The organism is Halomonas sp. AOP7-E1-9 (assembly GCF_052376035.1).
Classification (GTDB): domain Bacteria; phylum Pseudomonadota; class Gammaproteobacteria; order Pseudomonadales; family Halomonadaceae; genus Vreelandella; species Vreelandella citrativorans.
The window spans coordinates 1-56812 of the sequence record NZ_JBQSVC010000019.1 but is presented as its reverse complement, the minus strand read 5'-3'; the positions used below and the strand labels follow the sequence as shown (position 1 = coordinate 56812).

The window sequence follows — 56812 nt, the reverse complement described above, 5'->3', positions numbered from 1 at the left end:
ACGGGCATGATCTGGTCGTACGTCGCGCCGCCAATACCGCCCACCAGCCACGACTGCGCCAGCCCCGCAATATCGCCGCGTGGCAGTATAACGGCCGTCGCCAACGAGCTTAGCGCCGCCGTCGTAGCGGCCCCGGCCAACGCCAACCTGAGCGGTGTAGCGCCCCCGCGGGTCAGGCTGGCAATAGCGTAAACCGCCACAGCGGCAAGCCCGGCACCCAGAATAGCTGTCCAGATGTAGGTCGTGGTTTCATCCATCCCAAACCACGCGATTCCTATGACAATGGCCAGCGCCGCCCCGGCGTTAACGCCTAACAGGCCGGGGTCGGCAAGCGGATTACGGGTAAGCCCTTGCATAACGCCTCCTGATACGGCGAGCGCGGCGCCTGCCAGCACTGCCAGTAGAGTACGCGGCAAGCGGCTCGCCACGGCGGCATCACCAATGTTTTCTACCTGCCCGCTTAGCGCCGCCATTACCTCTGGCCAACCCACCGTGCGAGCGCCAAACGCCACAGAAAGCGTTAGCGCCAACGCAAGCAGCGCCAGCAGCAGTAGGCCTCCAGCAAGGCGCGTGCCTCGCTTATTACGTTGCCGGGTAACGCTAGCGGCTGGCGCAGCAACAACGTTACTCTGCGTGGCGTGCGGCTTCTGAGAGCAGGTCAGCATAATCGTCTAATAACCATGAAATCGACATGGGTGTCGGATTGGCCGCAGTACCCAGCGGACTATTGTCGAGCAGCACAATGGCGCCGTTTTCAACGACGGGCAGCCGAGAGGTCAACGGATGGGCTTCGAGCTGTTCAATCAGCGCTTGTCCGCCGTAGGTGACCAGAATATCCACGTCTGCCAGTTGGTCGATTAGCTCAGCGCTGATTTCGCCTGAAAACGTGCCCGGTGCCGAGTTGGCTTGAACGATCGCTGGCGAGACCAGCCCCAAGTCATGGAAGAATCGCACTCGCGCATCGTTATCGGTGTAGAAAGAGATGCGCCCCAGGTTGGTGGGGTCGAGGTGCGTCACGAACATGGCTGTTTTGCCCTCTAGTTCGGCATGCGCCTGGGCAGTTTCAGCAATTTGGCGTTCAAGGCGTTCAATCAGTGCCTGGCCTTCGTCGGCCATGCCCATGCCAGCGCTATTGAGAAGAATCATATCGCGCCAGTCTGTCGCCCACGGGCCTTCGGAGTAACCGATGACGGGGGCAATTTGGCTCAAGGTGGTGTAGTCCGCTTGGCTAAGCCCTGAATAGGCCGCAAGGATTACATCAGGCTGGCTGGCCGCAACGGCTTCAAAATCAATGCCGTCACCTTCATCGAACAGGGCGGGGGGCGTTACTTCAAGTTCTTCAAGCCGGGCTTCCACCCAAGGCAGCAAACCGTTGCCGTTGGTATCGCCAAAGTTGGCGGCAGCAAAGCCGACCGGTACAACGCCTAACGCCAGCGGCACCTCATGGTTCGCCCACGCCACGGTCGCGATTCGTTCCGGTTTTTCCTGAAGGATGGTGGTGCCAAGGGCGTGTTCGATTTCTAGCGGGTACTCTTGGGCGCTTACGGACGTAGCGCCGAGGCTGCACGCCGCCAGAAGCGATACGCAAACGGATATGCTCTTACGCAACAATGCCATAGCTTCCTCTAAAGCTTTAGTTCTGATAATCGATAGTCTTGGATTTGATGGTCATTATGAAATGTGGTTAGTATAAAACAGGTTCTAAATAATTATGATTTACATTACCATTATTGGCTACTCCAGACCACCTCCGGATACTCTCACGGGCTTTTTTACAAAAATCATCAGGCGGCGGGGCGGGTTTATTCACTTCCAGGGATCTTGAACATGTTTGACAGCACTAGCACAGTCTGGCCCAACACGAATCGACTACGGTGGCAGCAGACCACTACCGCCATACTGTGCGGCACAACGCTCATCACGATTCCCATGATCGGGAATGCACAGGAAGCAGGCGACGGTAATGGCAATAACGGGGACTATCGCCTCGCCCCGATTATCGTTAATGCTCAGGCTTATGCTGATGATGATGCCAACTCGATAGTGGCTCAAGAACTATGGGTGGGCGGTAAGGTCGCCACCAGTCTTCTCGATACGCCCGCCTCCGTATCGGTCATTACTGAAAAAGAGATTGAGCAGCGAAACGCCTCTACCACTGAAGAAGTCTTGCAATATACGCCAGGAGTTATCACCGGTTACTACGGCACGGATGACCGTAACGACTATTTCAAGATCCGGGGTTTCCAGGCTACCACCTATCGTGACGGGCTTACGCTAGGCTCAATGCGCGGTGTTCGTGAGGAACCGTTCGCCTATGAGCGGGTTGAAGTATTACGTGGGGCCAACTCCACACTTTTCGGCCCAGCCGACCCGGGTGGCTCGGTCAACTTCGTGAGCAAACGACCCAAATTTGAAAGCTTTGGTGAAGGGTATCTATCTTATGGGTCATTTGATCACAAAGAGGCCGGTATTGATGTTGGCGACATATTGAATGCTGATGGGACGTTGGCCTACCGCTTCACCGGCACTATCAAGGACAGTGATCGTGAGTATGATCATTCCAAAGATAACCATGGCTTCTTGATGGGGGGCTTGGCTTGGGAGCCAACAGAGTACACCTCAGCGAGCGTCATATTCGATTATTTAAAGCGGGATGACACCCCTAATAGCGGCGGTTACCCACTCGACCGGGAGTATGATCGTAGCGTCTTTTTTGGCGAGCCTGATTTCAACTATCATGATGTTGAGCGTACCAGTGTTACTGGGCAACTCATCCATGATTTCAATAACGGGCTGATTCTACAAAGTAATCTGCGCTATAGCGATCTGAAGGACGACTTCGGTTACGTCTATATCACTGATTCTGCAGCGCGAGTAGGCAGCGTGTTGGATCGCGATTATTTCGGTTCCGACAGCAAAGCACGGGAATTGATCGGTAATGCTCTCCTGCAATACGATGCTCGCTTTGACTGGTTCGATAGCAGCACTATTGCGGGGGTAGAGTATCGTGATGCTTCAACTGAGGACAGTTCCTTTTTTGGAGACTCAGCGCCTATCGACATTGCAAACCCTGTATATAGTGGCGGTCCAACCAGCCTGAACGTTTACAGTAGCAACAAGCAGGACTACACGACCAAATCGGTTTTCTTGACGCAAAATTTGTCTTTCTATGATCGCTTCATTGTCACTGGGGGCGTGCGCAATGATTCCTTGGATATCTCTAGTGAAGATAGGGATGGCGTTACCACGTCTGATGATTTTTCTGAAACTTCCGTTCGCGGAGCACTGACCTATCGAATCACTGATGAAATTTCTACCTATATCAGTATGGTGGAATCGGTTGCACCACCTTCTATAGGTGTTAAGCCTGAACGGGGCGAACAGTATGAAATTGGTGCGAAATACGCGCCCTTCGGTACAAATGCGCTGTTCTCTGCAGCGATCTACGACCTGACCAGAAATGACGTCACTATCTCGGTAACGCAGGATAATGGGGTGATTGAACGGGAAACTGTTGGTGAATCCCGTGTAAAAGGCCTTGATCTGGAAGCGAAAGTTGAGTTGTCTGATAACTTGAGCTTAATCGGCGGCTATTCCTACATGGATTCAGAGGTAGTGCGCGACGACAATACATCCAGGCAAGGAAATGAATTTGCCATTGCTCCGAAGCATTCAGCTTCTCTTTGGGGATATTATACGCTGCCTGCCACTCCTATGAGTGTCGGTCTGGGTGCTCGTTACACAGGCACCTATTACTACGATGTAGGCAATATATCCAAGAGTGATGCCACAACGCTCTATGATGCGGCCTTAAGTTATCAAATCGTCGAAAACACTGACCTCACTGTTAACGTTAGCAACCTGTTTGATGAGCAGCACGTCGTTGGGTCAGCCACAGCTAACTACTATAATCCGGGGCGTGAAATTACCGCAAAAGTCAGTTACCAGTGGTGATGTAATCTCAGCATATTGCATTACAATGCGCTAATGCCTTAATACGCCCCGACCTGGATCGGGGCGTATTTTTTGCTAATAGTAATTTGTTTTTTATTGATTAACGCTGACCGAGTTAGTGTCTTTTAAGTGTGCCGTTATATATTCAGGTCCGGTTCAGGCTTGTTCGCGTCTATTGTCGTCGGAACATTACTCTCCAGTGCAGCCAGCGCAATTTTATAGCAATCCTCAACATGGCTGTTGCCCATATACTTCATCGCCGTAAAGCTGATGCCCCCCGCCACGGCGCTGCCGACAAAGGGTACATATTTAGCCACACCGGTGGCGGCTACTTTGACGCCCATCTTTTGAAGCAGCGATACCACCAGTTTTTTGGTGATGTACTTCCCGGCCATCTTGCTGCCGACATTGGAAATAGCGGTCATCACCATCACTTTTGATTCGGTATCCAGGCCTTCGATTTGCTCGGGCGTTAAGCCGAATTTATCGTTTATTTTAGGAATGAGCCTTAGCAATATGGCAACGTCTGACCCGATATCCACGCCGGGAATGGGGATGATCGCTGTGCCAGCAGAGAGACTCGAGCTTCTTGTCACCATTGAATGGCATGTTTTTCTGATGGCTTCTAGCTCTTCGCGTGATTCGATCATTTAAAAGTCCTTTTTACGATGCGCTAACACCATTGTAGTCGATAGCTACTTGAGGAAGAGGGGCGCCTCGCCACGCTTCTACGCATCGTCGCCTCTATTTATCCACAGCCGTGCTCGCTGCAGGCAAGCGTGTGGTCGTATAGCGTTTGGATGATCTGGCAGTCGGCGGTTTTGCCACCCCGGCATTGCTGTACTACCTGGCGTAGCTCAGTAGCGAGCGCTTGCAACTTGGCAATGCGCGCTTCCAGATGCTGAAGGTGCCGAGTGGCGATGTCGTCAGCCGCGCCGCAGTCGGTGTCCGGGTGGTCTGAAAGTGCCAGTAATTCCTGAATGCTAGGTAGGTCGAGACCGAGGCTGCGGCCGTGACGAATAAAACCGATACGCGCAAGCGCTGCTTGGTCGTAATGCCGGTAGCCTTGCTCGCTGCGTTTGGCGGGTGGCAGTAACCCGAGCTTTTCGTAATGACGAATGCTTTCCGGTGAGCAGCCTGTGCGGGTAGCCACTTCACCAATGCGATACGTGTTTTTCATCGGCTTGACCCTGTAACGATTACAGGGTTTAGGCTAGCCCCTATTCCCTCTGTGGACAAGCAGGTGATGACATGACGCTGGTTATAGAGCTATTGCAAATTGCGTTAACGGCGGCCCCGTGGCTGCTGTTGGGGTTGGTAATTGCTGGGCTAATTAAAGCATGGCTGCCGGAACACGTGCTGCAGCGCTGGATGGGAGGGCGTGGCTTGGGCAGCATTGTGCGGGCGGCCGTCATTGGTATGCCCCTGCCGCTGTGTTCGTGTGGCGCGATTCCTACCGCTATTGCTTTGCATCGGAGTGGTGCAGGGCGTGGGCCCACGACGTCTTTTTTAATCAGCACGCCGGGGGTGGGCGTTGATTCCATTCTACTGACCAGCGTACTGCTTGGTCCGTTGATGGCCGTCGTGCGCGTCATCGGTGCCTTGGTAACGGCCATTGTCACCGGGCTGCTAGTCGGATTAACGCGTGAACCTGCAACTCCCGCCCCTGCCACGCTTGGCGGCTGCTGCGCTTCCTCCGGCTGTCATACGCCCACCACGAAAGCCGACGAACCCAGCGGTTTGAAGGCCGGGCTGCGTTATGCGTTTAGTGATCTGTTGGATGATATCAGCGCATGGGTGTTTGCCGGACTGTTGCTGGCGGGCGTGCTGGTAACGCTGGTGCCGCCTGATACGCTGGCCCATTACTCAGGTGGGCTGCTGGCGCTTGCGCTGATGGCCGTGGTGGGCATCCCACTCTACATTTGTGCGGCAGCGGCCACGCCGGTTGCCGCTGGGCTGCTGTTAGCGGGGATTTCACCGGGTATGGCGCTGGTTTTCCTGCTGGCGGGGCCGATCACCAGTCTGGCGACGTTAGCGATATTGCGTCGCGAACTGGGCAATGCCGCGTTGGCGGTTTATCTTTCCAGCGTGCTTGTCGTTACTGTGCTCGTAGGTTGGACAGTAGATGGCGTGCTGGGAATGACGGGCTGGAACGTGGTCGATCAGGCAAGCGAGGTTCAGGAGCTACTGCCTGTTTGGCTGGAGTGGTTGGCGCTGGCAGTGCTGGCTTTGGTGGCTGTTCGCCCCGTGCGTAAGCGCTTGCTGGGGTTTTAAACATTCACCGTTTGAGACAGCGTGATGAAGCAGCGACGGGTAGGGAGTACCTACCCGTTGCTTGGTGGTTAGTCAGCCTCTTGGGACGTTGATGGCTGCTCGGGTGGCTCGGTGGATGTTGGCTCGGGCTCCTCTGACTCAGAGGCGTTTGCTTCAGGCTCCTGCACCGGTGGGGCAGGCGGATTATCCGGCGTAACCCGCCAAATCGCATTGGTCAGGTCATCGGCAATAATAAGCGCGCCATCCGGGTCAATAGTGACACCGACCGGGCGGCCAAGTGCTCTGCCATCATCGGTAAGAAATCCGCTGGCAAAATCAATCGGGTCGCTGTCAGCAAGCTGGCCGTTACTGAAGGGGATGAAGCTTACCTTGTAGCCAACCGGGTCCGCGCGGTTCCAACTGCCGTGCTCACCCACAAAAACGCCCTCGGCGTACTCTTCGCCCATGGCGGGAGTAGAGAAAGCAAGGCCAAGCGGGGCTACGTGAGAGCCCAGGCTGTAGTCCGGTGCAATCGCGGATGCCACTTTTTCAGGATCTTCCGGGCGCACGCGAGGGTCAACATGCTGCCCCCAGTAGCTGTAAGGCCAGCCATAAAAGCTGCCCTCCTGAACCGAGGTGAGATAATCAGGTACCAGATCCGGGCCTAATTCATCACGCTCGTTCACCACTGCCCAAAGTTGATTGGTTTCTGGGTGGATGGCGAGCGCCGTGGGGTTGCGCAGGCCGGTGGCATAAGGGCGGTGCGCGCCCGTATCGACATTGATCTCCCACACTTCGGCGCGATTAACCTCCGCCTCCATGCCCCGCTCGGTAATATTGCTGTTCGAGCCGATACCGACATAAACAAACTGCCCATCGGCACTGGCGGTCATCGCCTTGGTCCAGTGGTGGTTGATCGCTGAGGGCAGTTGCGCAATGACCTCGGGCGGCCCGCTGGCTTCTGTCTGGCCCTCTTCATAATCAAAACGCACCAGCGCATCCTGGTTGGCCACATAGAGGTTGTTGTCTACCAAGGCCAGCCCATAAGGCGCGTTAAGGTCTTGTGCGAAAATCATCTGTTCGTAGTTGCCGTCGCCATTGTCATCGCGTAGCAGGGTTAAGCGGTCGCCGCCCTCTACAGCGGTGTTGCCCTGGTCCTTGATGTACCCAGCGATCACATCCTTGGGCTTTAATGCAGGTGCATTACCGCCGCTACCTTCCGCCACCAGAATATCGCCATTAGGCAGCATGATGGTTTGCCGGGGCACCTTAAGATCAGAAGCAATCCTGGTGATGGTGTAGCCCTCAGGTACCGTCGGTAGCCGGTCGCCCCATTCGGCGGGCTCGGGAACGGTCATGTCTGGCAACAGCCCGCGCTGTGGCTCGGGGAGTGTTGGGTTGGGGCCAAAGGGCTGTTCTACATCAAAGGCATTCGCGCCGCTGGCAGCCAGCATAAATGCCAGCGGCGTTGTGTAACGAAGGGCGAAATGTTTCATGACGTTGCTCCGACAGTGGGCCGAGAAAAACCGATCCAAATCGCTGCGACGCTCAATACGGTAACGATGATCGAAAGAATAAAGCCAGTGGGCATCATGGCCCAGGCATCGCGGGCATGCACCAGGGCATTGATAAAGCCAAGTATCCAGATGACCAGCAAGAGTGCTGGGTAAGCCAGAACAAGCCCGCGACGATGTTCGGCACGAAAGAGACCGATAATTGCGCATAGAAACGCCAAGCCTGCGAAAACAAGCCCGCCAGCAATTAACCAGGAAGAAAATGTGCCCCATTGAATATGAAAGCTTTTCGAGTAGGCGTAATCGCTTAACGCGGCGCCAAGAAAAAGTGGAAAAATGCTCACCAGTAATACGGCATGAAGCGGATAGATACCGCCTGGATAGGTCGTCGTTGTAGACCTCCTCATGATACGCCCTCCTTGATAAGTGACCCCAAAAAACGTGGTCAAACCCGCTCTCTATACGGGCTTACGATAGCCAGCTGGATAGCTGACAACGTGAGTATAGGTCACGTTTTGCTACCCCAAAAATTGCCATGTTTTTCGGTAAATACAATAAGCGCAGAAGATGAGCGCTGCGGTAACTATCGAAAAAAATATGTTCGTTAGTTGATGTGAGGATGTTTTTTGTGAACAGGGAATGATTAATTATTATAAGGAAAGGGGTGTTGAACTAATGTCTATTTGTTTAAAAATTTATATTAATCAAAAGCATAGTTGGTAAATTTAAAGAGAGTTATTTTTTTGTATTGTTTTTTTCAATACCCCCTATAGGATGAAAAAAGGAAAGCGATATTTTCTAAAAAGAACATTCAATCGTTCTAAACAGAGCAAACCGATCACATGGAGTAGCTGGGTACGATGCTTGAAACAATTTTTCTATACGAAATAGTGGGTACGGCCATATTGACGCTCTTGGGGTGTGGCGTAGTCGCTAACGTGCTGCTGAACAAAACCAACGGGAATGGCAGCGATGGCATCGTTATCTTCTTTGGTTGGGGGCTAGCGGTCTTTTGCGCGGTTTATGTCGCCTATGATACTGGGGCACATATCAATCCCGCCGTTACGCTTGGATTGCTCGTCGGCCCGGCGACGGAATACGCCCCCGGCATCCCTATTAACACTATGACCACTGCGGCCTACTTTGCGGCTGAACTCATCGGTGCCTGGTTGGGTGCCACTGTTTGCTATCTGGCCTATAAAAAGCATTACGACGCGACCGAAGACGCGTCAAGCATACTGGCGACGTTCTCTACAGGCCCGGCTATTCCTGCCTACGGGTGGAACCTGGTCACTGAAATCATCGGTACCTTTGTGCTGGTGTTCGTCATTATCATGTTTGGACATACGCCTTCTGGGCTTGGCCCGTTGGCGGTGGCGTTGCTGGTAGTATCCATTGGTGCTTCGCTGGGTGGGCCTACAGGCTATGCGATCAACCCCGCTCGGGATTTGGGGCCACGCATTGCCCACGCATTACTTCCCATTAAGCACAAGGGGGCGAACAACTGGTCTTACGCTTGGGTCCCTATTTTAGGACCCCTTATCGGCAGTGTCCTTGCCGGGCTTGCCGCGTATGTTTATTAAGTCAGCCGGGTTTATTAAGCCAGCCTGCTGATTTGATTCTTTTTAAAACAATCATTTAACGTTAACGCTTGAGAGGCATTTCATGAGCCAGAAAAACTACGTTCTCGCTATTGACCAAGGTACCACCAGCACGCGGACGATACTGTTTGACCATGAAGGCCGGGTTGTCAGCGTAGCCCAGCATGAGTTTGAGCAGATTTTTACGCGCCCGGGTTGGGTCGAACACTGCCCTCGCGAAATCATGACCAGCGTGCTGACCACCTTGACCGAGGTGATTAACAACAGCGGCGTTGATGTCTCCGAAGTTGCCTCTATCGGTATTACCAACCAGCGTGAAACCACCGTAGTATGGGATAAAAATACCGGGCAGGCCGTACATAACGCCATCGTCTGGCAGTCGCGTCATTCCGCCGAGATCTGCGATGAGCTGCGCGAAGCGGGCCATGCCGATATGATTCGCGATAAAACCGGGCTGGTCATTGATGCTTACTTCTCTGCCACCAAATTGAAGTGGATTTTCGACAACGTGGCGGGCGTTAAGGAAAAAGCGGAAAAGGGCGACTTGCTGTTCGGCACCATTGATTCCTGGCTGGTGTGGAACCTGACCGGCGGCACTGTGCATGCGACCGATGTCAGCAACGCATCGCGCACGATGCTGTTTAACATCCGTGACCGGAAGTGGGACCCGGAGCTACTGGCACTGTTTGGCGTACCTGAGTCGATGCTGCCCGAAGTTAAGTCCAGCAGTGAAGTTTACGGCAACGTGCTGCCTAAATTCCTAATGGGCCAGGAAGTGCCGATTGCCGGTATCGCTGGCGACCAGAACGCCGCGCTGTTCGGCCAAGCCTGTTTCGAGCCGGGTATGGCGAAAAATACCTATGGCACGGGCTGCTTTACGCTAATGAACACGGGAACCCAGGCCACGCCCTCCAAGAACGGCCTTCTTACCACCGTTGCGTGGGAAGTGGATGGCACGCTGGAATACGCCCTTGAAGGTAGCGTATTTGTGGCGGGCTCGGTGATTCAGTGGTTGCGTGATGGCCTGAGAATGCTGGGCAAAGCGTCTGATTCCGAAGCGTACGCCACGCGTGCTAAGGATAATGACGGCGTTTATATGGTGCCTGCCTTTACCGGACTGGGTGCGCCTTACTGGAACTCTAACGTACGTGGCGCCATGTTTGGGCTCTCTCGGGGGACTCAAAAAGAGCACTTTGTGCGCGCGGCGGTCGAATCACTTGCCTATCAAAGCACCGATGTTCTCAAAGCCATGCAGGCGGATGCCGACATTGCGTTAACCGAGCTTCGCACCGACGGTGGGGCGATCTCCAACGATTTCCTTGCTCAGTTCCAGGCCGACATACTGGGAGTGGATGTTCTACGCTGCGAAATAAACGAAACCACAGCGCTTGGCGCGGCGTATCTTGCTGGCCTCGCCGTTGGCTTCTGGAAATCGCGAGATGAAATCGTTGCACAGTGGGCATTGGAGCGGCGCTTTGAGCCGCAGATGAAAGATGAAAAACGCGATGAACTTTATGCCGGCTGGAAAAAGGCCGTCAACGCTACCATGGCATTCCATGTAGAGTCCTAAGCGTAACGCTGTCAACGCAGCTGTTTGTCAAGCCCCGGCCCAAGGCCGGGGCTTCGTGTTATAGGCGCCGTGGCTGGTATCGGCCTTATTGCTATGCCCACCGGCATTTTGGCCGCTGCGTTTCAAAATAAACGTCATACGTAAAGAGAGTGTAGGGCGTCAGGTTCAGAATAGTGGATATCTTATTCTAGAACCCTTGATTCACTATTTGCCGCTTTAACTCTGCAAATACTCCCCCGGCAGGCGTTCAGCCAGAAAGTCCATAAACAGCCGGGCGCGCTGTGAAAGTGTGGCTTGGCGGTAGTAAACAGCATTGACGGCCTGCATTTGAAGTTCGGTATGACTGGGCAGCACATCGACAAGTGCACCTGCCTTGCGGGGCTTGATGGTCATGAAGTCGGCAAGACAGACGATCCCTTCACCTTTAAGCGCTAGCTCAATCAGCGTGCTGCCGCTGGAGGCGGAGAGGGCGGGCGTAATATGTAAGCACTCGCCATCGGCACGGCGCAGCGGCCAGTGGTTAAGGTGTTCAAGCTGGCTGAAACCGAGCAAACTATGGTGCTCAAGATCTTCAATACTTTGAGGAGTGCCCGCGCGCTCAAGGTAAGCAGGGCTTGCCAAGAGGCGAAGCGGGCTATGGCCCAGGCACCGTGCATGCAGAGAAGAGTCGTCCAGCTTGCCAATACGGATGGCGAGGTCCACACGCTGTTCCAGCAGGTCAATAAAGCGGTCGTGGGTATCCAACTGTAGCGTTATGCCTGGGTAGCTGGCACGAAACTCACCAAGTACCGGCACAATGACAAACTGCATAAAGCTGGGCGCGGCGTTCACCCGTAGCCGCCCTTGAGGTTGGCCGTGGTGATTCTGAACGGACTCTTCCGCGGCTTCTACCGCCGTTAGTATACGGCGGCAGTGCTGTAAAAACGTTTCTCCCTCTTCCGTTAGCTCCAGGCGGCGGGTGGTTCGGCGTAGCAGGGTGGCGCCAAGCTTGCGCTCCAAGCGGTTAAGCGCTCGGCTGACGCCCGATACCGTAATGCCCAGCCGTTCGGCGGCGCTGGTGATCGAACCGCTGTCCACCACGGTGATAAATGCTTGCTGCTCTTCAAGCGTGGTTTTCATAAGCGTTGCTCTTGCCTGTCCAGGTTGAATGTCGTCGTTGATTTTATATCAAAAGTCTCTTGCCCGTGGACGGGTTTTTCCATGCTTTTAAGTACCCCATAATCGGCGGCATTCAAGCCATGTTGGCAGGACTACCGCCTACCAACAGGCAAGTCTATCTATTGGACGAGAGGTTTTAACGATGAAGGTTCTGTTAATCAATGGTGGCAAGCCGTTCGCACATTCTGGCGGTGAACTCAATAATACGCTGCATGATGTCGCGTGGCGTACGCTCGCCGAGTTGGGCCATGAAGTTCGCGAGACGGTAATTGAACAGGGTTACGAAGCAGAGGCCGAGGTGGAAAAATTCCTCTGGGCAGACACCATCGTCTATCAGATGCCGGGTTGGTGGATGGGCGCGCCCTGGAGCGTTAAACGCTACATTGATGAAGTCTTCACCGCTGGGCATGGCTCGCTTTATGCCAGCGACGGCCGCTCGCGCCAGGATCCCACCAGGCAGTACGGTAGTGGCGGCTTGCTGCAAGGGCGGCGCTATATGCTGTCGCTCACCTGGAATGCGCCGCTGGCCGCCTTTGATGAGGCCGATAACTTCTTTGAAGGGCGCGGTGTCGATGGCGTTTACTTCCCGTTCCATAAGTCTCAGGAATTTATTGGCCTGGAAGCGCTGCCTACGTTTATCGCCAACGATGTAATCAAGGCGCCAGACGTTGCACGTGATATGGCCGCTTATGCCCAGCACCTAACGCGCCTGTTCGGCTAGGCGCATTGCTTTTATTACGGGATTAGCGATCTTGTGCTTCTTGAGTCAATTTACCCAGTAACCTCGTAAGCATCGTGCCCTTGGGTTAACTAAAAGCGCCACGTAATACCGGCGAGAGGTCCGCCCATTTCGATATCGATGAGTGAGTCTGTTTCATCGCGTTTAACCGATAAATGGCGATAGCCGCCTGAAAGATAAAACGTATCGCTGAACTGGTAGTTGAGTGTAGCGACAACTTGCCAGGTGTTCTTTTTAGACATCTCCAGGCCGCCTATATCCGCATGAAGCAGTGTGGACCAGTTGGGCGCCCAGTGTGATCGCAGGCGTGCCGCCACAATAGGGTCTACCCACTGTTTGGTTTTGGCTACATCAATGCCCAGCGCAGGAATATTGATATCAGTATCAATTTGCCAGGTACGTGCGCCTGCCAGTAGGTCAAGCTGCTGTGTCGGGGTCGTCATCACTTGATAACCCGCAGCGGCCGTTATAAAGCGCTGGCGTAGCTTGCTATTCGCGACAATGCCGAAGGGTAGCGTGCTTGCCTGGCTAAGGGAGGCCCAGGAAATATCGCCAAAAAGTACCCAGCGGTCCTGGCGAGCGGTGCCGGTCATGAAAAAGGCCCCATCCAGGTCATCCAAAATGCTGCTGAAAGAGCGTGAAGTACTAACGGTAGGCGCATTTTCAAGCGGGCGCACATCGCCTGCCAATCCGGCCATCCAGACATAGGGGGTAAGCTGAAAGCGCCAGGTCTCCTCACTAATGTCATCAGCGTTGGTGGGCAGGGCAAGGCCTGCTGCGATAAGACCTATAATGGCTGAAAATGACCGCAATCGACGCATCTAAATGTTCCCCTGCTGTGTTTTATTCGGTTTCCGCTCTTTTTTGATTAACACGCTGCTTATCCCAACGCAGTTTTGGGAAGCGTTTATCGGCCTCGTTAGATTAAGCTATCGTGAGGCTAGATGCTTTGCAAGACGCTAATATGATGCTAGTCACACTGTTTTTCACCCAACCTAAGCGACGCTATGCAGCTTTGTTGTAAGGCCTTACGCGTAGGCATAACAGGCCGACTCTTTATGCGTGAGGCGGTGGGCCGTATTAATATTGCTGTTTATGACTTCGCCTTGCGTCATCCCTAAAGGTAAGCTGTAATTTATTTTTTCACCTCCACTGACATGGATAGTCCAGTATTTCTGGATGTTAGTGCAGACCTTTTGACTCCCAAAGAATATGGCGCTTATGAAAGCACATGGCACGTGGCCTACATGGATCGTACTGGTAATTGCATTCGCGTTTTCCAGCCTCGGTGCAGCGCAGACTCAGGATGAAGAGAGCGAAGAAGCTACACAGTGGTTTACAGCGGATGAGCTGAATGAAGGGCTGGGCGACGTACCTGACGAGATTAATCGCATGTCGCCGCGTGAAGCGATTCGGAGTTTTCTTGAGCTGACTGAGGAGGAGGACTACAAGGGAGCCGCCCATCTGCTCAATCTTTCCGAACTGTCGCCAGAAGAGCAGCAGGAGCGTGGGCATGTGCTGGCTAGGCAGTTAGCCGAGGTATTCCGGCGCGGCGAGTGGCTGAGTGCCTCGAACCTTTCAGGCCGCCAGGATGCCGTTATCGAAGACACCACGGGTGAAAACCCGCTCGCTGGTGATCCGCGACGGGATATCGAGTTGGCCTCACTACAAGCCGATGGTGAAGCCTACGACATTCGCCTAGGGCGATACCGAGTAGAAGACGAAGACCCCATCTGGCTAATCATGCCGGGAAGCGTTGCCTCAATCCCTTTACTCTACGATGAGTATGGCCCCTCCATGGTTGAGGAGTATATACCCGACCGATTTAAAACCACGTTCGGCTTTCTAATGGTATGGGAGTGGATTGCCGTTCCCGCCTTTCTTCTATTAATTGTACTGATGGGCTGGGGCATCTACACCTTTGTGGGCCTGATGGCCCGATGGCTACCTTCTGGCGCGATCAGTATTTTTGCCGCGCGTATCAAGGGGCCGATGTCGCTCATCGCCATGTCGCTTGTCACGCAGATGCTGCTTGAGTATGTCGTCTCTTTCTCTGCAGTGGCAATGACCACATTCCGTGTTCTGCTGATTACTGTTATGGCGTGGGGAGTCGGCACGATTGCGCTGCGTTTGTTGGACACAATCATGCTGCGCATGGCCCGGCGGCTAGTGGGGGAAATCGACGACACCAAACCAAAGGATGAACGTAGGCTTCTCACCACGCTCTATGCGGTACGCCGGGCCGTGATACTGGTGATGGTGTCGGCAGTGACCATCTACGTGCTAAGCCAGATCCAGCTCTTTGAGACGCTTGGCCTTTCATTGTTGGCCTCGGCCAGTGTGTTGGCGGTCTTGGTCGGTATCGCCGGGCAGACCGTGCTGGGCAATATTCTTTCGTCGCTGCAGCTCTCGCTTGCCAAACCGATTCGTATCGGTGATTTGGTAATCTTTGAAGACGAGTGGTGCTATGTGGAAGGTATTTTCTATACCTTTATTCGGCTGCGTGTGTGGGATGACCGGCGAATCGTTGTTCCGGTAACGTACTTTGTCTCCAGGCCTTTCCAGAACCTGTCGGTCAAAAGCGCGAAGATGTACCGCAGTATGGAGCTGATTCTGCATCTAAGTACCGATATTGCTTTATTGCGCAAAAAGTTTCTAGAGTATGCCAAGATGGAAGATAGTGTCATCGAGCATCATAAACTTCTGTGCTACGCGACGGGGCAAACAGCGACAACGTTGGTGATTACCTGCTACTTTGTGGCTTCTGATCCCATGTCGGGCTGGACCGCTGAAATGAATATTCGGGAAAAGCTGCTGACCTTTATACGTGAAGAGCATCCCGATTGGTGGCCCAGGGACGTTATGGTGATTAGCCATCAGGATATTGCCCGTGCAGAAGGCACCAAGCCTCATAAAACCATTATGGGGACGAGCAGTGAAAAAAACGCTTCAGACTCTGAGCCGCGTAAGGAAGTGTAACCTTTGTGAAGTAGCGCACGCAGGGGTCACAAGGTTATCCCATACGAGCTGATAGCAGATTCTGGGGGGCTTCAGGCACGTTAGCCTAAGCACTCAACCCTTCGATTTTATTTTCTTTCACTTATGGCGCGACACCCTGATAGCAAAACATCGAGCTATGGGGCGTTCGCGCTTGGTTACCGTGCGCGTATAACAAATGTTCTCCGTTGCTTCTAAGTGCTTGCCCACACAATGACCTTTCACGCACACCCAAAAACCTCAGCAAGCAGTTTTTCAGAAAATGACCAGTACCCGCGTTAAATACATATTCTCAATAAGTGTGTAATACGTTAATGCAATTATGCTTTAGGCTAATACCCAATGATAGGGCGTACTTGTAAGGTGCGCATGTCTAATAAATGCCTGTATTGCTAATTATTCGAAGAATTCATTAGACAAAAAATACAGGCTTATAATGATTTTAATCATACGGTTTTTTGCTTTATACACGTCATAAGGGAACACCAAGATGTTTAGCACCAGGCTCTCAATGTTAACCGGCGCTATGCTGGTCGGATTAGTTACCGTTTCAGCTCAGGTGCAGGCAGCGACCACCCTGCGCTTGGGATGGACCACAGCGGATAGTGAAGTTGATCCTTACGCGATTGCCGCACGCTATTTTGCTGAAGAGTTAGAAAACGCCGCGCCAGGCGAGTTTGATGTTAGGTTTTTCCCGAATCACCAACTGGGTGACGATACGGAAATGCTACAGGGTATGCAGCTAGGTATTCTGGACGCAGCGGTTATCACTGGAACTCAAATCAGCACCATCGATTCCAGTTTTCAGCTCAATGATTTGCCCTTCCTCTATGCCAACAGTGAGCAAGCTCACGAGATTCTTGATGGTGAGATTGGGCAAGAGCTTATGCAGCGTCTCGAACCGCAGGGAATTATTGGTTTAGGATTTGCTGAGGCTGGTTTTCGCCATACGATTAACAACGAGCGCGCAATAACATCACCTGAAGATTTCAGCGGCATTAAACTGCGCGTACAGCCGAGCGATCTTTACATAGAGAGCTTCCGTGTCCTGGGGGCGAACCCTCTTCCCTTGGCTTGGAGTGAGTCATTCACTGCGGTACAGCAAGGCACCGTAGATGGCTTGGAAATTCCCTTGGCGGTGATTTTTGCCAATAAATATCCTGAGGTAACAGATTATCTTTCTCTGACAAGCCATACCTACAATGCGTTGGGGCTGCTGATTTCAAAGCAAGCCATGGACGGCCTGTCTGCTGATATGCAGAACGTTGTTCGTGAGGCTGCCGCCAAGGCGATTGAGCGTCAGCGCGAGACGATTGCGGCCAATAACGAAGAGATCCTTGTTCAGATCGCAGAGCAGGGTATGGAAATTAACGAGATCGAAAACGTTGAGGCTTTCCGTGAAAGAGTCGCACCTGTCTATGAAGAGTACCGCGGCAAAATCGGTGCCGATCTTGTTGATCGTACCCTTCAGCTCGTAACTGAATAAATCGCTGAATAAATCCCTCGCCCGGCCTAAGGCCGGGCAGTTTTGACGCCAGGTAGCCATCATGTACCGTTATATTGATGCGTTCAGTCAAAGGCTAGCTACGCTTAGCCAGTATGTAGGCGCCTTTTCCGCTGCGGTGATGGTTCTCACCCTTTTGTTAGGTGTTTTTTATCGATATGTGCTGCAAGACTCGCTGTCCTGGTCAGATGAGATAGCGCTGCTGGCGGCCTCTTGGACCACCTTTCTTTTTTCTAGTGCCTTGGTACGTCGGTTTGAGCATGTCCGCGTGACGCTTTTTCTGTCGCTACTGCCTGATGCACTATCGGGCTTATTCGAGCGTATCAACGTTCTTCTTGTACTGATATTCGGTATTGCCATGGTTTGGACGGGTTATGGCTTTATGGAATTTACGATCAACCAGGTCTCTCCTGCCATTCGTTATCCCCTCTGGGTAAAGAACGCTGCATTGCCGGTTGGGGGCGCCCTCATCTGCGTCCACGCTATCGCCTTGCTGTTTAGGCCAGGCTCGCTCAATGCCTTAAGGGAACAAGATAATGGATGACACAGGCCTCGTTCTTATATTCGGTCTCTTCGGCCTTTTATTCCTGGGTACTCCCATTGCTTTCGCGCTTGGCCTGCTGGCCTTGGTCGGCATTTGGATGGCTGATCTCAATCTTTTGATTGCGGCACAGCGCTTTATGGCCGGCAGTAGCTCAACCAGCCTGCTGGCGATTCCTGGGTTTATACTTGCAGGCGCGCTAATGGGCGCTGGAGGGTTGTCACGACGCCTCGTCAAAGTAGCCTCTACCTTTATAGGTCACTTCCCCGGCGGCCTTTCGATGTCAACCGTCGGTGCGGGTACATTCTTTGGTGCTATTTCTGGTTCTGCCCCTGCTACGACAGCGGCTATTGGCTCCATTATGATTGATGAGCTTGAGTCGCGTGGCTATAAGCGTGGGTATGCCGCTGCACTATCAACGGCGGTAGGGCCTCTTGGCCAAATGATCCCTCCCTCTATTCCTATGGTGATATGGGGCGTGCTGTCAGAACAATCGATCTCCAAACTCTTCCTGGCAGGCGTTGTTCCGGGGCTTCTTGCTGCCGCAGGTTTTTGTGTCATCAGTTATTTCTATGCCAAGCGACAGGGGATTGTTAGCGACCCCCGGGCGTCCGGTGCTGAGATTCTTTCAGCGCTGCGGGAAGGCTTATGGGCGCTGCTTGCTCCGGTTGTCATTCTGGGCGGTATCTATGGAGGTATCTTTACACCGACAGAAGCGGCGATGGTCGGTGCGCTCTATAGTGCTGTGATAGGGCTTTTCGTTTATCGCGACCTACATTGGCGCCAACTGCCGGGCTTGTTAATCAGCGCGATGCGCACAACGGCCGTGATCATGTTTATTATTGTGACGGCCTATGGTTTTGCTTGGGTCATCGCGAGTGAAGAGTTGCCTACTAAAATCACCGAGCTGATTCTAGGGGTCACTACCAACCCTCTCTTGCTATTGCTGTTTATCAATCTACTTTTGCTGTTGCTTGGTGCCGTAATGGACAATATTTCAGCCATGGTGATTATGAGTGGCGTACTTATTGGCATCGGCGCACAAATCGGTCTCGACCCCATTCAGTTGGGCGCTATGGTAGTGATCAATTTTGCTGTAGGCATGGTTACCCCTCCGCTGGGTTACTCCATTTTCGTGGCTTCCTCCATTAGCGGAATGAGTATCGAGCGGATCGCAACACACCTGTTGCCGTTCCTGGGAGTACTTCTGCTGGTGATAGGGCTCATTGCCTATGTTCCCGCCGTTACGCTATGGCTGCCGAGTGTGCTTGGATGATATCCGGCTCACAGCCGCCTATACGTGGTCGACGCTTGTCATCTGAAGCAGCGGCTACGCTAGAGCGCGAAATTCGCGAAGGGATTTATCTTCCCAACGCGAAGCTGCCCACTGAAGCGAGCTTGATGGAGCGCTTTGGTATGAGCCGAGCCGTCATTCGTGAAGCGATTGCCGAGTTAAGGCAAACCAACCTGGTTTATACGCAACAGGGTAGCGGTACGTTTATAGCCGCTATTTTGCCCGAAAGGTCTGCATTTGCACTGAATGTGAATGAGATTGATCAACGCGAACTGCGATTTATTTACGAGATGCGTAGAGAAATCGAAGCAGGGGCGGCTGCGCAGGCCGCCACTCACGCTACTCAAAACCAGCGCGATGAGATTGCGTTGGCGCTTGAGCGGCTTGCTATCAGCCTGGAGCGTAAAGTGGACGGCGAAAAATACGATCTCGCCTTGCATCAAGCCATTGCTGCCGCCACAGGCAATCATTTCTTCTGCGATTTTATAGACTTCTTTTATAACCGTATGTCCATGGCTATCAGTACCGCACGTCGACATACGGCCCGTGACGCCAAGCTTGAACAGATCGTTCAGGTCGAGCATCAGAATATCGTTGATGGAATCCTGAATGCTGAGCCAGAAGAGGCGCGGGCGGCCATGCGGCTACACCTGACCAATGCTTCGCGTCGTCTTGGCTTGCTTTCCACTGAGTCGAAGGGATCCTAATGTTAGTACCTGATATTTTAGTACCTGATATACCCGCTCCCCACCCCAATCCCCGAGCACCCAAGCGCAAGCTTCCAAAGGGGGCCTGTGATTGTCATGCTCATTTATTTGGCCCGGCTACGCAGTACCCTTATCAGCCGGATCGTAGCTACACACCGCCTGATGCAAGTTTTGACAGCTACCAGCACATGCTGTCGGTGATGGGGTTTGACCGTGCTGTGTTAGTGCAGCCCAGCGTGTATGGAACCGACAACCGCCGATTGATTGACGGGCTCCAACACGCTCAAGCTTGCAATCTTGAATGGCGCGGTATTACTGTTTTAAATACCGATACCAGCGATGAAGAGATTGCTCGTCTGCATGAGCTAGGCGTGCGGGGGATTCGCATTAATATGCTTTTCCGAGGCGGCATCGATTTTGACGCGGTTACCGCACTCAGCGAGCGGATTGCGCAGTGGAATTGGCATGTCCAGTGCCTGATTGATGTGTCCAATTTTAACGACCTTGCCCATACCCTGGACCGTTTGCCGGTATCCAAGGTCATTGACCATATGGGGCACATGCCTGTCTCTAAAGGGATTAATGACCCAGGTTTTAAGCATCTGCTTAATCGAATTGAAAAGGGCGACACATGGGTCAAGCTCTCGGGCCCTAACCGTATGACGCTTAAAGCCAGTGCGCCTTATCAGGATGTAGACCCCTTCTTCCATGAGCTAACTCGCCGTAACTCGGATCGGTGTGTGTTCGGTACAGATTGGCCCCATGTGCAGCTGCCAGGGCCTATGCCAAACGATGGCGACCTGGTAGACGAGCTCCTGCGGCTTATAGATGACCCCGCCACGCTCGAGAAGGTACTTGTCCATAACCCTACTAAGCTGTACGACTTTGAAGGTTGATTGTCTGGTAAGTAAGGAGCTATGTAAGGAAGCTTTGCACATAAAAGCGATGCTTTAAAACTGAAGCGCCCCGCAAACCCTTCCACAATGAAGTGTATAAGAGGGCGGGGCACTTGGACACACATTTCGCTGCTATAATGATGGCGCGATTTATATCCGCAAAGGCCTGTTTTTTTTAAGAAAATGCTTAAGCGAAGATGCGGAAGCGTTCTTCGTCATCCATAAATGTCTTCTCGCCTAACGGCGCCTCATGAGAGCCGAAGGGCATTTGCGCACGCAGTTTCCAGGAAGCCGGCAGGTCCCAGGTTTCAAATACGGCGTCGTCGATAATCGGATTATAGTGCTGCAGGCTGGCGCCGATATCGGCCTCGGCAAGGGCGGTCCAAACGGCAAACTGGGCGATGCCCGTGGCGTGTTCTGACCAGGCAGGGAAGTTGTCGGCGTAAAGTGGAAACTTCTCCTGCAATCCTTTGACAACGTCCTGATCTTCAAAAAACAGTACGGTACCCGCGCCAGCGGAAAAGCTATTGATCTTTTGCTCGGTCGGCGCAAAGGATTCAGCAGGCACGATGGCACGCAGCGTATCCAGCACCAGTTGCCAGAACTTGTCGTTCTGCTCGTTGAACAGAATGACTGCGCGCGAGCTTTGGGAATTGAAGGCAGTGGGGGCCTGTTTCACCGCTTCCTTGATCAGGGAAGTGGCGTCGGTTTGACCGATGGAAATGTTTTTACCAATAGCGTATTGACTACGACGTTGCTTGTAAATATTGATGGCTGGGTTGGACATAAAGCATTCCTCTTTTAGTGGGTAGGAGCCTTTACGAAGCAGTAATTTCATAGGACTATTAGCTTAACTTAATACACATTTATTCTGGATGCTATAAGTAAAAATTATCGGCTCGGATAAAAAAGCGCTTCTTCACACCCGTAATTAAGCCTTTGAAACCAGGCAGTTCTTTTAGACACTGCCTGGTTTCTACAGCGCTAATGGGAGCCCATTATTCACGGTTGGGCTACTGTAGCGAGGGCTGCTCGCTTTCGGTTAGTTGTTCCTGCGCCAAGCGTTTGGCACCGGCGATATCAGGCTTCCCGGAACCTAGTTGTGGTAATTGATTAACGGTGAACCAGTGGCTGGGAATCATTAGCGATGAGATACCCTGGCCGCGCAGGGCCGTTCTGACAGCCTGTGCATCCAGCGGGGTTTCCGAGAGCAAGACAATACGCTCGCCTTTATGAGCATCCGGTATGTTGACCGCCATGATGGCGGTATCGGGGTCGGCAAGCGTGGCTTTAACAGCCTGCTCCACCGCGCCGAGGCCAATCATCTCACCGCCAATTTTAGCGAAGCGTGAGTAGCGATCAACAATGGTCAGAAAACCATCTTCATCCAGATAACCCTTGTCTCCGGTGATATACCAGCGCTGGTCGTTGAGATTGCACACTACCTTGGCGGTACGTTCAGCATCGTTCAGGTACCCCTGCATGACCTGCGGTCCGCTAATCAAAATCATGCCTGCTTCGTCAGTGGAAAGTTCTTCAAAACTCTCTGGGTCAACAATTTTGAAACTCGTGCCGGGTAGCGGCATGCCGACGGTGCCTATCTTGGCTCCTCGCTGCACTTGCAGGTAGTTCACATCCAGCGTATCGGGAAGATTAACCGCCGCTACCGGCGAGGTTTCGGTTGCGCCGTATCCTTCATAAATCAGCTTATGAAATTTAAGCTGGAACGCGCTGCGTACGCTGTCGTCGACCTTTTCCGCCCCGGCTACTACCACTCTGATGCTATCCAGCATGAGCGGATGAACATTGGAGCTGCGAGTGAACAAGCGCAGAAACGTCGACGTGCCACACATAATGGTTGCCCGGTGCTTGGCAACCGCTTTTGCAATACCCGCCGCATCGGTCGGGTCGGGGTGGCACACCAGGGGCAGGCCCTCAATTAACGGTAAGAACTGAGTAACCGTGAGGCCGAACGCATGAAACAGCGGAAGCGAGCCCATCATGACGTCGTTATGCTCGGTATTCAGCGCGTCGGATGTTTGCTTAACGTTCGCCATTAGGTTGCGGTGGCTTAACATCACGCCTTTTGGCTGTCCTTCGCTACCGCTGGAAAACAGGATGGCGGCGGTGGCCTCGGCATCATGTGCTCGGCAGTAGCAGAGGCGCAGCAGCCAGGTCGGCAGCAAGCGGACGCTAAGCCATGTGCCTAAGCGTTCAGCCCGGCCCATGGAGGCTTGTAGTGTTTCCAGGTAAACAACGTTTTGGTTGGCAAGTAACGCCGATACATCAAGCCCACGGGCGTTAAGTTTTTCCACGAAACGCGTAGACGTGAGAACGGTATCTATCCCCGCTTGCGAAAGGGCCGAAGCCAACGCATCGCCGCTGGCGGTGTAGTTAAGGTTGACCACCGTTTTTCCCGCCAGCAGTGTTGCCATATTGGCGAGTACACCCGCGCTACTGGTAGGCAGTAACAAGCCGATGTTCTGCGCTTTGCTCTGTTTACGGATGCGCTTGGCCATCAGAATACTCGCCGTGAGGGCTTTAGCGGCACTCAATGGGCGGCTGATCGTGTCCGTGAGCGCCAGCTTTCCTGGGCGGCGTTTTACGCTGCGTATCCAGGCATCCGGCAGGGTGTGCAGGTTCTCCATCGAGAGCTGCCAAGAGCGGGTAGCCTGCTCAAAGATGCGTCGCTTGAGTACATCGGCTGGGGTCTCTTTTGGCAGCGCTTGGCCAAAGACCACAACGATAGAGCGGTGTAGCGGTGCATGGCGTAGCTCTTTAAGCTTGCTGGAAGAGTGCGAGAACTGGCTGCCCCATAGCCCACGTAGATAAAACGGAACGATTTTTACGTCGGGATTGGCCATTTTGCAGGCCCGCTCATAGCCTCGGCGAAATTCGCCCAGCTGCCCGGTGCGGCTGATAGCGCCTTCCGGAAACAGGCAGACCACTTCACCTGCGTTGAGCAATTCGGCAACGCTATTAAGTGCCCGCTCGGCGGCAGCGCCGCGCTCAATGGGGATACAGCCCAGTGCTTTAAAAAACCAGCGCAAATACCAGCGCTGATAAATGCTTTTCAGCATCACAAAACGCACCGGCCGAGGGCTTGTGATCTGCACCATGGCCCAATCAATCCAGCTGATATGGTTGCCCAGTAACAGCACGCCGCCTTGGGCAGGCAAGTTTTCCAAACCGTAAACATCAACGCGATAGCGGCGGGTCAGCAGAAAGCCCAGTAAAAAACGCACCAGACTTTGGGGCAGTTTTATAATGGTGTAGCCACCCCCTATCATCGCTACGCTAGCGATCACAAGTAATAAATAGTGGCTATCCACGCCCGCCAAAGCAAACAGCGCCGTGAGCGCCAAAAAGCCCAGCATGGCGATATTTTGAATCCAGTTATTGGCTGCCAACACCGTGCCCAGCTCGTTATCCGCAGCGTGGAACTGGATCAGGGCGTTGAGCGGCACAATAAACAGCCCGCCCATTAAACCGATAAACACAAAGTTCAGCGCTTGGCTGAGTGGCGTTGTGAGTAGCGGTAAGCACCATAAACCAACGGCAACGCCCAGAGCGCCCACCGGAATTAAGCCGGTTTCAATACGGTTGCGCGAAAGACGACTGGCCAGCACCGAACCCAGCGCAATACCGATGCCGCTAGCGGCGAGAATGCCTTGCAGCACCAACGTGTTATCAATGCTGAGCGCGGATTTGGCGTAGGCAGGAAAGGCGGCTAACAGCACTTGGCCAACAGACCAGAAGGTGGCAAGGCCGATAATCGACAGTCTTAACACGGGCTGGCGTGCAACGATGCGCAGATTATCTTTAAGCGCGCTGCCTTTTATATAGCGCTTCCAGGTCAGCGGTGTGCTGGGCGGCTGTGGGGTATCCAGCGGCAGACGATAAAGTGCCACCACCTGAATGATGCTATTGAGCACTAATAGCCAGCCTAGCGGAGCAATTTGGCGCAGCAACTGCTCAGGGGGTTGGTTGGCCAAGGGGGTCCATGCTTCAAAGAAGGCAGTAAACACCACCGTGCCCGCTAAAATGGCACCAATGGTAACGGCCTGGACGATACCGTTCGCTTCGGCCAAGCGGGGTTTCCCAAACAGCGTTTTGACCATGCCGTATTTGGCAGGCGAGTAAAAGGCTGACTGTATCGCCAGCAGAAGCGTCATCGCAAAAGCCAGCCAAAACCAGCCTTGATAATAAGCCGCCGTAATGCCTAGTGATACCACGACCGCTGCCCACGCCGAAACGCGTAGGATACGTACTTTGGGATAGGTATCAGCCGCGTGACCTGATGGGCTAAACAGTGCAATGAACGGGAGCAGGATTAACCCGTTCACCAGCGCTGTAAGCACTATTTGGGTGGTGCCATCGTAGCTTTTGAAGATCGAATTCTGAATCACGATCTTGTGCCCTAAGTCGAGAAAAGCATTAAGAAAGATAGCGATGAAGTAGGGCCATGCGCCCTTCATCTGTAGCACTCTTTGCATGTTCACTAAGCCTTATAAACCCCTTTAGATGGTAGCAATCTGTCCAAGTCAGGCCTTGGGTGCAACCTTGTTAGACCAGGTTGTGTTATATGTGCTTTAAAGTATCATTATTTGCTACGTTGAGGTGTCTGGAGGCGCTTATGTCCCAAGTGGGGTGTTTAATTGATACGTTGAAGCGCCAGCTTCGTGCTCAGGGTAAAACCTATGCCGATGTGGCTCAGTGGCTGGGCCTAAGCGAGGCGTCCGTTAAGCGTTTGTTTGCTGAAAAGCACTTTACCCTGGCGCGGCTTGAGTGCATCTGTGATCAACTCAATATCGAATTTGCCGAGCTGGTACAAGCCATGCAGGCAGAAGAGCTACGGCCCCAGCAATTGACCCAGGCTCAGGAGCAGAGCATCGTTGATGATCGTGAGCTATTTCTGGTCGCTGTCTGTGTTGTTAATGGCTATAGCTTTGACGAAATTCATCATCAGTATCAGTTAAGCGAGACGGAGTGTACACGTCAACTGCTTAAGCTTGAGCGGCTAAAGCTTATTGAGTTGCTACCTGGTAATCGTATTCGCCGCCGCGTAGCTGCCAATTTCCGCTGGCGCTCTGGCGGCCCTATCCAGCAGTTCTTCCAAACGTATATTGCGAATGAATTTTTTCGCTCACGCTTTGATGGCGAAAGCGAGCAACTGCTGGTCCTCAATGGTCTGTTGTCCCGAGCAGGCAATGACGAGTGGCAGCAGATAATGCAGCGCTTGGCCAAGGAGTTTCACGCCCTGTGCGAAAGAGAAAGTAGTTTGCCTCTGCATAAGCGCTTTGGTACCACGTCAGTATTAGCGGTACGCCAATGGAAATATGCGTTGTTTCAAGACTATACGCGACAGTTGGATAATTCTTAATGATGTGGGGATGTATGTTGAAATGTCTCCGCCTCTTGGGTTATCCATTCGCTAAAGTGTGTGACCGCTTCGGGTGCGCCTCCGCTCGCCGGTAGAATAAGATCGTAAGCAAAGCGTGATACGAGCGCGTACTTCTCTTTAAAGGGGCGGACTAACACACCACTCGCCAGCCGGTCGGCAATTAAGGGGTAGCTTGCCAGTACTACGCCTTGGCCAGCAATGGCTTGGTCTAGCGCCAAACTATAAAGCGAGTATTGCATGGGGGTGGGTAAGTGGTGGTTTTTTACACCGACGCTATTAAACCATTCGCTCCAGCTCGGTACAGGACTGAAGGCCGGAGTATGCCGATGCCATTCAACCGAAAGCAGCGGTTGTGCCAGCAAGTCCTCTGGCACCCTAATTTTATTTTTGAAAAGCAGCGCAGGCGAGCACACAGGAAATAGCACGTCTTCGAATAATCTAATGCTATTGACGCCTTGTCACGGACCTTGGCCATAACGCAGTGATAGCTTGGCACGGTTAGGCAACCACAGTGGTGGCGTTAAATTCGCATCGGCATCAAGCGATATATTGATGCCACGTTCACGTGCTTCGAATCGATGAAGTCGCGGTAGTAGCCAAAGCTGTAAAAAAGAAGGTGGCGCGCTAATAATCAGCTCAAAAGCTTCGCTAGAGCGCTGTGTGATATGTTCCACCCCACTTGCAATAAGTGATAACCCCGCCTGCACATCGTCGAGCAGCATTTTACCCGCCTCGGTGATTAACACGCCATTGGCGTGTCGCTCGAAAAGAGTGACGCCCAACCTTGCCTCTAGCTGTTTGACTTGGCGACTAACGGCACCAGGAGTAACGCTGAGCCGAGTGGCGGCTTTTTTGAAGCTGTTTTCACGAGCAGCCTCAGAGAAAGCACGCAGTGCATTAAGCGGTAGTCTTTCAATTTTCATAGCGTGAGTTTTACTAAGCCTAGGTCGGATAAGTAATCGTTTGTAGAGAGTTTCCTCTGCTGATGCAATAGCCGCCTTATTGCATAGCGAGGTCTACATGCGCAATCTTGAGCCAGATATAGCAACAAAGGTTTACCACAAGGACGTCGTTTTTGAGCGAAAACCCCTAGGGCGAAGAGCGGCATCGTTAATGCTTCTCTTCTGTCTGATATTAGGGTTTCAGCAGGTTGCTATAAAAGGGGTGGCTGAGGAAATATCGCCACTGTCTCAAATTGCTTTACGCTCTTTGCTTGCCGCTATGCTGGTAATACCTTGCGCGCTCTGGCAAGGCATTGGTTGGCGAGATGTGCGCGCGCATTGGCGGCCGGGGTTACTCGTTGGCTTAGGTTTCACGAGTGAGTTTGTCTTTTTGGCTTGGGGGCTTCATTACACGCTGGCTTCTCACATGTCTATTTTTCTCTATACGGCGCCTATTTTTGCGGCGTTAGGACTGCATTTAATGGTTCCGGGGGAGCAGTTGGCTCAACGCCAGTGGTGGGGTATTGGCTTGGCTTTTACAGGAATGGCCATTGCGATAGCACCCGGTCAAGCGGGCAGTATGGATACGGAAATACTGATCGGTGACATGATGGGAATAGTGGCGGGGTTATCTTGGGCAGCGACGACGGTGGTGATACGCAGAAGCTCGCTTTCCGAGCAGCCCGCTGAACTCACATTGAGCTATCAACTAAGTGTAACGGCACTGCTGCTATTGCCAGCTGCGTTAATATCGGGGCAGTTAATGAGCGCTCAGTTTACCTCAACGGTCATTTTAAGCCTTGGTTTTCAATCAATTATCGTTTCCTTTGGCGCTTTACTACTGTGGTTTTCGTTATTGCGGAGCTATCGTGCCTCGCAGTTAGGCGTGTTCTCTTTTTTAGCACCGCTTTTTGGTCTGCTTTTTGGTACCCTACTGCTCAACGAGCCTTTGAGCTTTAACTTTTTAATCGGTGGTGTGGCTATCATGCTCGGTATCGTGGTGGTAGTGCGCTAACTACTGACTCATCCTTCGCTGAAAAAAAACTCATTTTATGTTATCGAACGCGTTTAAAGCGCTGGCCTGCCCGCTTGACGGCGGCCCGCTCACTCAAGCGGAAGGCGTATGGCGCTGCACGGTTGGGCACAGTTTTGATATTGCCAAACAGGGTTATGTAAACCTGCTGCCTGTTCAGAACAAGCGTTCAAACGACCCCGGTGACAGTAAGGCCATGGTGGCTGCACGGCAGCGTTTTTTGAATGCCGGGTATTACCAGCCTGTTGCCGAAGCTGTTCGTCACGCTGCCTTGAACGATGCCTCGGAAAACGAATGGCTTAGCTGCCTGGATGCGGGGTGTGGTGAAGGCTACTACTTGCGTCAATTGGCTAGCACTGCGCTGCAAATACCGCTTGCTTTGATCGGCCTGGACATTTCCAAATGGGCGGTTATGGCGGCGGCCAAGCAGAGTCGTCAACAAGAGCAGGATCATCAGCCAGGACAGGGCCGTCGGCATTCAGCCACATGGGTAGTGGGCAGTAATGCCAATTTGCCCGTGCAGTCGGCCACGCTGGATAGGCTGCTCTGCATGTTCGGCTTTCCCGTGATGAGCGAGTTTGCCAGAGCGCTTAAACCGGGAGGCTTGTTGCTGCAAGTAGAGGCAGGATCAAATCACCTGCGCGAATTGCGTGAGATTATTTATCCAACGCTTAAACCCGAGCGCAATGCAGAGCCCGCTGTGCCAGAAGGGTTTAGCCTGCAGGCAACTGACACGATCCGCTATCCGCTGACACTGAATGACAAAGATAGCATTGCGGATCTTTTGGCCATGACGCCGCATCTTTACCGAGCAAGTGCAGAGGGCCGTGAAAGGGCAGCAGCACTTGAAACGCTAACCGTGAGCGTTGATGTGCGGCTTATTACGTGGATTAAAAATACATAGAAGCGAGAAACGGATAGGTCGTGGGTGCGGCTTGTCTTGTTTTGCCAGGCCCAAACGCAACAAGGCCCGCCGAAGCGGGCCTTGTCAGTCAGACCCTAAGGTCTGAACAAACACTTAATAATAAATATTAAGAAGTTTGCTTGATGTTAGAAGCCTGAAGGCCTTTTTTACCCTGGGTAACGTCAAAAGAAACGCTAGCGCCTTCTTGAAGGGTTTTGAAGCCGTCAGACTGAATTTCGGAGAAGTGTGCAAACAGGTCGTCGCTGCCGTCAGAAGGAGCGATGAAACCGAAGCCTTTAGTGTCGTTGAACCATTTAACTGTGCCAGTTGCCATGATTAAATCCTTTCGCGCATAAGCGCCGTAATAAAATTCCTGGTATTACCCAGATTGAAGTAGCGGGTGAAACAAGGAATACAATATCAGGCTGCCGAAAGAATCGTACGCTTCTGAAACCATGCTGCTTGCTAACCAACTGGCGCTACATTGCCATGTTTCGCGGCACGTGTCAAAGGGTTTTTGTATTTATTCTCTAATCCCAAGGCAATATTTCACTCCTGCGCGCAACAGGTCATGTCGCGATTGCTAAGTGCTTAATATTAACTGTTTAGTGACTGCGCTTGCGCATGGTGAGCTGTAATAACGCACCGCTTGCAGCAAGCGCACCGGCACTTAACGCAAGCGTCCAAAGCGGAAAGGCACTGGCAAGCATAAGCCCGCCTACCGCCGCCCCAATCGCGCTACCCAGGTAAAGCGCTGACTCGTTCAGGGCCACGGCGAGATTGCCATCGCCATGCGGTTTGCGAACGTGCATTAGTGCGTTATTTTGCGGCACCTGTAACGCCCAGCCGACGGCTCCCCATAGGGCGATAGGTACAAGCGCGAGCCATGGATGCAGAGCTGCAGCAATTGGCAGGCTTATCAGCGAAACGGCCAAGACCAGCATAATAGCCAGTACAACGCTGGAGCCTTGGCTTTTATCCACAATCGGGCCAATTAAAAAGCTGCCCAAAATCCCGCCAACGCCCCAAACCCATAGATAAAGTGCCATAGAGGGAGAGCTGCCAGACGTCGATGCTGCTATAAGCGGTGAAATAAAGGTGTACATACCAAGGCTTGCTACGGCAGCTAACAGCGAGACAGCTAGAATGGTCATGGTCGCGGGGTGCTTCAAAATGACCAATTTGCGCCGCAACGATATAGAAGGCGCTGCGGGAATATTGGGGAGCTTGTAGTACAGGCCTGCCAGGGAAATTGCGCCGAGCAGTGCAATCAGCCACATGGCCGAGGCCCAGCCCAACTGTCCGGCGAGCAATAGACTAAGCGGCACGCCCAGTACGGTGCCGCTCGCCATCCCGCCCATAATCATCGCGATGGCGTTGCCGCGCTGCGTTTCAGGTACGAGTGCCGCCGAGGCTGCAATCCCTAGCGCCAGATAAACCCCTGCTCCCACGCCAGCGAGTGCTCTCCAGGCCATCAGCATGACAAAACTTGTGGTCAGCGCGCTTGCCACATTTGCAATAACGAACATCGCCAATGCGATGATTAACCCTGTGCGCTGCTGATGACCTGGCAGGAGCGCGACCACGATGGGGGAAACCAGGCCATACGCCAGTGTAAACGCCGTTACCAGTTGTGCCGCCATGGCATCTGATACTAAAAAAGCATGAGTAATCAGGGGAATAAGGCCTGCTGTGACATAAGACGCCATCCCCAAAGAAAAGGCGCCCAAGGCAATTAAGTAAATCGATAGTCGAGAAGAAAGTGCCATTAGGCTCTCCAGTCAGGCTCATACATTACTTGGCAGCCGTATCTTGCAGACGGCTCCAAGCGGTGAGGGCGCTATTCTGGAGAGGCTTTAAAGGGGGTACAATTTAACTATTTATACTATTACTAAAGGCAGCAAGATGGCGGCAGTACGTTCGTTAAACCGCACCCGCACCGAGCTTGGGGAATTCCTGCGTAGCCGACGCGAGCAGGTAACACCTGAAGAGGTTGGCTTGCCCGTGGGTAAGCGGCGGCGCACGCCTGGCTTACGCCGCGAGGAAGTCGCGGCACTCGCCGGGGTTGGGTTGACCTGGTACACGTGGCTGGAGCAAGGGCGCGATATTCGCGCCTCAGCGGATTTTCTCGACCGCCTTGCGCGTACGCTCAAGTTTGATGCCACCGAGCGGCGCCATCTGTTTTTGCTGGCGCACCAACGCCTTCCCGCTGAGCCGGGAAAAACGTGGTGCATAGTGCCGCCCTTGATACATCGTCTGATGAACGATTTACCTACTCGGCCTGCCTACGTGTTGAATTTGCGCTGGGATGTGCTGGCCTGGAACCACGCGGGTGATCGTCTGTTTGGCTTCTCTAAACACCCACCGGAGCAGCGCAATCTTCTGTGGCTACTGTTTGCCGATGCAGCCACACGCGGGCTTTTCGACCCTTGGGAAGAGCAGGCCCGCCAAATGCTCGCCAGTTTTAAACGCGATGTGGCCCGCGCGCCTGAAGACCCGGCGATCAATGCGTTGATCAAAATGCTGATCCACGTGGATAAAGATTTTAAAACGTGGTGGGCAGGACAGGATATCCACGGGCCTTGCCACGGCGTTCGGCACTTTCACTTCGCGCCGTTAGGGGCGCTCGATTTTGAGCATACCTCGTTGTTGGTTGACGAAGACCGCCACCTGCGGCTGGTCTATTACGTTATTAAAGACGGCGCCACTGAAAACGACGTTGCTAACCATGGCATGGGTAACGAAGAGGCGTTTAATCGCTGGCTTCTGGACGCACACACGCCAGCATCATAATGAGTGGTTCTAGGCTTTTTCCAATAGACAGCGGCTGGACGTTCACTTAAAAGATAATAGTGATCTATTCGTAAATGGTTAAAGAACGCGTTCCCTGTGCACGTCAGGCGTTGCTTGAATGGGTTTCGAAGGCCGGATGGCATATAAACGTTGTATTTTAGCCCCGGCTCCGTAGGGTGACGTTTTCTGCTGGCGGGCTCTAATAAGCTTTCTGGGTAAAGGTGACTAACATGGCGGCGCTTTTGAAAGGGTATATGCGCTCTTCGTTGATTCTACGTGTCACGATCGCATTGTTGCTGGGGGTAGTGGTGGGGTTGCTGGGTGGTGAAAGCGTTGCCACTTGGCTGGGGCCGGTCGGCGATCTACTGCTGCGTCTGCTGACGTTTCTAATTGTACCCATTGTACTGTTTACGCTGATGGTCGGGGTCAACCAGTCAACGGTAGGTGGCGTCGGCCGCGTTGGTCAAAAGGTGCTGCTGTATTACCTGGCCTCTTCCGCGTTTGCAATTGTGGTGGGACTATCGGTTGCCTCACTACTTAATCCAGGCAGTGGCATGACGCTGGATGACAGTGCGAGTTTCTCTGTGCCGGAGAATCCGGGGCTCGTTGATGTACTGCTTAATATCGTACCGAACAACATTGTTGGCGCGTTGGCTGACCAGAACCTGCTCGGCATCATTTTTACCGCGTTGGTGTTCGGTGTCGCTTTGATGAAGGTGCGCCAAAGCGAAACGCACGGCAAAAGCGCCGAGCGGTTGTATGAAATGATCGAAGGCTTGAATGCTGTGACGCTGAAGGTGATGTCGGGCGTGCTGCATGTCGTACCGATTGGGGTGTTCGCTATCGTGGCGGAAACTGTCAGCCAGCAGGGGTTTGAAACGTTGCTGTCATTGGGTGACATGGTGATCGTGCTTTACATTGCCCTGGCCGTTCAACTGGCGATTTACTGTGTCATCATGCGGCTTTTTGGCGTGAAACTGCGCCGCTTTTTTCGGGAGGCGCGTACGCCGATGGCCACGGCGTTTGCCACGCAAAGTAGCGCGGGTGTGCTGCCACTGACCATGGATGCCGCCCGCCGTATGGGCATCGCGCAAGGTGTGTATGGGTTTAGCCTGCCGCTGGGAGCGACCATGAACATGGATGGCGCGGCGATCCGGATCGCTATTTCCGCTGTGTTTGCTGCCAATGTGATCGGCGCACCGCTGGATCTTGCCAGCATGGCGCAGATTGTAGTGATCGGTACGCTGATTTCAGTTGGCACTGCGGGCGTACCTGGGGCGGGTATCATCATGATTGCCACCGTGTTTGCACAGGTAGGGCTGCCTATCGAAACCGTCGTACTGTTAACCGCTATTGATGCGTTGGTAGGAATGGGCGCTACCGCCCTGAATATAACCGGCGATTTAGTGGGCACGGCAGTGATCGCCAAAAGTGAAGAAGGCAAACAGAAAGACGTGCCTTTAGACGATATCTCTTCCACAGTGAAAGAGTAACGAGCAAGGCCATTAATCGACAGGAGACGACGGGATGAATGACCAGGAACTCACTTACTTGACCCGTGCCATTGAGCTGGCTGAAGAAGCTCTTGATGCGGGTGATGAACCCTTTGGCAGCGTGCTGGTAAGTGCACAAGGAGATATTCTTGCCGAGGACCGTAACCGAATTGTCAGCGGTGACGTGACGCAGCATCCCGAGTTCACGCTGGCACGTTGGGCAGCACAGCACATGACGCCAGAGGCGCGCGCCAAGGCAACGGTGTATACCACAGGCGAGCACTGCGCCATGTGCGCAGCCGCGCATGGGTGGGCAGGGCTTGGTCGGATCGTTTATATCAGTTCATCTGAACAGTTAGGGCGTTGGCTAGATGACCTGGGCGTCGCCCCACCGGCGGTAGCCTCCTTCCCTATTCAGCACATTGTGCCAGGACTTGAAGTAGCAGGCCCGTTAGCGGGGTGGGATGAAAAGGTCCATGCGCTGCACCAACGGCGCCATGCCGTTTAGCTAGCAGCAACAAAAGAGCCGCCCAGGCATTCGTCCAGGCGGCTTCAGGGTTTATCTATGTTGTACAATCAGTGCTCTAAAATCACATAAAACGCATGAATGATGTCGGGGATAAAGTCAAGCAGCGTCAGGATGGTGTTTAGCCAAAAATAGCCTTTTAGGCCAACCTTTAAAATACACCGAACGGCGGTAGGATGATGGCAACAATCATCTTGATCGGATCCGTTGCTGTCAACGCCACAACGCCTCCTTTACTTATATGAAGTGTCATCTGCGGCGTTATTTCTATCTTTAATTAACGTTTTTTCAACACCCTTAACTATCACTTTTTATCAGAAAAACGGGGAAGGGAATCCATGTATAAGTTACTACCGCCATCACTACTACTTGCAAGCTGCGCTGTTTCTGGCCCGCTTTGGGCACAAGCCGAGCCGGTATCTACCCAAGCGCTGCCCACCGTTGAAGTGAGTGCACCCCGTTTAGCACGTGAGCTTTATGCCACACCGGCTGCGGTTTCAATTCTGGATCGAGACGCCATTGCTCAGGGCCAGCAGCGTGTGCGGCTGGATGAATCGCTGGTACGCGTGCCGGGGGTGTTTGTCCAAAACCGGGATAATTTTGCCCAGGGCCAGCGTATCGCAATACGTGGCTTTGGTGCGCGTGCGCCGTTTGGCGTGCGCGGTATTACGGTGATGGTTGATGGCATTCCTTATACCTTGCCCGATGGCCAAGCGCAGTTGGACGCCATTGATCTGGACAGTGCCGAGCGCATTGAGGTGATTCGTGGGCCTTCCTCGGTACTTTATGGCAATGCCGCCGGTGGGGTGATTGATGTGACGACCGCTGACGGGCGTGATAATCCAGGTACACGGCTGCGAGTAGGGGTAGGCAGTGATGGGTATCGCAAAGCTGCCCTGCAAACCGGTGGCGCCCAAGGGGAGTGGTCACACCACGTCAGTTTTTCAGCCTTAAATATGGACGGTTATCGCGATCAGAGCTCTACTGAAAAGTACTTGTTGAATGCCAAGCTACGCCGGGAACTGGGTAGCGAGCGTGCGTTAACGGCGATTGTCAACCTGCTGGAAAACCCGCGCTCGGAAGATCCCGGTGCACTCAATGCTGGCGAAGTGGCTAGCGGGCGCCATCAGGCGGCACCCAATGCATTGGCGCTTGATTCACACCAAAAAGTCGACCAGCAGCTAGTCGGTTTGCAGTATGAAGATCTGGCCGCAGGCCCGGGTGAACTCTACCTTAAAGGGTTTATTGCGCGACGCGATTTTGAGCAGCAGTTGCCCTACGTGGGCGACAGCCGATTAGGGTATAAGCGTGATTACATGGGCGCCAGCGCTGAATACCATCATGATATTACTCTGGGCGAGCTACCGCTGAGCTATGTCGCGGGGGTTGATGTCGCGCGCCAGAGTGATGATCGCTTCCGCAATGATGTGAACGCCCAGGGGGCGGTAGGTGATCAAGTGGCGGATGAAACCCAAAAGGCCACGTCGGCGGGTGTTTTTGCTCAGGGCGATTTGGATATCACCGAGCAGGTAACGCTGTCGTTAGGCGCGCGGTTTGACCGTGTGGATTTAGATGTGGGTGACCAGTATTTTGACGATGGCGATCAAAGCGGTGAGCGTACCTTTAATGAGTGGAGCGGCTCTGCCGGGCTTAGCTACCGCTATCGTCCTCAGCATCAGGTGTATATCAATACCGGGACGGCCTTTGAAACGCCTACATTCGCTGAATTTGCTAACCCGGCAGGCGGCGGCTTTAATCCATCCATTGAGCCGCAAAAGGCCTGGAACCGTGAAGTGGGTATGCGCGGGTATATTGAGCCGCTAGCGATGGATTACGACGTTGCCTTGTTCTCGGTACGTGTGCGTGATGAGCTAGTGCCTTATGACGAGGGCGGGCGTACCTTCTATCAAAATGCGGGCGATACCAATCGGGACGGCCTGGAAGTAGCGCTGGGCTGGCAGCTTGCCGATCAGTGGCGGTTAGACAGTGCGTTGACGCTGGCGCGCTATGAGTTCGATCGGTTTTCCACGCCTGATGAGCGCTTTGATGGCAAGCGTATTCCCGGCTTGCCGGAGCAAACCTGGGTCAACCAGCTTACCTGGGAGAGCTCAGCGCACCGCTTTGCCACGCTTGAAACGCAATACACCGGCGATATGGTCGCTGATAACGCTAATGAAACGGATATAGATAGCTATTGGCTGGTGAACCTTCGCGTGGGGGATGGTTGGCAACTGGGAAGCGACTCACGTTTAAACGCTTATGTGGGCGTGCGTAACCTGCTTGATCAAGAGCACTATGCCAACGTTCGCTTGAACGGCACCTATGGTCGTTACTATGAACCGGCACCGGGGCGCAGCGTTTACGGTGGGGTGGAAATGCGCTTCTAAGCCCGAGGTTTCAAGCCTTCGGCTTTAATCGGCGAAGGCTTCGGTAATGGCCACTACACTGTAATGACAGCGGGCAGCCCAAGGGCTGCCCGCTGTGTTATGACGAGACGATGAGTAAACGCTTATTCAGGTAGTGCGTACCCGATAACGTAATCGCCCATTTTAGTTCCGAAGGTGCCGTGACCACCCGCCGTTACCACCACGTATTGACGGCCATCGGCGCCGGTATAAGTCATGGGGGTGGCCTGGCCACCGGCGGGCAAGCGTGCTTTAAAGAGCTCTTCGCCCGTGGTGATGTCGTAACCACGCAGGTACTGGTCCAGCGTGCCCGACATAAAGACAACGCCGCTGGCGGTGGAGAGCGGGCCGCCTAGTGCCGGAACACCCACCGGCAAACCAATCGGCAAATCAAAGGGCATGCTGTCACGCGTAGTGCCGTTGCGGTGCTTCCACACGACCTCGGCATTTTGCAGATCGATACCCGCTACATCGCCCCAGGGCGGTGCCTGGCAGGGCAAATCAAATATCGACAGCAGCGGCCCTAGTTCAACGGCGTACGGGGCTCCTGCGTTTGGCTGTAGCCCTTGTTCGCTGGCAGACCCCTGGCCTTCTTCAACCTCATCACGAGGAATCAAGCGCGAGATAAATGCCAAGTACTTGGCCCCGGTGAAGAGCGCCTGGCGCTCAGGGTCAACCGCAACGCCGCCCCAGTTCATCACCCCGACGTTACCCGGGTAGATGATGCTGCCTTCAAGCGAGGGAGGCGTGTACTGGCCTTCATAGCGCAGTGAGTTGAATTGAATACGACACATCATTTGATCAAACGGTGATGCACCCCACATGTCGCGCTCGGTTAGCGGTGGGGGTAGCAGATTGAGTGCCGAACGCGGCTGAGTTTCTGCTGTCCAGTCGCCTTCAATGGCGCCTTGGGGCGCAGGGGTTTCTTCAATCGGCACGATCGCTTCGCCGGTTTCCCGGTTAAGCACGTAAAGGCTGCCCTGCTTTGTTGGCTGGATCACCGCGGGTTGAACGCCGTCACTGGTCGCCAAATCAATCAGTACGGGTTGAGCGGGCATATCCATATCCCACAGGTCGTGATGAACGAACTGATAGACCCAAGCAACCTGGCCGGTTTCGAGTTCAAGCGCCACCAAGCCTGCGCTGTAGATTTCATCGTTTTCGGTACGGTCCGCGCCATACTGGTCGGGCGTTGCATTGCCCATTGGCAGGTACACCAGCCCCAGCGTTTCATCAACGCTAATGGGCGCCCATACGTTGGGCGAGTTGCGCGTGTAGGTTTCGTTATCGGCAAGCGGTTCTGTTTCTTCCGGGTTGCCGCTATCCCAGTTCCATACCAGCTCGCCAGTGCGCACATCAAAGGCGCGGATAACGCCTGACGGCTCATCGGTTGAGCTGTTATCCGTCACGTGGCCGCCCAGGATGACCAGGTTCTCGGTCACGGTGGCGGGGGAGGTGGAGTAGTAGCCGCCAGGGTTGAAGTCGCCGATGTTGCGGGTTAGATCAACTTCGCCGTTTACCCCAAACCCTTCACACGGCTCACCGGTGTCGGCATTCAGGGCGATCAGGCGGGCATCGGCGGTGGGCAGGTAAAGACGGCGCGGGCACATCACATCGGTTTGGCTAATAATTGCCGAGGGCGCATTGTCAGCATCACCTGCAGCGGTTTCTGTCAAACCACTAAGAATAGCAACGTCGATATCAAAGGCGCTGGCATCCGCAAAGAGTTCAGACGCCTGAACGCCTGCTTCGCTCGTATCATCTGTACCGTTGTCTGCGTAGTTGGCAGCATCATAGTACGCAAGGCCTCGGCAGGTCATGTGCGCCCAGCCCGAGAAGTCATCGGCGCCTTGGGTGCTGATTTGCGGGTCAAACGCCCACAGGGTTTCGCCGGTTTCGGGAGAAAGCGCCATAGCGCGGCTGTGAGAGGTACAGATATACAGACTGTCGTTAACTTTTAACGGCGTATTCTGGTTGGTAATTTCGGGAGGGGCGTCGGGGCCCGCCTGGTCACCGGTCTGAATACGCCATACTTCTTCCAGTTGACCAATATTCTCAGGGGTGATTTGACTTAACGACGAGTAGTGCGTACCCGCGTTGGTGCCGCCATAGGCAGGCCAGTCGTCGCCGGCCACTTGGGCAGGGTTGATGCTCTCACTACCCGACGTGCTGTTATTGGCAAGCGTGCCATCAATGGTCGTGGGATCATCAAACTGACTGGCGATAGCCACCACTATAGCGGCTGCAATGCTGGCGGTCAGCGCGAGACTGCCGCCTCGCGAACGAAGCAGCTTTCGCCACCAGGGAAGCAGCATAATGATGCCGATGAGCGCAAGGACGGCGACGCGGGGAACCAACTGCCACCAATCCAGGCCAACTTCCCACAGTGCCCAAAGCAGCGTCGCTATTAAAATTAGCGCATAAAGCCAAAGGGCAGCGCCCCTGCGCATAGCGAGTAAAATACCGGTGGCGGTAATGCCAATGCCAACTATCAAATAGTAGGCACTGCCGCCGAGGCTAATGAGTTTGCCGCCGCCTACCGCTAACGCCAGGCCTGCAACAATCAGTAAGAGGCCTAGCAGTAAGGCAGGCCATTTCCCGCGTGCTCGCGTATTTTCATCCATGAGTGTTCCCCCTGTTTATTACGATTGACAGCTTATTACGTTTGATAGCTGTTGATGGCTAGGCTTGGTACCGGCTCCGACGGGGTTTACCCATCAAACAGGTGACTGAGCTGCGCCGAAAGTATCAGTAATGGATGTGAACTGATCAAACGGCGTTGGATAGCGCATAAAAAAGCCACGCTATAAAGATAGCGTGGCCATGGTGTGTTGCTACTATTTATTCATTCTAACACGGTGTTAGCGCTCTAGTGCCACTAGCATCTTGCCAGTATTACCACCTTTGAACAGCTCCAAAAACGCCTCCGGTGTGCCCTCCAGGCCCTCTTTAACCGTTTCCTTGTAATCAATTTTACCCGCCGTTACCTGGGGAGCCACTTCCTTGAGGAACTCAGGGTAGTGATCCCAATGGTCTGCCACAATAAATCCTTGCATCTTCGCTTTGCGTACCACCATTTGAGACAGATTGCTGGGGCCTGGCGTGGGTTTTTCGGCGTTATAACTTCCGATCATGCCGCAGACCGCAATACGAGCGCCTTCATTTAGCTGGCTTAATGCGGCTTCCAGGCAAATGCCTCCCACATTTTCAAAATAAACGTCAATGCCTTCGGGGCTGGCCAGCTGTATCGCATCGCTTAACTCGTGAGCGCTGCGGTCGCGGTAGCTAACGGGCTCAACACCCAACGACTCAAGCCACGCAAGCTTATGCGCTGCACCTGCAATACCGACCACGTGACAACCCTTGGCCTTGGCAAGTTGCACCACTAGTGAGCCCACCGCACCGCTGGCAGCACTGACCAGCACATTGTCGCCAGGGCGGCACTCGGCAATGCGGTTAAGGCCGGCCCAGGCCGTCATGCCCGGCATGCCCAATACCCCAAGATACGCCTGCTCGGGTACATCAGCGTTGGGTAATGGGTAAACGCCTGCTGAAGAGAGCTGAGCGATATCGCGCCAGCCACCCATATGGCTAACAATATCGCCCTCTTTTAAGCGTTCATCGCTGGAGGCAATCACTTCGCCTATTGCGCCACCTTCCATCGGCTGACCCAGCCTGAACGGTGCGACATACGTATGTTGCCCGCTCATACGGCCGCGCATGTAGGGGTCTACCGAGAGCCAGCGGTTGCGAATACGCACTTCACCTGGGCTGAGATCAGGAAGTGATTGGGAGTCCAGGGTGAACAGTTCACGTTCGGGTAAGCCGTTGGGGTAATCGGTGAGGGTAAAGAAATGAGACTTCATGCATACCTCCAGTCACGTGAAAGCGTATTAATGTACTTGAAACAGATGTACTTGATTGAAGCATAGAGATCATTACCTTGCGCGCAAGTTCGTTTTTTTTGAAGTCATGTATGCGGTAAGCCAAGCATCTAAAACACCAGGCAAGAACAGGAGACAAAAAAACAGGGCGCTCAAATGAGCGCCCTGTAGGATTCAGCGAATAACAGAAGTGATGTGTCGTTGAGCGGCTAAGGGGTACCACACACTTAGGGGGTGTGCTATCCGTTAATCCAGCAACGTTACCATAACCGGGGCTACTCCCTGGTTCAGCATGCCCAGTGTGCGTGCTGCTCGCTTGGATAGATCAATAATCCGCCCTTTTACAAAGGGGCCGCGGTCATTGATCAGCACTTCTACTTCTTGCCCTGTATCAGGACGGGTTACCAGCACTTTCGTCCCAAACGGTAAGCTAGGATGAGCAGCGGTGAGTGCCTGCTGGTCAAACGCTTCTCCGCTGGCAGTGAGCGCGCCTTGAAAGCGGTCACTATAGTAGGAAGCAACGCCTTCCTGTGTATCTGTGTCGTTGGCAAACGCGCTATTTGCTGTCATGGCGATAAGCAGGACAGCTAAACAACTCGTTCGAAATAGTCGTGTAGGGGCTCCCATTGGAGTACCTCAGTTATTCGTGTCGGTCGAGAGTCTCGCAAGCATCAATGAGGTGCCGGATAGGCGAAGGGATGGTAACGCGCTCTTTCAGAGTCAGCAAGCTTTAAGACGTTCGGTGCAATTGACCCCAAAGTTGCGTGTTTTTTGATGTTCCCGTTATGGCCTTGCATTTCAGGGGGTTAACGGGAAGTGTAGGAATATAAGTAAAGCTCTTCTGGTACATTAAAATGATACCGCTCATTGAGCATTTTACTTACCATTACGTATTATTAATCTTGCTGAACGACCCATCCTTCCGTCATTGATCAAGGACGCCCTAATGGCTAAATCCTCTCCTTTTGCGCTAATCGTGGTTGCGGTAGGGGGAGTTGTTGTCGGCTTTTTAGCTGCACAGACGCTCTCTTCCGATGCATCTTCCTCTTCCTCGGTGGCGTCTCAAACCGCCGAACAAACTGCACTGGCGGGGCTGGATAGCATTACGCTTGGCGAGCAACTGCGTGGGGAAATTACGGCCAGTGACCTGCTTAATGGCAATGATGGAAGCCGCTATGACCGCTACATGATGACGCTTGATGAGAGTGATCTGGTTGAGTTTAGTTTGCGCGGTGCCCTGAATGGCATCGTAGCGCTTTATGATGACCAGCTTCAGCTGTTGAGCGTAGCGCCTACTGCACGCCACCGTATTGAGCAAGCGGGCGATTACATGGTGGTGGTCAGCGGTGCTGATAGCAGCAGTTACGGCCCTTATACGTTGAACAGCCGAGTGGTTGAACTAAGCGATAGCACGGTATTGACCCTTGATGCTCCACTGGACAGCTGGTTGGATGGCACTTCTAGTGAGTATACGCTGACCATCGAAGAAGCGGGCATGTATCAGTTGGAAATGCGTTCCGATGAATTTGATGCGTATCTTGAGCTTAGTGGGCCAAATGGCTATTTCCGAGAGGACGACGATAGCGCGGGTAATTTGGACGCCCGAATTTCAGACTTCCTGGTGCCGGGTGACTACACCGTAACGGCGCGCACACCTTATGACGAAGGTGCTGGCCTTTTCACGCTGACTGCTGAGTCGCGCGAATTACCCGGCGATGGCGAGCTGCGCAACGACGGCAGCATTGTGCCCAACGACTCATTAAATGGTTTGTATAGCGGCCAGGATCTTAGCTATCAGGTTGAAATTGAAGAAGCGGGCATGTACCAGATTGACATGATGTCGGATGATATTGATGCTTACCTGGTGCTCGAAGGTCCTGATGGCTATTACCGTGAAAATGACGATGGCGGCGATAACTTGAATGCCCGTATTGCTGATTTTTTTGAGCCCGGTACTTATCAGTTAACGGCGCGTACTGCTTATGGCAGTGATAGCGGTTTGTTCAGAATTACCTTGGCACCGCAAGAGCTACCTGAAGGGGTCGAACTGCGTAACAGCGGTGCAATCACGTTTGGTGAAACGTTAAACGGTTGGTATACCGGTGAGTCACTGGTGTATGAGCTTGAGCTAGCCGAAAGCTCATTAGTCACCATTGGTATGCGCTCCAGCGACTTTGATGCTTATCTGGAACTTGAGGGCGAAGGTGTCGCTGTTAGTGATGACGATGGTGGTGCCGGTACCAATGCGCAACTGCAACAGCAATTGCTGCCGGGTACCTATACAGTCATTGCGCGTGGCTTTAGCACGGCGAGCAGCGGGTTGTTTGAACTTGACGTAACCGCTGAGCCGGCACAAATGCAGCCCAGTATGTAACTGATTACGCTATTTTAAGCTGTTGTTTCTCTCCATGGTGGGCAAGGGCGCTTAAGTATGACTAGACTCAACTTGGCGCCCGACAAAATGCCTTACATGGAGATAAAATATGCTTCGTTGGAAAATGAGTGTATGTCCCGCTGCGGTTCTGCTGCTTAGTGTCTGCCAATCAGCTAATGCTGAAACGGCCGATACCAGCGCCCTCGCATACCAGCCATTGGATAAGCAGTATTCATCTCCTGATTGTCAGGATGAGCACTGTTCAACGGTAAAGATCTCTGCATTAACGTTTCCTGATAACTCCGCATTAACAGAGCAGGTGCAAGAACGCCTGCTTGCGCTTGCCTTGGGTATCACCGATGGCGACGACACGCCCGCTGACGACTGGGATCACTTCGCGGATGAGTTTTTTCATCGTGCTGAAGAGGACAATACCAGGCTGCCTCACCCGATGGCGAGTGAAGCACAGCTGAGTGCCAGCGTGTTTTCCCGTCAGAACGACCTTCTGGTGCTTGAACTTGATAGCTATGTGATTTATGCAGGCCAGGCCCACGGTTTACCATCCACGCAGTTCATGGTCATTGATGAGCGTTTGAATGAGGTGGTGACTCTCGATGATATGCTCATGGCTGGCGGTCAGGAGGGTTTTGATGAAGCGTTAGCCGAGGCGCATGAGCGCTGGATGAGTGAGCAGGATGTTGGTGAGGATTTTGCGTCCAGCTGGCCATTTACTGACAGCACCAACGTGGCACCGCTTGAAAAGGAGTGGATGGTAAAATACAACGTGTACGAAATTGCTCCCTATGTGATGGGGCAGCCTGAGTTAACGATCCCTGTTGAGGAATTAAAAGGGATTGTTGAGCCTCGTTATTTAGGCCAATGAGAATCGGTAAGGTAATTGGCTGTTTGGAGAAGTAAACAGCCCGTGCGGGGCAGGAGCTAATCAGTATCTCAATGCTCCTGCTCTGCTGCTTATTCATTAATTAATAAGCAGGCATGGGGATGGCGATGAGTCTCACCGGCCAGCGTTTAAACAGCCCACCACTACCAGCAGCGCCGCAGTGGGTAAGCGCCAATCCAGTACGCTAACGCCCGCAAGTACCAGCAAAAGGCCCGCTAAAATGGGCACGCCATAGGCAAGGCTGCCAACCAGGCTTGCATGCCCCCAGCGCAGGGCTTTATCCCAGGCTACCATGGCGATTCCGTAAGGCCCTAACCCCAACGCAACGCCCGCCAGTAGCGCTTCACTGCTGGGTAGAACCAGCTGGCCTTCCACTCCGATACTGGCAAGCGTCGCGATGGCGCAGGCAATCAGCAGCAGGCGAGGGAGAAGTGGCGTAATGCACACGGGTGCGGCCTGGCTTAACCATGAATAGAGTGCCCAGCAGCAGGCGGCAAGCAAGGCGAGCCCATAACCCAGCGTTGCTCCTCCCAAACCATTACTTAATGCCTGTGGCACGAGCAGAATGGCAGCCCCTGAAAAGGCAACCAGCGCCCCGGTAATACCGGCCAAGCGTATCCGACCAAAGCGGCTCCACTGGCTTAACAACACGAAAAGTACTGGCCAGGTGTACGTGATAAGCGCAGCCTCGGCCGCAGGCGCAAGGCGCATACCTATAAAGTAAGTGCTTACTGCGCCCAATATCAACAACGGAATACCTACCCAGATGCCTAACTGCCAGTTCAGGCTGCAGTGAGTGGTAGTAACGCGGCGGCTTAGCGGCAGTGTGGCAAATGCGCCAGCTAGCAGTGTTAAAGCGGTTAGCTGCAAGGGCGAAGAAGAGTGAGCACGTTCAGCAAGCAAGGGGGCCACGCTCCACAGGATGACAGCCACTAGCGCGGCGCCAACACTATACCAACGAGGAAACACCATAGGGGAGTGTGTACGTTGCATCGATGATCTCCTTGCCTGGAATATATGCAACGCAGCATACTCGTTAATAACACATCACAATATCGATCTTTTATGATTGTTTTAATTAATAATGGTGATATATGCGGGCGCCAACGTTAGACCTCACGCTGCTACGTACGCTAGTAACGATTGCCGATACCGGTAGCGTCACGGCGGCGGCGAAACGGCTGGATTACACGCAGTCCACGGTGAGTATGCAGCTTCAGCGTTTGGAGGCTCAGCTGTCGCTCAGCCTGCACGAACGTGATGGACGGCGTATCCGGTTCACACCAGATGGTGAGCGGTTACTTACTCACGCACGGCGCATCCTGGCGCTTAACGACGAAGCATGGGGCGATATGCAGGCCCAGCAGGTAACCGGGAATCTGACTTTGGGCATTCCAGAAGATTACGCATCGCTGCTGCCGTCGGTATTTGCCTACTTTCACCAGCTTTATCCAGCGGTGGGGCTTAAGGTTATTTGCGGAACAAGTGCCCACTTGGTTGAACAGGTAAAAGCCGCTGAGCTTGATTTAGCCTTGGTGACGCGCCAACGTAACTCACCCGGTGGCGATGTTATCCGCCGCGAGCCGCTGGTCTGGGCGGTGGGCGTTAACCAGCAGCCGTTACTCAGTGACCCTATCCCGCTGGCGCTTTACTCACCAGGTGCCGATGTGTTTAGGGAAGTCGCCGAGCAGGCACTGCATGGCGCCGGGCGTAACTGGCGGGTGGCGTATACCAGCCAGTCGATGGCGGGGTTGGCACCGATTGTCATTGCCGGGCTTGCCGTTGTCGTGGTGACACGCAGCATGTTGACACCTTCACTGCGTCCGCTGGATGAAAGTAGCGGCCTGCCCGCCTTGCCCATGATTGAGCTGGCGCTGCACCGAGCGCCTCATCGGCCATCCGAGCCAGCCCGGCGCTTGGGCGAGTTGATTCGTGAGCAGCTAGCGGCTCCCAGTGAGGCGCTATAAGATCAAGTGTAAAGCGTTGAATGATTAATCGACGTAATATAGCTAGACTAAACGCCATATAACGTTGCTGCCAGGAGTGCTCAATGCACGAATTGGATCACTACATTTATCCACACCGGGTGCTGCATTGGCTGGTGGCTGTCGCCGTACTACTTGCTTTGGCCAGTGGCTTAACCATCGGAACGATAGGGTATGAACGTACGGTGGCGCTGGTAGGCAACACGTTCACTAACCTGCTTTATACCAGTCATAAAACCCTGGGGTTAACGATTTTACTGCTAATGACCCTGCGCATAATGACCCGCATGGCGTTTGTCGTGCCTGACCACGACCCGCCCTTGAATGCGTTTGAGCGTATTGTCAGTACCAGCGTGCATCACCTGCTTTATTTGGCGTTGGTGATGATGCCGCTGCTGGGTTGGGTCGCGACCGCCAGCGGTGGGTATCCGGTTGAATTCTTTCAGTGGCAACTGCCTGCGCTGATCAGTGAACGCCCAGCGCTTTCTGACCAGCTCTACACATGGCATGGACGTCTTGGCTGGGCCATTGTGGTGTTAATCGTTTTGCACGTGGCGGGAGCGTTATTTCATTGGCGGGTAAAGCGCGATAACGTCATCAAACGTATGAGCCTATTCGACTAGGTTTCAAACGACTGGGTTTCAAGCGACCAGGCTTCAAGCCCAAGCCTTCGCAGGGAGCGATGATATATGGGCCTACAGATCGCTTTCATTATCGGTTTGGCCGCCGTGCATATCTTTGCCAGCAGGCTTCGAAAGCTAAGCGCTGTGCCTCGCAGCGCTTGGCTTTCGTTAGCAGGTGGCGTCTCGGTTGCTTATGTCTTTATTCATATATTTCCTACCCTAAGCGATGCTCACGAAACCATTAACGCACACGGCCTGCTGGCGGTGCTGGAGCATAACGCCTATATCGTGGCGCTCATTGGGCTGGCGGTATTTTATGGGCTTGAGCAAGCTGCGACAAAGCACTCACATAAAGGTCAGCAGGATGAGTCGGTTAATTTTCAAAAGCTGAAAGGCGTTTTTTGGATACATATTGGCTCTTTTTCGCTTTATAACGCGCTTATCGGCTACTTACTGGTTTATCGCAATAATGAGCTTCCTGCCATTATCTTTTTCTTTCTGGCGATGAGCGCGCACTTTTTGGTCAACGACCATGGCTTGGTGCGCCATCACCGGGATGTCTATTTAAGCAAGGGCCGTTGGGTGCTGGCTACGGCGGTGGTTGTCGGCTGGCTACTGGGGTTAACGGTAGATGTCTCTGAACCCATTGTCAGCCTGCTTTATGCGTTTGTGGCCGGTGGTATTGTGCTTAACGTGTTGAAAGAGGAGTTGCCGGAAGACCGCCATAGCCGCTTTTGGCCCTTTGCGTTAGGCGCGCTTATCAGTACCGTACTGCTAGTGTTTTCGTAGATTCTTGCGTCGATCTGTAGGTGCTCATTTACTATTTGGCTCATTGGCCGTTTGGTCGCTGCGTATGAACGCCTCATTTGCAAATGAAAATCACTTTGCGCATTGACTTGACGAGGTAGTCCGTCACAATTTGCTGCCTATCTTTCTGTCAGGAAGCGCTAATGGAGTTGTTGCAGGTTGTCTTTCGTCATTACCGCTGGCCATTTTTAGGGGCCATTGGGTTAAGCCTTTTAAGCGCGGGCCTCGGGGTTGGCGTCATTGCTTTTATTAATCAGCGCTTGATTGAAGTTGGCAGCCCGCTTTCAGCGCTGCCCCAGTTTTTGGGTTTGCTATTTGTGTTGCTCGTTGTGACGCTGGGGACCCAGTTAGCGATTACCCTGCTGGGGCACTACTTTGTGTATGACCTGCGCACAAGGCTTGTGAAGCGCATTCTGGACACCGATATCGAGCGGCTTGAACAGTTGGGTAATGCCACGCTGCTGGCGAGTCTTTCAAGTGATGTGCGTAATATCACCATTGGTTTTGTGCGCCTGCCTGAGCTTGTGCAGGGTGCCGTGTTGGCGCTTGCTTCGGTCGCCTATTTGGCGTGGCTTTCACCGAAAATGGTGGTCATTACCGTGATATGGATTGCGGCCACGATGGGGGTGGGCTGGGTGCTGATTTCGAAGGTATATCGGCACTTTAGCCTGGTACGCGAAAGCGAAGATCGTCTCTACAAAGATTACCAATCCGCCATTGAAGGGCGCAAAGAGTTAGCGCTCAACCGTGACCGGGCTCAGCGCTTCTTTGATGCCACCTTCACCCGCAACGCGCGCGAGTACCGCTACCATATTATTCGCGCGGATACGTATCATCTAAGCGCGGGGAACTGGTCCAACATTATGATGCTGGGAGCCATTGGCGTGGTGTTTTTCATGGCCAACGGGCTGGGCTGGGCGACACCTGCCGTTGCCGCTACCTTCGCATTGACGTTACTGTTCTTACGCACGCCTTTAATTCAAGCCATCGGCGCCTGGCCCACCTTGATCAGCGCACAGGTCGCGTTTGATAAGCTGGCAAGTTTGGAGCTTGCCGAGTATCAGCCGGGCTTTGCGGTTGATGACGCCTTTGCTGCCTGGCAGCGCCTTGAGCTTGTGGATGTGACTTATCACTATCCTGGCAGTGAGCAGGGCGAAGGGTTTCACATTGGGCCCGTCAATTTGACGCTTGAGCGCGGCGAGCAGGTATTTTTGATTGGCGGTAACGGCAGCGGAAAATCCACCCTAGCGCGTTTGTTAACCGGCTTGTATCAGCCGCAAAGCGGGCATATCAAGGTGGATGGACAGACGCTCACACCGGCGCAGTGGCAAGGGTTTCGAGCGCGATTTGCCAGTGTGTTTACCGACTTTCATCAGTTTGACTTGGCAATGGGAGCGGACGGGAAAAATGCCGACCCTGTGCTGGTAGCGACCTGGCTTGAGCGGTTACAAATGCAGCAAAAGCTGAAGTGGGAGGATAATCGGGTCATTAATACCCAACTTTCCCAAGGGCAGCGCAAGCGCTTGGCACTGTTACTGGCGATTGCCGAAGAGCGGGATATTTTACTACTTGATGAGTGGGCCGCCGACCAGGACCCTCAGTTCAGGCGGTTGTTCTACCGCGAACTATTGCCGCACCTGCGTGATATGGGCAAAACGGTGTTTGCGATCAGCCACGATGATAGCTACTTCGTGCATGCCGACCGTTTGTTGGAAATGTCACAAGGGCAGCTAAGAGAATTAACCGGCGCGCAGCGCGATCTGGCAAGCCAGGATGCGGTCACTCAGATTAACAGTTGATGTTAAAAACCTGAGGTTAGAGATCTGAAGTTAAAAAATATACAGTTAGACAGCCGTTAGGTGGCTCGTTTGCGGGCCACTCGGTCACACCCTTCCAGCGGGCAATTGCTGCACACGCTGAACTCATCCAGTAAATAGCGCAGGCAGCAAAGCTTGCGTACTTGCTTCACCTCATCGCTGCCCTTGGGCGTATACGTGCGTACCGGCTCAAAGAGCGGATTGCGCTGGCCATCAATATGGCGTGATTCCAGCAGCGCTCGGGCAGCACTAAGCGCCGCCTGGTTCACTTCCGGGTGTTCGGCAAGTACCTTCACATAGTAATCCAGATAGCCACCGGCGTTGCTCCAGAACACCCGGGGGGCTGCGCCTGAAATGGCGGACAAGCGTTCAATAAGTGGCGCCCAGTGCTGGGTAATCAATTTGGCAAAACGTTCGCTGGTATCCTGAGCGTCCATCAACGCGCCTTCATGGGGCAGCCAAAGCTGTGTTGTACAGCCTTCATCATTCAAAATGATGTGTACGTCATCCAGCTCTACCGGTAGATCACGGTTAAGAAGCACGTGAGAAGCGAGGGTAGGCACGGTAAGTGCGCTGAAATGCCACTTCGACCACAGCGACGTAATGGCGCGCTTGTCGCCACCCGGGTAGCGAGCAGCGTAGCGCTCCAGATCCTGTTCCAGCAGTGCTGCATTGCGCCAGCGCGAAGCCTTTACTGCACCGGCCGGTGGCGTGCCGCCAATCAAGGGCGGGGTAAACAGCACAAGTGCGCCCTGATAGCAGTCAGCGAGCGAAGGCAAGGTACAAGCAGAGCGGTGAAGGGCTAGCGGCGGCATAACAAAACTCCCGACATGAACTTGTAAAAGTTCAAGCACACTTGCGCAAACAGTAACGATGTGGCGTTAGCGCAGGTTGAAAGTGAAGGAGTCAGCTTAATCGATAATGCTTATCAGTTGAAGTGTTAGTTGCGAATCAGTGCGTTTTACAAAAGCGCGTTTATTGAGCGACCGCGATATTATGCTCGCCGTTAGGGTGTTGCATGACTTGCATGGGCAACCCATAAATAGCTTCCAGGGTGCTATTACTCATCATGTCACCTGGCGTGCCGTGAGCGAGCAAGCGGCCGCTGTGTAGGGCCATCAGCTCATCGCAGTAGCGCGAGGCCATATTAATATCGTGCAGAACGATAATAACCCCTAGGCCGAGCTCATCGCAGAGCTTGCGAATGAGTGCGAGGACTTCCATCTGGTGGGCAATATCCAGCGCGGCCAGCGGCTCATCAAGCAGCAAAAAGCGGCTACCCTGTGCCAATAGCATGGCAAGCCAAACGCGTTGGCGCTCACCTCCAGAAAGCGTATCGACCAAGCGGTCGGCAAACGCTTCGGTATGGGTGAGCGTGATGGCTCGGTCAATCGCGTCTTTATCTTTCTGGTTATGACGGCCCAGTAGGCCGTGCCACGGGTAACGGCCAAAAGCGACCAATTCTCGGCCGGTTAAATTTTCGGCGCTGGGTAAGTGCTGGGGAAGATAGGCCACCTGGCGCGCAAACTCCCGGTTGCCCCAGGCACTGAGCGAGCGTTGGTCAAAATAGATCTCGCCCTGGCTTACCGGCTGCTGCTGGGCCAGTAGCTTGATCAGAGTCGATTTTCCCGAGCCGTTATGACCAATCAGGCCGTAGACCTTGCCTTGCTGAAAGGTATGCTCAATGGGCTGTAAAAGGGGCTTGCCGTTGATCGCAAAGGTAGCGCCTTTGACCTCGAACATGGAGGACTCCTGGCCGTCAGAAGGTGATTACGAAAACCCGATTGTATCGTTAATGGTTATCATTTAGTAGCGCTGCTCCAGCGCTTCGCACAAACGGCTGTCTATCACGAAAGCGGGCCGGCCATCCGGGAAAACACACCGTCCTTGAGCACCGTACGGTGTATAAGTGCCATTATCACGTGCCCAGCCACCAGCGCTAAAAGCAGCCAGGCGAGCGGACTATGTAGTGCGTTGGCTGTCGCTATCATCCATGGGATCTCGCGCTCGGCTGCATTGAAAAGCGGTAGGCCGTAGACATCCAACGCACCGCCTCTGCCGTACTGGCGCAAGATGGCAAGCGTGGGTAGCGCGATCAGCAGTGCATACAACGTGACATGCCCGCCATGCGCTAGCGCACCCCTTATCCCAGGCGCATACGAAGGACGCTGCTGGCGATTTAGCCATGCCCAGCCCGCACGCAGTAACGTTATCACTAAAAGTATAACGCCCAACGAGCCGTGGGGGCCGATGCTTGATAGCAGTAAGGTGAGGGGCGTTTCGCCAAACCCGCGCCACGCCAGCACAACGCTGAACTGAAGCAGTACGATAGCGGCCGTTATCCAGTGCAGAGTGCGGCTTATGATGCCATAGCGCGTAGCACTGTCTCGCCAGCAGGAGTGAGGGTTTGTTAGAGCAGCAGGGGAGGTTATGTCGGCCATTATTATCGTTCTCGGTTCATTAACTGTTTTGATGACACGCTATTACAGCCCTGCGGAGGGCTCACTAACGAGGGCATCAATTGTAGTGCTAATCGTTATCATTTAAAATCACGCGCTTATATTCACCCATGACTGATTAAAAAGCCAAGGCGCTTAAATGACCGTGCTGCCTATCGCGTCCACCGCCCAAGCGTGGACGACTATCCGAGATAACCTGCCATGCTAAGTGCAGCCGTCCTTCAAAAAGCGTGCCGTATGTCGCCTGCCAAGGCCGTTTGGTTACTTAGCTTGCCGCTGTTGGTGCTGTTCGGCATTAGCCTTCATGTTCAGGGCGGTATTGTTTCCGGGTTTCAGGCACTGCTGGCGCCTTCGTTTGGAAGTACCAATGAGGTGTTACTCTATTATGCTTGGTGGCCACGAATAGGCGTGGCGCTTTTGGCTGGCGGCGGTTTGGCGCTGGCGGGTGTGTTGATGCAGCAGGTGCTGCGAAACCCGCTGGCATCACCCACTACGCTTGGGGTGGCATCGGGTGCTAACCTGGCGTTGCTAGCTACCACGTTGATGGCGCCAGGGCTGCTGGTCATCGGACGTGAGTGGGTGGCGTTAATCGGTGGCGGTTTAGCCGTTGGGCTAGTGTTTGCGCTGACCTGGCGGCGTGGGCTAGCGCCTGTGGTCGTGGTATTGGCTGGGTTGGTGGTTAATCTATATTTGGGCGCACTTTCGACCGCGCTGTTGCTGTTCAACCATGAGACGCTGGCGGGGCTATTGATTTGGGGGGCGGGGTCGCTTGCCCAGAATGGCTGGAGTGGGGTAGCCACCTTATGGCCCCACTTGGCCATCAGTGCTGTGGCCGCAGGGCTGTTGTTACGCCCACTGGCTGTGTTGGAACTTGACGATGCCAGCGCCAAAAGCCTAGGTATCTCGCTTAAATATCTGCGTTTTGCTGGGCTCGGGCTTGCGGTGTTTATTACCGGCAGCGTGGTCAGCGTTGTCGGTATTATTGGCTTTATTGGCTTGGCGGCACCCAATATTGTGCGCATGGCCGGGGCACGCCGGTTAGGCAGCCGCATATTCTGGTCGACGCTGCTGGGCGCGGTACTGCTGGCGACCACGGATCTTCTACTACAGCGCTTTTCGGGCATGCTGACGACGCTGGTTCCCACCGGCGCTATTACCGGCGCGCTGGGTGCACCGCTGCTTTTATGGCTCATTCCTCGGCTGAAGCTTCAGGGGGACAGGCCTCCGCAACCCCCGGGGATGCTGGTAAGCCGTCATCCAACGCCGTACCGCTTGGCGATGGGGCTTTTAATCGCGTTATCAATGGCAGTATGCCTGGGACTGCTGTCAGGCCAGGGCGCTAACGGCTGGGAGTGGATTAGTCCGGCCCACTGGCAGGTGATGGAGTGGCGCCTGCCCCGAGTCATCGCCGCGGCAGCCAGTGGCTTGATGTTAGCCATCGCCGGAACAGTGCTTCAACGCCTTTCCGCTAACCCTATGGCGAGCCCCGAAGTGCTGGGTATCAGTGGGGGCTGCGCGATTGCATTAATCCTGGGCATTTACGTGCTGCCTGCACCGAGCAACGCAGCGCTGATCGGCATTGGGACCCTAGGGGCATTGACCACACTGGCCGTGCTAGTGATCTTGAATCGCCGTAGTGGCTTTGTGCCTGAGCGGCTGTTGCTTAGCGGCGTTGCGATTGGCGCACTGTTTGATGCGGTGCGTAGCGTGCTGCTGGCGGGCGGCGACCCGCGAGGGCAGCAGGTTATTGCCTGGCTGGCGGGCTCTACGTATTACGTGGATGTGACCAGTGCGGTGGTGGTGGGAAGTATCGCCGCTGTGTTGGCAGTGATAACCCTTCCTTTTACCCGCTGGCTCGATATTCTGCCGTTGGGCGCGCCGATGGCCCAAGCGCTGGGTGTGTCCCTGAATCGAGCGCGGTTGGGGCTGTTGCTGCTGGTGGCACTGTTAACCGCATGTGCCACGCTGGTCGTCGGGCCGCTCTCGTTTATCGGCCTGCTGGCACCGCACATGGCGCGTTTGGTGGGTTTTTCCCGCGCTCGGCAGCAGCTGGTTGGCGCCGCATTGATCGGAATGTTGCTCATGGTGCTGGCTGACTGGGTCGGCCGCCAGATTATGTTTCCGTATGAGATTCCCGCAGGCCTTGTTGCCTCGTTGATTGGCGGCGCCTACTTTATGTGGGGCCTGCGGCGTTTATGAGGCTTACGCGCTTAAGCGTTACGCCTAAGGGTGTTGATTGAAGTAAGCGGCCATCACGTCGAGTACCTTTTCGATATCGGCATCATTGATATCACGGTGCACGACAAGACGTGTGGCGTATAAAAGCTCAATTAAAATATCGTGCTGTTTAAGCCATGTTGAAAGAGGCTGAAGGTGCTCTTCCGAAATGTGTACAAACAGCATGTTGGTGGCTTGAGATGCCACCTCTATGCCCGGAAGCAGGGCCAAGCCTTCGGCCAGGCGTGCTGTGCGGCGGTGGTCGTTGGCCAGGTCCTGAATATTGTTATCTAACGCATACTGGCAGGCGGCGGCTATGATGCCTGCCTGGCGCATACCTCCTCCCGCTACCTTGCGCCAGCGGCGGGCACGCTCGATGAAGTCTCGTGGACCTATCAACGCCGAGCCGATCGGTGCACCCATCCCTTTTGAGAAGCACAGTGAAACGCTATCAAAGGGGCGGCATAGCTGCTCAAGCGGCGCCTGGCTTGCAACGGCCGCATTAAAAAGCCGCGCGCCGTCCAGATGCGTTGCCAAACCTCGTGAACGGGCAAACTCGGTGGCTTGATGAACGTAGGTTTCGGGCAGTACTTTACCGGCGATGGTATTTTCCAACGCCAAGAGACGCGTGCGGGCAAAGTGAACATCATCGGCTTTAATCGCTGCGCTGATTTTCTCTAACGGCAGGCTGCCATCACTGGCATTTTCAATTGGTTGTGGCTGAATACTGCCCAACACCGCAGCGCCGCCCCCTTCATAGCGATAGGTGTGGGCTGACTGCCCAACGATATACTCATCACCCCGCTCACAATGCGCCATTAGGCCCACCAGGTTGCTCTGGGTGCCGCTTGGAAACAGCAGTGCCGCCTGCTTGCCGGTTAAGGTGGCAAGGTGCTCCTGAAACGCATTGACCGTAGGATCATCGCCCCAGACATCATCCCCAACAGGCGCACTCATCATGGCTTCTAGCATGGCGGCATCGGGTCGGGTGACCGTGTCACTGCGTAAATCGATCATAAAGATTTCCTTTATAAATAAGTGATTTCTACGTTAACCCACTAGTGTTAAAGCTACCGATAAAGGCGTTGCAAAGGGAACATGATGGATCTTAAAAGCGGCTATCCGTTTTGGACAGTAAAGAACGGTCTGTTGGCTACTTTCCCACAGCTAACCCATGACCATCAATGCGAGGTGGCCGTCATCGGCGGCGGCATAACCGGGGCGCTGATTGCCAATGAACTAAGCCAGCATGGCCATCACGTGGTAGTGGTTGAGCGTCGTGATATAGGCTGGGGGAGCACTGCCGCCAGTACCGCACTGCTGCAGTATGAAATTGATACCCATATGACCGAGCTTGCCGAGCATTACGGCGAGGCAAACGCGGTGCTTGCCTATCGGGCGTGTGCCGAATCAATTTTTGAGCTTGAAGCCTTGGCGCTTGAACTGGAGGATGTGGAGTTTGAGCGCCAGCAAAGCCTCTATTATGCAAGCAGTGGGGAAGACGTAGCGTCGTTGAAAGAGGAACTTTGGCTGCGTCAGAAACATGGTTTTAAGGCCAGCTGGCTTGAGCGGGCAACGCTGTTGAAACGCTACGGCTTTGATGCGCCAGGCGCTATTTTAACCGAGCTTGCCGCACGCATGGACCCTTATCGAATGGTCTATCAGCTGTTTGGCAAGATAACCACGCGGGGCAGCGAGGTATACGACCGTACCCAGGTGGAACGCATGACCCAGCACGGTGAGCATATAGCGCTTACGTTGACGAACGGCGCAACGCTCAACTGCCAGCAGGTTGTGGTGGCCGCAGGCTATGAGTCTCAAGCGTGGCTGCCTGAGCCGGTGGCTAAAAACCGGAGCAGCTATGCATTCGTTACCGACCCGCTAACGCCTGACATGCTGGGCGAGCTTAAACATACCCTCGTCTGGGAGTCTGCGCGGCCCTATCTTTACCTGCGCACGACTCAGGAGGGAAGGCTGCTGGTGGGCGGTGATGATGATGAGCAGGATATTCCCAAGCGTCGCGATGAACGAGTACTGGAAAAAGCCGAGGGGTTGGCAGACAAAATCAAGACGCTCTGGCCGTCGTTAACGATTAATCCTACCTTTAGTTGGGCGGGCACGTTTGCCGAAACATGCGATGGGCTGCCTTATTTTGGTCCTCATGATTCCCATGGGCCAAACGTGCACTTTGCCATGGCGTACGGCGGAAACGGCATTAGTTACAGCATGATAGGGGCCAAGCTACTGTGCGCTTTAATTGAAGGAAAGCCGCACCCGCTGGCAGAGTTATTTTCGTTTAAACGCCACATTTAAGCCACGTAACGGGCTATGTGATATTACCACCCCACATTGTCGTTACACGATGAGATCAGCGCCCATGAACCACTTGCTATTTTTACGTGCCCTTGAGCGTGGCGACCTGCGCTTTGTGCATGAACTTAATAATAATCAAAGTATTATGTCATACTGGTTTGAGGAGCCCTACGAATCATTTGATGAGCTGGAGGAGCTTTATAACAAACATATCCATGATAATGCCGAGCGACGTTTTGTAGCGGAAGACAGCACCGGCACGGCGATTGGCTTGGTGGAACTGATTGAAATTGACTACATCCATCGCAGCGCAGAGTTCCAAATCATTATTACTCCGGACCATCAGGGAAAAGGATTTGCACGCTCGCTGATCCGCCAGGCCCTACACTACTCGTTTACCATCCTGAACCTTCATAAGGTGTTTCTCATCGTCGCAGTGGAGAACGTTAAGGCGATTCACCTTTATGAAGAGAGTGGGTTCATCGAAGAAGGACATCTGGTTCAGGAATTCTTTATCAACGGCAAATACCGAGACGTAAAGCGGATGTATATCCTGCAGGAGGCTTATTTAGCAGCGCTTGAAAGCGACGCTACCTAGTGGTTGGCTGATGGATGGTTTGAATCGACTGCTCATGTACAAAAAATAACGCCTCCAAGGGGAGGCGTTGATAGGGGGGTAAACAGCCGCGGACTTTAGTAATCACAAAGATAAGCGGCAAAGGCATCAAACGCTGCGCGCTGCGCAAGCGCGTGCTGTGCCCATACTTCCATAATGTCCGCATTAGTGGCCGGGTACTGAGTCATTGAGTGTTGCATAGCATGCACTCCTGTTAGCAGGGGAGTTAACAACGGTTCTTGTTATGAGGATTTTTGGTTGTGCGTCGCAGCATTGGCTGCGGCGGAGGATAGTAGGCGCTTTTGAGGATTGGCGCTAGTCCTAACGATGTAGGCAAAAGACGATGGACTGTAAGTAATGGCTTACAGATTGAGTGGATGAGTGCTTATATTGTTGAATGAAAAAGGTTTTCACAAACAATATAAAAAAAGCCTCAAGGTGCCAGGAGTTGGATATTTTTTAGCCGTTCGCTGGTGAACTGACGTGTAATCCCAAAGCTAAAGCCCATGGCCACATGTCTGGCTTTAAAGCTCCGTCACCGCCCCTGCGTTAGCGCTTACTCCTGGAGTAGCTCGCAGCCTCCCACTAA

51 protein-coding genes (1 of these 51 cut by a window edge) are annotated in these 56812 nt (G+C 53.7%); 27 read left to right on the top strand and 24 right to left on the bottom strand.

Features of this window, described 5'->3' with window-relative positions; translation table 11 throughout:
• Both ACT3R4_RS11750 and ACT3R4_RS11745 read right to left on the bottom strand, forming a co-directional pair.
• On the bottom strand, window positions 1–665 hold the 5' portion of the coding sequence (locus ACT3R4_RS11750; protein ID WP_193055392.1) for a FecCD family ABC transporter permease. The gene continues 412 nt to the left of window position 1, outside the view; the window shows 665 of its 1077 coding nt (coding positions 1–665); it begins with the start codon at window positions 663–665; the stop codon falls past the left edge of the window.
• Window positions 625–1617: an iron-siderophore ABC transporter substrate-binding protein gene (locus tag ACT3R4_RS11745; RefSeq protein WP_441679118.1), complete on the bottom strand. Its 993-nt coding sequence runs from the start codon at window positions 1615–1617 to the stop codon at window positions 625–627. The genes ACT3R4_RS11750 and ACT3R4_RS11745 overlap by 41 nt, the downstream gene beginning before the upstream one ends.
• 210 nt (window positions 1618–1827) lie before the next feature.
• Here ACT3R4_RS11745 and ACT3R4_RS11740 point away from each other — a divergent pair, with 210 nt between their 5' ends.
• Entirely contained in the window at window positions 1828–3954 is a 2127-nt protein-coding gene (locus ACT3R4_RS11740) for a TonB-dependent siderophore receptor (RefSeq protein ID WP_441679117.1), read from the top strand.
• 137 nt (window positions 3955–4091) lie between these two features.
• Here the strand turns inward: ACT3R4_RS11740 and ACT3R4_RS11735 are convergent, their stop codons facing one another.
• Both ACT3R4_RS11735 and ACT3R4_RS11730 read right to left on the bottom strand, forming a co-directional pair.
• Window positions 4092–4604 carry a hypothetical protein gene (locus ACT3R4_RS11735; protein ID WP_172118144.1) on the bottom strand — a complete coding sequence of 171 codons (513 nt, stop codon included), beginning with the start codon at window positions 4602–4604 and terminating at the stop codon, window positions 4092–4094.
• A 98-nt stretch (window positions 4605–4702) separates the two neighbouring features.
• The gene (locus tag ACT3R4_RS11730) at window positions 4703–5134 is read right to left on the bottom strand and encodes a MerR family transcriptional regulator (RefSeq protein ID WP_193055396.1); all 432 of its coding nucleotides are present in this window, start codon (window positions 5132–5134) and stop codon (window positions 4703–4705) included.
• Between the two features lie 71 nt (window positions 5135–5205).
• On the opposite strand from ACT3R4_RS11730, the gene ACT3R4_RS11725 reads away from it, so the two are divergent.
• Window positions 5206–6228, top strand: a complete 1023-nt coding sequence (locus ACT3R4_RS11725; protein WP_441679116.1) for an SO_0444 family Cu/Zn efflux transporter — start codon at window positions 5206–5208, stop codon at window positions 6226–6228.
• 68 nt (window positions 6229–6296) lie between these two features.
• Here the strand turns inward: ACT3R4_RS11725 and ACT3R4_RS11720 are convergent, their stop codons facing one another.
• Entirely contained in the window at window positions 6297–7703 is a 1407-nt protein-coding gene (locus ACT3R4_RS11720; protein ID WP_441679115.1) for a PQQ-dependent sugar dehydrogenase, read from the bottom strand.
• Window positions 7700–8128: a DUF2231 domain-containing protein gene (locus ACT3R4_RS11715; RefSeq protein ID WP_192526619.1), complete on the bottom strand. Its 429-nt coding sequence runs from the start codon at window positions 8126–8128 to the stop codon at window positions 7700–7702. The genes ACT3R4_RS11720 and ACT3R4_RS11715 overlap by 4 nt, the downstream gene beginning before the upstream one ends.
• A 453-nt stretch (window positions 8129–8581) precedes the next feature.
• Between ACT3R4_RS11715 and ACT3R4_RS11710 the strand changes: the two genes are divergently transcribed.
• Window positions 8582–9304, top strand: a complete 723-nt coding sequence (locus tag ACT3R4_RS11710) for an MIP/aquaporin family protein (RefSeq protein ID WP_441679114.1) — start codon at window positions 8582–8584, stop codon at window positions 9302–9304.
• A gap of 82 nt (window positions 9305–9386) precedes the next feature.
• A complete protein-coding gene (gene glpK / locus ACT3R4_RS11705) occupies window positions 9387–10892 on the top strand; it encodes a glycerol kinase GlpK (RefSeq protein ID WP_441679113.1) in 1506 nt (501 codons plus the stop codon).
• A gap of 216 nt (window positions 10893–11108) precedes the next feature.
• Here glpK and ACT3R4_RS11700 read toward each other — a convergent pair whose 3' ends face one another.
• On the bottom strand, window positions 11109–12011 hold the full coding sequence (locus ACT3R4_RS11700; protein WP_441679112.1) for a LysR substrate-binding domain-containing protein: 903 nt from the start codon (window positions 12009–12011) through the stop codon (window positions 11109–11111).
• 181 nt (window positions 12012–12192) lie between these two features.
• On the opposite strand from ACT3R4_RS11700, the gene ACT3R4_RS11695 reads away from it, so the two are divergent.
• Window positions 12193–12771, top strand: a complete 579-nt coding sequence (locus ACT3R4_RS11695; RefSeq protein WP_172118134.1) for an NAD(P)H-dependent oxidoreductase — start codon at window positions 12193–12195, stop codon at window positions 12769–12771.
• A gap of 89 nt (window positions 12772–12860) precedes the next feature.
• Here ACT3R4_RS11695 and ACT3R4_RS11690 read toward each other — a convergent pair whose 3' ends face one another.
• Window positions 12861–13610, bottom strand: a complete 750-nt coding sequence (locus ACT3R4_RS11690; RefSeq protein WP_441679111.1) for a hypothetical protein — start codon at window positions 13608–13610, stop codon at window positions 12861–12863.
• Window positions 13611–14010: 400 nt separating this feature from the next.
• Here ACT3R4_RS11690 and ACT3R4_RS11685 point away from each other — a divergent pair, with 400 nt between their 5' ends.
• From ACT3R4_RS11685 to ACT3R4_RS11660, 6 genes are all read left to right on the top strand, one after another.
• Window positions 14011–15768 (top strand): mechanosensitive ion channel family protein, encoded by a 1758-nt coding sequence (locus ACT3R4_RS11685; RefSeq protein WP_441679110.1) that lies wholly within the window; start codon window positions 14011–14013, stop codon window positions 15766–15768.
• Window positions 15769–16276: 508 nt separating this feature from the next.
• Window positions 16277–17272, top strand: a complete 996-nt coding sequence (locus ACT3R4_RS11680) for a TRAP transporter substrate-binding protein (protein WP_441679109.1) — start codon at window positions 16277–16279, stop codon at window positions 17270–17272.
• A 61-nt stretch (window positions 17273–17333) separates the two neighbouring features.
• Window positions 17334–17834, top strand: a complete 501-nt coding sequence (locus ACT3R4_RS11675) for a TRAP transporter small permease (protein WP_441679108.1) — start codon at window positions 17334–17336, stop codon at window positions 17832–17834.
• Window positions 17827–19107: a TRAP transporter large permease gene (locus ACT3R4_RS11670; RefSeq protein ID WP_087108151.1), complete on the top strand. Its 1281-nt coding sequence runs from the start codon at window positions 17827–17829 to the stop codon at window positions 19105–19107. Before ACT3R4_RS11675 ends, ACT3R4_RS11670 begins: the two co-directional genes overlap by 8 nt.
• A gap of 35 nt (window positions 19108–19142) precedes the next feature.
• Window positions 19143–19832: a FadR/GntR family transcriptional regulator gene (locus ACT3R4_RS11665; protein ID WP_441679107.1), complete on the top strand. Its 690-nt coding sequence runs from the start codon at window positions 19143–19145 to the stop codon at window positions 19830–19832.
• Window positions 19832–20728: an amidohydrolase family protein gene (locus ACT3R4_RS11660; protein ID WP_441679106.1), complete on the top strand. Its 897-nt coding sequence runs from the start codon at window positions 19832–19834 to the stop codon at window positions 20726–20728. Before ACT3R4_RS11665 ends, ACT3R4_RS11660 begins: the two co-directional genes overlap by 1 nt.
• A gap of 187 nt (window positions 20729–20915) precedes the next feature.
• Here the strand turns inward: ACT3R4_RS11660 and ACT3R4_RS11655 are convergent, their stop codons facing one another.
• Both ACT3R4_RS11655 and ACT3R4_RS11650 read right to left on the bottom strand, forming a co-directional pair.
• Complete coding sequence (locus ACT3R4_RS11655; protein WP_192526628.1) at window positions 20916–21515, bottom strand: nitroreductase family protein; 600 nt, start codon at window positions 21513–21515, stop codon at window positions 20916–20918.
• Window positions 21516–21741: 226 nt separating this feature from the next.
• Window positions 21742–25224, bottom strand: coding sequence for an acyl-[ACP]--phospholipid O-acyltransferase (locus ACT3R4_RS11650; RefSeq protein ID WP_441679105.1), 3483 nt, complete (start codon window positions 25222–25224; stop codon window positions 21742–21744).
• A 140-nt stretch (window positions 25225–25364) separates the two neighbouring features.
• Here ACT3R4_RS11650 and ACT3R4_RS11645 point away from each other — a divergent pair, with 140 nt between their 5' ends.
• Window positions 25365–26111, top strand: a complete 747-nt coding sequence (locus ACT3R4_RS11645) for a helix-turn-helix domain-containing protein (protein WP_441679104.1) — start codon at window positions 25365–25367, stop codon at window positions 26109–26111.
• Here the strand turns inward: ACT3R4_RS11645 and ACT3R4_RS11640 are convergent.
• Together ACT3R4_RS11640 and ACT3R4_RS11635 are read right to left on the bottom strand one after the other, a co-directional pair.
• Window positions 26108–26575 carry a LysR substrate-binding domain-containing protein gene (locus ACT3R4_RS11640; RefSeq protein WP_441679126.1) on the bottom strand — a complete coding sequence of 156 codons (468 nt, stop codon included), beginning with the start codon at window positions 26573–26575 and terminating at the stop codon, window positions 26108–26110. The genes ACT3R4_RS11645 and ACT3R4_RS11640 overlap by 4 nt on opposite strands.
• Before the next feature lie 15 nt (window positions 26576–26590).
• The gene (locus tag ACT3R4_RS11635) at window positions 26591–27055 is read right to left on the bottom strand and encodes a LysR family transcriptional regulator (protein WP_441679103.1); all 465 of its coding nucleotides are present in this window, start codon (window positions 27053–27055) and stop codon (window positions 26591–26593) included.
• A 97-nt stretch (window positions 27056–27152) separates the two neighbouring features.
• Here ACT3R4_RS11635 and ACT3R4_RS11630 point away from each other — a divergent pair, with 97 nt between their 5' ends.
• Complete coding sequence (locus ACT3R4_RS11630; RefSeq protein WP_192526632.1) at window positions 27153–28088, top strand: DMT family transporter; 936 nt, start codon at window positions 27153–27155, stop codon at window positions 28086–28088.
• Window positions 28089–28125: 37 nt separating this feature from the next.
• Window positions 28126–29010: a putative RNA methyltransferase gene (locus tag ACT3R4_RS11625; RefSeq protein ID WP_441679102.1), complete on the top strand. Its 885-nt coding sequence runs from the start codon at window positions 28126–28128 to the stop codon at window positions 29008–29010.
• A gap of 127 nt (window positions 29011–29137) precedes the next feature.
• On the opposite strand, the gene ACT3R4_RS11620 is transcribed toward ACT3R4_RS11625, so the two are convergent.
• Window positions 29138–29344, bottom strand: coding sequence for a cold-shock protein (locus ACT3R4_RS11620; protein ID WP_018917934.1), 207 nt, complete (start codon window positions 29342–29344; stop codon window positions 29138–29140).
• A 271-nt stretch (window positions 29345–29615) separates the two neighbouring features.
• Window positions 29616–30779 (bottom strand): MFS transporter, encoded by a 1164-nt coding sequence (locus tag ACT3R4_RS11615; RefSeq protein WP_441679101.1) that lies wholly within the window; start codon window positions 30777–30779, stop codon window positions 29616–29618.
• Between the two features lie 136 nt (window positions 30780–30915).
• Between ACT3R4_RS11615 and ACT3R4_RS11610 the strand changes: the two genes are divergently transcribed.
• The 3 genes from ACT3R4_RS11610 to ACT3R4_RS11600 all read left to right on the top strand — a co-directional run bounded on the left by ACT3R4_RS11610 (window position 30916) and on the right by ACT3R4_RS11600 (window position 33804).
• On the top strand, window positions 30916–31803 hold the full coding sequence (locus tag ACT3R4_RS11610; RefSeq protein WP_441679100.1) for a helix-turn-helix transcriptional regulator: 888 nt from the start codon (window positions 30916–30918) through the stop codon (window positions 31801–31803).
• Window positions 31804–32033: 230 nt separating this feature from the next.
• Window positions 32034–33296 (top strand): dicarboxylate/amino acid:cation symporter, encoded by a 1263-nt coding sequence (locus ACT3R4_RS11605; RefSeq protein ID WP_441679099.1) that lies wholly within the window; start codon window positions 32034–32036, stop codon window positions 33294–33296.
• Between the two features lie 34 nt (window positions 33297–33330).
• Complete coding sequence (locus ACT3R4_RS11600; protein ID WP_087108178.1) at window positions 33331–33804, top strand: nucleoside deaminase; 474 nt, start codon at window positions 33331–33333, stop codon at window positions 33802–33804.
• Between the two features lie 68 nt (window positions 33805–33872).
• Here the strand turns inward: ACT3R4_RS11600 and ACT3R4_RS11595 are convergent, their stop codons facing one another.
• Complete coding sequence (locus tag ACT3R4_RS11595) at window positions 33873–33935, bottom strand: hypothetical protein (RefSeq protein WP_441679125.1); 63 nt, start codon at window positions 33933–33935, stop codon at window positions 33873–33875.
• A 225-nt stretch (window positions 33936–34160) separates the two neighbouring features.
• On the opposite strand from ACT3R4_RS11595, the gene ACT3R4_RS11590 reads away from it, so the two are divergent.
• Window positions 34161–36209, top strand: a complete 2049-nt coding sequence (locus ACT3R4_RS11590; RefSeq protein WP_441679098.1) for a TonB-dependent receptor family protein — start codon at window positions 34161–34163, stop codon at window positions 36207–36209.
• A gap of 122 nt (window positions 36210–36331) precedes the next feature.
• On the opposite strand, the gene ACT3R4_RS11585 is transcribed toward ACT3R4_RS11590, so the two are convergent.
• From ACT3R4_RS11585 to ACT3R4_RS11575, 3 genes are all read right to left on the bottom strand, one after another.
• Window positions 36332–38851, bottom strand: coding sequence for a glucose/quinate/shikimate family membrane-bound PQQ-dependent dehydrogenase (locus tag ACT3R4_RS11585; RefSeq protein WP_441679097.1), 2520 nt, complete (start codon window positions 38849–38851; stop codon window positions 36332–36334).
• A 237-nt stretch (window positions 38852–39088) separates the two neighbouring features.
• Window positions 39089–40093, bottom strand: coding sequence for an NADP-dependent oxidoreductase (locus ACT3R4_RS11580; RefSeq protein WP_441679096.1), 1005 nt, complete (start codon window positions 40091–40093; stop codon window positions 39089–39091).
• A gap of 264 nt (window positions 40094–40357) precedes the next feature.
• On the bottom strand, window positions 40358–40681 hold the full coding sequence (locus ACT3R4_RS11575; RefSeq protein WP_406565430.1) for a septal ring lytic transglycosylase RlpA family protein: 324 nt from the start codon (window positions 40679–40681) through the stop codon (window positions 40358–40360).
• Between the two features lie 376 nt (window positions 40682–41057).
• Between ACT3R4_RS11575 and ACT3R4_RS11570 the strand changes: the two genes are divergently transcribed.
• Together ACT3R4_RS11570 and ACT3R4_RS11565 are read left to right on the top strand one after the other, a co-directional pair.
• Window positions 41058–42485 carry a hypothetical protein gene (locus ACT3R4_RS11570; RefSeq protein WP_441679095.1) on the top strand — a complete coding sequence of 476 codons (1428 nt, stop codon included), beginning with the start codon at window positions 41058–41060 and terminating at the stop codon, window positions 42483–42485.
• A gap of 109 nt (window positions 42486–42594) precedes the next feature.
• Complete coding sequence (locus tag ACT3R4_RS11565; RefSeq protein WP_172118103.1) at window positions 42595–43368, top strand: RsiV family protein; 774 nt, start codon at window positions 42595–42597, stop codon at window positions 43366–43368.
• A 132-nt stretch (window positions 43369–43500) separates the two neighbouring features.
• On the opposite strand, the gene ACT3R4_RS11560 is transcribed toward ACT3R4_RS11565, so the two are convergent.
• The gene (locus tag ACT3R4_RS11560; RefSeq protein ID WP_441679094.1) at window positions 43501–44379 is read right to left on the bottom strand and encodes a DMT family transporter; all 879 of its coding nucleotides are present in this window, start codon (window positions 44377–44379) and stop codon (window positions 43501–43503) included.
• A 101-nt stretch (window positions 44380–44480) separates the two neighbouring features.
• Between ACT3R4_RS11560 and ACT3R4_RS11555 the strand changes: the two genes are divergently transcribed.
• The 4 genes from ACT3R4_RS11555 (at window position 44481) to ACT3R4_RS11540 (ending at window position 48600) form a co-directional block, all read left to right on the top strand.
• Window positions 44481–45353: a LysR substrate-binding domain-containing protein gene (locus ACT3R4_RS11555; protein WP_441679093.1), complete on the top strand. Its 873-nt coding sequence runs from the start codon at window positions 44481–44483 to the stop codon at window positions 45351–45353.
• An 83-nt stretch (window positions 45354–45436) separates the two neighbouring features.
• Complete coding sequence (locus tag ACT3R4_RS11550) at window positions 45437–45994, top strand: cytochrome b (protein ID WP_441679092.1); 558 nt, start codon at window positions 45437–45439, stop codon at window positions 45992–45994.
• A gap of 66 nt (window positions 45995–46060) precedes the next feature.
• Entirely contained in the window at window positions 46061–46783 is a 723-nt protein-coding gene (locus tag ACT3R4_RS11545) for a hypothetical protein (RefSeq protein ID WP_441679091.1), read from the top strand.
• A gap of 161 nt (window positions 46784–46944) precedes the next feature.
• Window positions 46945–48600 (top strand): multidrug ABC transporter permease/ATP-binding protein, encoded by a 1656-nt coding sequence (locus tag ACT3R4_RS11540; RefSeq protein ID WP_441679090.1) that lies wholly within the window; start codon window positions 46945–46947, stop codon window positions 48598–48600.
• A gap of 56 nt (window positions 48601–48656) precedes the next feature.
• Here ACT3R4_RS11540 and fhuF read toward each other — a convergent pair whose 3' ends face one another.
• From fhuF to ACT3R4_RS11525, 3 genes are all read right to left on the bottom strand, one after another.
• Window positions 48657–49433, bottom strand: a complete 777-nt coding sequence (fhuF, locus tag ACT3R4_RS11535; RefSeq protein WP_441679089.1) for a siderophore-iron reductase FhuF — start codon at window positions 49431–49433, stop codon at window positions 48657–48659.
• Window positions 49434–49593: 160 nt separating this feature from the next.
• A complete protein-coding gene (locus ACT3R4_RS11530; protein ID WP_441679088.1) occupies window positions 49594–50361 on the bottom strand; it encodes an ATP-binding cassette domain-containing protein in 768 nt (255 codons plus the stop codon).
• A gap of 104 nt (window positions 50362–50465) precedes the next feature.
• Window positions 50466–51059, bottom strand: coding sequence for a cytochrome b (locus ACT3R4_RS11525; protein WP_441679087.1), 594 nt, complete (start codon window positions 51057–51059; stop codon window positions 50466–50468).
• A 219-nt stretch (window positions 51060–51278) separates the two neighbouring features.
• Between ACT3R4_RS11525 and fhuB the strand changes: the two genes are divergently transcribed.
• Window positions 51279–53276: a Fe(3+)-hydroxamate ABC transporter permease FhuB gene (gene fhuB / locus ACT3R4_RS11520; protein ID WP_441679086.1), complete on the top strand. Its 1998-nt coding sequence runs from the start codon at window positions 51279–51281 to the stop codon at window positions 53274–53276.
• Between the two features lie 24 nt (window positions 53277–53300).
• On the opposite strand, the gene ltaE is transcribed toward fhuB, so the two are convergent.
• Window positions 53301–54311, bottom strand: coding sequence for a low-specificity L-threonine aldolase (gene ltaE, locus ACT3R4_RS11515; protein ID WP_441679085.1), 1011 nt, complete (start codon window positions 54309–54311; stop codon window positions 53301–53303).
• Window positions 54312–54392: 81 nt separating this feature from the next.
• Between ltaE and ACT3R4_RS11510 the strand changes: the two genes are divergently transcribed.
• Window positions 54393–55607: an NAD(P)/FAD-dependent oxidoreductase gene (locus ACT3R4_RS11510; RefSeq protein ID WP_441679084.1), complete on the top strand. Its 1215-nt coding sequence runs from the start codon at window positions 54393–54395 to the stop codon at window positions 55605–55607.
• 64 nt (window positions 55608–55671) lie between these two features.
• Window positions 55672–56205, top strand: a complete 534-nt coding sequence (gene speG / locus ACT3R4_RS11505; RefSeq protein ID WP_172118084.1) for a spermidine N1-acetyltransferase — start codon at window positions 55672–55674, stop codon at window positions 56203–56205.
• 95 nt (window positions 56206–56300) lie between these two features.
• Here speG and ACT3R4_RS11500 read toward each other — a convergent pair whose 3' ends face one another.
• Complete coding sequence (locus ACT3R4_RS11500) at window positions 56301–56423, bottom strand: hypothetical protein (protein WP_264757783.1); 123 nt, start codon at window positions 56421–56423, stop codon at window positions 56301–56303.
• Window positions 56424–56812 lie beyond the last annotated feature (389 nt).

Coding starts and splice junctions, on each gene's coding strand:
- ACT3R4_RS11745 (WP_441679118.1), bottom strand. CDS start 1,617: ATGGCATTGTTGCGTAAGAGCATATCCGTTTGCGTATCGCTTCTGGCG.
- ACT3R4_RS11740 (WP_441679117.1), top strand. CDS start 1,828: ATGTTTGACAGCACTAGCACAGTCTGGCCCAACACGAATCGACTACGG.
- ACT3R4_RS11735 (WP_172118144.1), bottom strand. CDS start 4,604: ATGATCGAATCACGCGAAGAGCTAGAAGCCATCAGAAAAACATGCCAT.
- ACT3R4_RS11730 (WP_193055396.1), bottom strand. CDS start 5,134: ATGAAAAACACGTATCGCATTGGTGAAGTGGCTACCCGCACAGGCTGC.
- ACT3R4_RS11725 (WP_441679116.1), top strand. CDS start 5,206: ATGACGCTGGTTATAGAGCTATTGCAAATTGCGTTAACGGCGGCCCCG.
- ACT3R4_RS11720 (WP_441679115.1), bottom strand. CDS start 7,703: ATGAAACATTTCGCCCTTCGTTACACAACGCCGCTGGCATTTATGCTG.
- ACT3R4_RS11715 (WP_192526619.1), bottom strand. CDS start 8,128: ATGAGGAGGTCTACAACGACGACCTATCCAGGCGGTATCTATCCGCTT.
- ACT3R4_RS11710 (WP_441679114.1), top strand. CDS start 8,582: ATGCTTGAAACAATTTTTCTATACGAAATAGTGGGTACGGCCATATTG.
- glpK (WP_441679113.1), top strand. CDS start 9,387: ATGAGCCAGAAAAACTACGTTCTCGCTATTGACCAAGGTACCACCAGC.
- ACT3R4_RS11700 (WP_441679112.1), bottom strand. CDS start 12,011: ATGAAAACCACGCTTGAAGAGCAGCAAGCATTTATCACCGTGGTGGAC.
- ACT3R4_RS11695 (WP_172118134.1), top strand. CDS start 12,193: ATGAAGGTTCTGTTAATCAATGGTGGCAAGCCGTTCGCACATTCTGGC.
- ACT3R4_RS11690 (WP_441679111.1), bottom strand. CDS start 13,610: ATGCGTCGATTGCGGTCATTTTCAGCCATTATAGGTCTTATCGCAGCA.
- ACT3R4_RS11685 (WP_441679110.1), top strand. CDS start 14,011: ATGAAAGCACATGGCACGTGGCCTACATGGATCGTACTGGTAATTGCA.
- ACT3R4_RS11680 (WP_441679109.1), top strand. CDS start 16,277: ATGTTTAGCACCAGGCTCTCAATGTTAACCGGCGCTATGCTGGTCGGA.
- ACT3R4_RS11675 (WP_441679108.1), top strand. CDS start 17,334: ATGTACCGTTATATTGATGCGTTCAGTCAAAGGCTAGCTACGCTTAGC.
- ACT3R4_RS11670 (WP_087108151.1), top strand. CDS start 17,827: ATGGATGACACAGGCCTCGTTCTTATATTCGGTCTCTTCGGCCTTTTA.
- ACT3R4_RS11660 (WP_441679106.1), top strand. CDS start 19,832: ATGTTAGTACCTGATATTTTAGTACCTGATATACCCGCTCCCCACCCC.
- ACT3R4_RS11655 (WP_192526628.1), bottom strand. CDS start 21,515: ATGTCCAACCCAGCCATCAATATTTACAAGCAACGTCGTAGTCAATAC.
- ACT3R4_RS11650 (WP_441679105.1), bottom strand. CDS start 25,224: ATGCAAAGAGTGCTACAGATGAAGGGCGCATGGCCCTACTTCATCGCT.
- ACT3R4_RS11645 (WP_441679104.1), top strand. CDS start 25,365: ATGTCCCAAGTGGGGTGTTTAATTGATACGTTGAAGCGCCAGCTTCGT.
- ACT3R4_RS11635 (WP_441679103.1), bottom strand. CDS start 27,055: ATGAAAATTGAAAGACTACCGCTTAATGCACTGCGTGCTTTCTCTGAG.
- ACT3R4_RS11630 (WP_192526632.1), top strand. CDS start 27,153: ATGCGCAATCTTGAGCCAGATATAGCAACAAAGGTTTACCACAAGGAC.
- ACT3R4_RS11625 (WP_441679102.1), top strand. CDS start 28,126: ATGTTATCGAACGCGTTTAAAGCGCTGGCCTGCCCGCTTGACGGCGGC.
- ACT3R4_RS11620 (WP_018917934.1), bottom strand. CDS start 29,344: ATGGCAACTGGCACAGTTAAATGGTTCAACGACACTAAAGGCTTCGGT.
- ACT3R4_RS11615 (WP_441679101.1), bottom strand. CDS start 30,779: ATGGCACTTTCTTCTCGACTATCGATTTACTTAATTGCCTTGGGCGCC.
- ACT3R4_RS11610 (WP_441679100.1), top strand. CDS start 30,916: ATGGCGGCAGTACGTTCGTTAAACCGCACCCGCACCGAGCTTGGGGAA.
- ACT3R4_RS11605 (WP_441679099.1), top strand. CDS start 32,034: ATGGCGGCGCTTTTGAAAGGGTATATGCGCTCTTCGTTGATTCTACGT.
- ACT3R4_RS11600 (WP_087108178.1), top strand. CDS start 33,331: ATGAATGACCAGGAACTCACTTACTTGACCCGTGCCATTGAGCTGGCT.
- ACT3R4_RS11590 (WP_441679098.1), top strand. CDS start 34,161: ATGTATAAGTTACTACCGCCATCACTACTACTTGCAAGCTGCGCTGTT.
- ACT3R4_RS11585 (WP_441679097.1), bottom strand. CDS start 38,851: ATGGATGAAAATACGCGAGCACGCGGGAAATGGCCTGCCTTACTGCTA.
- ACT3R4_RS11580 (WP_441679096.1), bottom strand. CDS start 40,093: ATGAAGTCTCATTTCTTTACCCTCACCGATTACCCCAACGGCTTACCC.
- ACT3R4_RS11575 (WP_406565430.1), bottom strand. CDS start 40,681: ATGACAGCAAATAGCGCGTTTGCCAACGACACAGATACACAGGAAGGC.
- ACT3R4_RS11570 (WP_441679095.1), top strand. CDS start 41,058: ATGGCTAAATCCTCTCCTTTTGCGCTAATCGTGGTTGCGGTAGGGGGA.
- ACT3R4_RS11565 (WP_172118103.1), top strand. CDS start 42,595: ATGCTTCGTTGGAAAATGAGTGTATGTCCCGCTGCGGTTCTGCTGCTT.
- ACT3R4_RS11560 (WP_441679094.1), bottom strand. CDS start 44,379: ATGCAACGTACACACTCCCCTATGGTGTTTCCTCGTTGGTATAGTGTT.
- ACT3R4_RS11555 (WP_441679093.1), top strand. CDS start 44,481: ATGCGGGCGCCAACGTTAGACCTCACGCTGCTACGTACGCTAGTAACG.
- ACT3R4_RS11550 (WP_441679092.1), top strand. CDS start 45,437: ATGCACGAATTGGATCACTACATTTATCCACACCGGGTGCTGCATTGG.
- ACT3R4_RS11545 (WP_441679091.1), top strand. CDS start 46,061: ATGGGCCTACAGATCGCTTTCATTATCGGTTTGGCCGCCGTGCATATC.
- ACT3R4_RS11540 (WP_441679090.1), top strand. CDS start 46,945: ATGGAGTTGTTGCAGGTTGTCTTTCGTCATTACCGCTGGCCATTTTTA.
- fhuF (WP_441679089.1), bottom strand. CDS start 49,433: ATGCCGCCGCTAGCCCTTCACCGCTCTGCTTGTACCTTGCCTTCGCTC.
- ACT3R4_RS11530 (WP_441679088.1), bottom strand. CDS start 50,361: ATGTTCGAGGTCAAAGGCGCTACCTTTGCGATCAACGGCAAGCCCCTT.
- ACT3R4_RS11525 (WP_441679087.1), bottom strand. CDS start 51,059: ATGGCCGACATAACCTCCCCTGCTGCTCTAACAAACCCTCACTCCTGC.
- fhuB (WP_441679086.1), top strand. CDS start 51,279: ATGCTAAGTGCAGCCGTCCTTCAAAAAGCGTGCCGTATGTCGCCTGCC.
- ltaE (WP_441679085.1), bottom strand. CDS start 54,311: ATGATCGATTTACGCAGTGACACGGTCACCCGACCCGATGCCGCCATG.
- ACT3R4_RS11510 (WP_441679084.1), top strand. CDS start 54,393: ATGATGGATCTTAAAAGCGGCTATCCGTTTTGGACAGTAAAGAACGGT.
- speG (WP_172118084.1), top strand. CDS start 55,672: ATGAACCACTTGCTATTTTTACGTGCCCTTGAGCGTGGCGACCTGCGC.
- ACT3R4_RS11500 (WP_264757783.1), bottom strand. CDS start 56,423: ATGCAACACTCAATGACTCAGTACCCGGCCACTAATGCGGACATTATG.